Raw genomic sequence first — 57671 nt, 5'->3', positions numbered from 1 at the left:
TCCTGGGCGGCGCGGGGCGCCGCGGCCAGCTGGCCGCCACCCGTGTTCCAGCGGGTAAGCCGGTCCCGGGTTCCAGCGGGTGAGTCCGTATTCTGGGACCGACGTACCGATTTCCGGGATGATCGCTTAACGTTCGCTAGGCGGTCGACGGAGCAGACGAGGGAGTTGACGTGGCGATGGCGCGGATCGCGGTCGTGGCCGGCGACGGCATCGGATCCGAGGTGACCGCGCAGGCCCGGAAGGTCATCGACGCGGTGCTGCCCGGCGTCGAGGCGACCGAGTACGACCTCGGTGCCGCCCGCTACCACCGCACCAGCGAGGTGCTGCCCGACTCGGTGCTGGACGAACTCGCCGATCACGACGCCATCCTGCTCGGCGCGGTCGGTGACCCCAGCGTCCCGCCCGGGGTGCTGGAGCGCGGCCTGCTGCTCAAGCTGCGGTTCGCCTTCGACCAGTACGTCAACCTGCGGCCGTCCCGGCTCTGGCCCGGCACGGCGAGTCCGCTCGGCGGCGTCAAGCCGGGCGAGATCGACTTCGTCGTGGTCCGCGAGGGCACCGAGGGCCTCTACACCGGCGCCGGTGGCACGATGCACCGCGACACCCCCGCCGAGGTCGCCACCGAGGAGAGCCTCAACACCCGGCACGGGGTGGAGCGGGTGATCCGGGACGCCTTCACCCGCGCTGCCCGCCGGGAGCGGCGCAAGGTCACCCTGGTGCACAAGACCAACGTGCTGACCCACGCCGGGTCGCTGTGGTCGCGGACCTTCGCCGCCGTCAAGGCCGACTTCCCGGACATCGAGACCGAGTACCAGCACGTCGACGCCGCGGCCATGTTCATGGTCACCCAGCCCCAGCGGTACGACGTGGTGGTCACCGACAATTTGTTCGGTGACATCCTGACCGACATCGCCGCTGCGGTTACCGGCGGCATCGGGCTGGCGGCCAGCGGCTGCATCAACCCGGAACGCCGCTACCCGTCGATGTTCGAACCGGTACACGGCTCCGCGCCGGACATCGCTGGCAAGGGCGTCGCGGACCCGGTGGCCGCCGTGCTCTCCGCGTCGCTGCTGCTGGACCACCTCGGCCACCCGGAGTCGGCCGAGCGAGTAGCCAGGGCGGTCGCAGCCGAGCTGGCCTCCCGCGCTCCGGGAGCCGCGCTGCGTACCGCCGAGATCGGCGACCGGCTGGCCGCCCACGCCGTGGGCTGAGCCCAACCGATCGACCCGCGTACCGCGCCGGTCGACCCTTGCCGGGGCCGCACCGCGCGCCGACCGGCGTCCGCCCACGCCACGGGTGTCGGACGGATCAGGTCCGCGCCCGTCACCGCCAAGCGGTCAGTCCGGTTCGGCACCGTTGACTACGCAAAGCTGCGCAGCTCGATTCCGTCTCCGGTGCCGTACCGACCGTACCTTCGCCGTGGGTACCCCTGCCGACGGCCAATCACCAGGTGGCGGACTTACCGGCCGCCGCGCCGGTTCCCGCTGAACGAACGTTCGGGGTAAGTTGCATGACACACAGCTTCGTCGCTTTCTCGCCATGGAGGTCAGCCCGATGATCGGCGGTGACAAACTCGAATTCGAGATCCGTCCGAATCCACACCCGGTAGCCGACGCGGAACGCGCCGCGCTGCTGGCCAATCCCGGGTTCGGTCAGATCTTCACCGACCACATGGTCACCGTCCGGTACGCCGAGGGCAAGGGCTGGTACGACGCCCGGGTGGAGCCACGGGCGCCCATCCCGATGGATCCGGCGACCGCGGTGCTGCACTACGCCCAGGAGATCTTCGAAGGACTGAAGGCCTATCACGCGGCGGATGGGGGAGTGACCCTGTTCCGGCCGGACGCCAACGCGGCGAGGTTCATTGCCTCCGGTGCCCGGATGGCCATGCCAGCCCTGCCGGAGCAGGTCTTCCTCAACTCGTTGCGGCACCTGATCACAATCGATCGACAGTGGATTCCGGCCGGCGACGACGGCAGCCTCTACCTGCGACCGTTCATGTTCGCCAGTGAGGTCTTCCTCGGTGTCCGGCCGGCCCGCGAGTACCTCTACGCGGTGATCGCCTCACCAGTCGGCTCCTACTTCTCCGGTGGGGTCAAACCGGTGACGGTCTGGGCGTCGTCGGTCTACACCCGGGCCGCGCCGGGTGGCACCGGAGCCGCGAAGTGCGGGGGTAACTACGCCGCCTCACTGGTGGCCCAGGCGGAGGCGATCGAGCACGGCTGCGACCAGGTGGTCTTCCTCGACGCGGTGCACCGGCAGTACGTCGACGAACTCGGCGGTATGAACGTCTTCTTCGTCTACGACGACGGTTCGTTGATCACCCCGCCGCTGACCGGCGCGATCCTGCCGGGCATCACCCGCGAGTCGGTGATCACCCTGGCCCGGCGGGCCGGTCACCAGGTCGTGGAACAGCCTCTCAGCCTGGCCCAGTGGCAGGCCGACGCGGCCAGCGGCCGACTGCGTGAGGCGTTCGCCTGCGGCACCGCCGCGGTGATCACACCGATCGGTCGGGTCCGCTCGGCCGACGGCGAGTTCACCGTCGCCGACGGTGGGCCCGGGGAGGTCACCATGGCGCTGCGGCAGAGCCTGGTGGACCTGCAGCGGGGCCGGGGCGCCGACCCGGACGGCTGGGTGCACCGGGTGTTCTGACCAGTGCCGTGACGCGGTAACCCGGGCCCGGCCCGGGTCACCGCGTCGACTCGGCCCAGGTCACTGCGTCAACAGATGGGCGCGCAGCTCGGTGATCCGGTCTGCGGACAGCCCGGCGGTGCGCAGGTAACCCTCGACCGAGCCGTGCCGCTGCCGCAGCTCGGTGAGGAACGTCTGCATCGCCTCGGCCGGGCAGGAGAAGAACGGCACCGGCACCAGATGGTCGTTGCCGGCCTGGGTGCGCAGCCAGGCGAGCAGCCGTTCGCTGCCGGCGTTGCTCAACGCGTAGTCCTCGGCGATCACCGAGTCCCGGACTCCGAGCAGGGACAGCGTCATCGCGCAGACCAGCCCGGTGCGGTCCTTGCCGGCCATGCAGTGCACCACCGCCGGTGCGGTCCGCGCCTCGGCCAGCAGTGAGATCGCCGCGACGAAACCGTCCGCGGCCTGCTCGGTCAGATCGTGGTAGCGGTCGGTCAGGTAGCGGGCGGCACCCTGCTCCGGCTGGTAGGGGATCTCGCCCCAGTCCTGGTGCCGCAGATGGATGTTGTGGTACTCGAAGCCGTCCGCCGGCGGGATCCGTCCGTACGTCTGCACCTCGTGCGGCCGGCGCAGGTCGATCACGGTCCGTACGCCGAGCGCGTCGAACGCCGCCGCGTCGTCGGCGTCGAGCCGGTGCGGCGAGTCGGCCCGGTAGATCCGCTGCCAGCGGACGGTACGCCCGTCGAGCCCCGGGTAGCCCCCGATGTCGCGGAAGTTGAACATGGTCGCGAAGGCCAGCGAGCGGGTGGCGGCGGCAGTCATGAGTTCTACGGTAGCCAGCCGGGCCGACACCGGTAAACGGTGCGGGTGGCCGGCGCCACGTGGCACCGGCCACCCGCACCGGGTGGGTCGTCACCGGGTCAGATGATCCGGCCCGGTGCCATTGGCGGGACCGGGGTGCCGGTGGCACCGCCGTAGTAGGCGCTCAGCTTGTCGCGGTACGCCGGATCCGTCGCACTGGTCCCGTCGTACTCGGGGGCGTCCTTGATCTGACCCTTGTCGCGGTCGACGTAGACCTTCTGCGCGTCGTGGTCGACGCGGTTGACCACCCCGGCCGGCAGCATCACCTTCCGGCCGAAGATCCACGGCCCGGTGTCGACCACCAGATGGCTGCCGTCCACTTCTTCGGTGGCGGAGTCGATTTTGCCGATGCCGCCGTCGGTCGCCTCGACGTGGTAGCCGGCCAGGTTGGCGCCGTCGATCCCCGCGTCGTCGCGGTAGCGCCACGGGTCGAACGTGCCGGCCGGGGTGCCGCCCACGACGTCACCCTGGCCACCGGCCGGCCCCGTCAGCGCGGTGTGTTGCGGATCGAGCCTGTCCATCGGAGGTCACTCCTTCGCTCGGCGGAACTGACTGCGTCGTCATCCCAGGAATACCCATGGCGCTCGATCGGTACACCTGACCTCGGACGGTCCTACTGTCCCGCGATGTGGATTCGACTACCGGTCCGGGTGCAGTCGGTGGCAAAGTACCCTGCGTGACTTACCTCGTACTCATTATTGGCAGCTAGCGCGCCCCGGCAACCGTCCGCCGAGCGCGCAGACCTCCCGCATCCGCGGGGGGTCTTTTTGTTGGCCGTACGAGGTCGGCGGACGAGCGGGTGAGGATGGCCCGGCGCGAGCAGCGGGTGGTGCGGGACGTCCGTCGAAAGGATCGAGATGACTTTCCAGGTCTATGACACGACTCTGCGCGACGGTGCGCAGCGTGAGGGCATCAGCTACTCGGTGGTCGACAAACTCGCCGTCGCACGGCTGCTCGACGACTTCGGCGTCGGCTTCATCGAGGGCGGCTGGCCCGGTGCGATGCCGAAGGACACCGAGTTCTTCCGCAGAGCCCGCACCGAACTCGACCTGCGGCACGCCGTACTCGTCGCGTTCGGTGCCACCCGCAAGGCCGGCGTCAAGGTCGCCGACGACCCGCAGGTCCGGGCCCTGCTGGACGCCGAGACGCCAGCGGTCTGCCTGGTCGCCAAGTCCGACATCCGGCACGTCGAGCGGGCGCTGCGCACCACCGGCGCGGAGAACCTGGCGATGGTCACCGACACGGTCGCGCACTTCGTCGCCGAGGGCCGGCGGGTCTTCCTCGACTGCGAGCACTTCTTCGACGGCTTCCGGCACGACCCGGCGTACACCGCCTCGGTGGTCAGCGCGGCGGCGGCCGCCGGCGCCGAGGTCGTGGTGATGTGCGACACCAACGGCGGGATGCTGCCGTCGCAGATCGGCGCGGCGATCGCCGACCTGGTCGACCGGACCGGGCTGGACGCCGACCGGCTCGGCATCCACTGCCAGAACGACACCTCCTGCGCGGTGGCCAACACCATCGCCGCCGTCGAGGCCGGCGTCCAGCACTTCCAAGGCACCGCCAACGGGTACGGCGAACGCCCCGGCAACGCCGACCTGTTCGCCGTCGTCGCCAACCTGCAACTCAAGCTCGGGCTGCCGGTCCTACCGGACGGCTGCCTGGAACAGATGGTGCGCGTCTCGCACGCCATCGCCGAGATCGCCAACATCGCCCCCGACACCCACCAGGCCTACGTCGGGGCCGCCGCCTTCGCCCACAAGGCGGGGCTGCACGCGAGTGCGATCAAAGTGGATCCGTTGCTGTACAACCACGTCGACCCGTCGGTCGTCGGCAACGACATGCGGATCCTGGTGACCGAGATGGCCGGCCGGGCCAGCATCGAGTTGAAGAGCCGTGAACTCGGTGTCGACCTGGCCGGCCATCCGGACGCGCTGTCCCGGGTCACCAAGCGGGTCAAGGAGCTGGAGGCCGGCGGCTGGTCCTTCGAAGCCGCCGACGCCTCGTTCGAGCTGCTGGTCCGCTCCGAGTTGGCGGCCGACACCGGTGCCGTCACCACCCGGCCGTTCGCTCTGGAGTCCTACCGGGTGCTGGTGGAGCACCGCGAGGACGGCGCGGTGGTCTCCGAGGCCACCGTCAAGGTCCGGGTACGCGGCGAGCGGGTGATCGCCACCGCCGAGGGCAACGGCCCGGTCAACGCCCTCGACGAGGCGTTGCGGGTGGCGCTGCGCAGCCACTACCCGGATCTGGCCGACTTCCGGTTGGCCGACTACAAGGTGCGGATCCTGGAAGGCAGCCAGGGCACCGGGGCGATCACCCGGGTGCTGGTGGAGACGGTCGACGGCAACGCCCGGGACTGGACCACCGTCGGGGTGCACGAGAACGTGGTCGAGGCCAGCTGGCACGCCCTGGTCGACGCGCTCACCTACGGGCTGGCCCGCGGCCGGACCACCATCGGCGTCTGACCTGACCTGACCTGACCTGACCTGCCCGGCCCGGGGCCACCGGTGACCCGCCCGGGCCCCGGGCAGGCGGTGCGGGTCAGGTGGCCGGCAGCACCAGCCCGGCGACGACCATCCGGTGGTCGCTGCCGGGCACCCGGTGCACGGTCACCGACCGCACCCCGATCCGGTCGTCCACCAGCACCCGGTCCAGCGTCACCGGCGGGATCGGGCTACCGCTGTACGGCCCCCAGGTGCCGACCAGCCCGTCGCCGGTCGCGTCGGCGGCGTCGACGTAGCCGGCCGCGATCAGCCGGCGCAGCGCCGCGTGGTCCAGGGTGGCGTTGAAGTCGCCGGCGAGGATTCGCGGCGGGCCCTGCGGGTCGGGGCGGGGCTGCCCGGCCAGGTCGGCCCGCCACGACGACAGGGTGTGCAGCGCGAACGGCGCCATCGGGTGCGCCGACTCGACCCGCACCGGCCCGCTGCCCGGCGGGCGGACCGTGCCGTACGACTGAGCGAAGCCGCCCATGTTACGCCGTACCCCGTCGTCGGTGACCGGCCAGCGCGCGTAGACCGCCGATCCGGTGGTCCCCACCTCCGGATCGGTCCGGCGGTACGGCAACAGGTCGCCGACGCCGAGCCGGTCCAGCTCGGCCTCGGCCGCCGGAGTGAACTCCTGCATTGCCAGCACGTCCACCCGCTCCCGGCGCAGCAACTCCATCAGCACCGTCAGGTCCGCCGCCCCGGCCAGCAGGTTCGCCGTGGCGACCCGGACCGTGAACCCGTCGGTGGCGCTCGCGGTCCGGCCGCCGTCCGGCACCGCCCGGGGCAGCACCGCGACGGCGAGCAGCAGCACCGCCAGCAGCGCGGCGCCGCTGGCCCACCACCGCCGGGACCAGACCGCCACCGCCAGCGGGACAACCGTCCACGCCGCCACGTACGGGGTGAACGCGAGCAGCTGCACCAGCGGGCCGTACTCCCAGCCGGCCAGCCGCAGCATCGCCCAGAGCAGCCCCGGCAGCACCAGCGGCCACACCAGCCAACCGCCCGGGCGACGCCGGGGGCTGGCCGGGGGTTGCGGGGTGGGGCTGGTCTGCGGCGCGGTCACGCCGAAACGGTATCCGGTGTGTCCGATGTCGGACCTGTCACCCCGGTTCGGTGTCGGTGGTACCACCCCGGCCGGTCAATCATCCGGTCGGCGGCGGATCCCGGCGTTAGAACGGCCCGATCCGGGGCACCCCTCGGCCGGCGCCGCAGTGGCCCCGCACCGTCGGGGCCGACCGGCGATTGGCGACCAGCGTCAAGGACGGTGCGATGACGACGACCGAGCCACAAGTCAGTACGGAACAGCCAGCCGACGCCGCTCCGGCCGCGGCCGCGCTGGAGCAGGCGCTGTTCGAGGTCAAACGGGTGATCGTAGGGCAGGACCGGCTGGTCGAGCGGCTGCTCACCGCGTTGCTCGCCAACGGACACTGTCTGCTGGAGGGCGTACCGGGGATCGCCAAGACCCTCGCGGCGCAGACCCTCGCGGTCGCCGTCGGCGGCAGCTTCTCCCGGATCCAGTTCACCCCCGATCTGGTGCCGTCCGACATCGTCGGTACCCGGATCTACCGGGCGTCGACCGAGTCGTTCGACATCGAGCTCGGACCGGTGATGGCCAACCTGGTGCTCGCCGACGAGATCAACCGGGCGCCGGCCAAGGTGCAGTCGGCGCTGCTCGAGGCGATGGCCGAGCGGCAGGTCTCGATCGGCGGCCGCAGCTACCCGGTGCCGGACCCGTTCCTGGTGCTGGCCACCCAGAACCCGATTGAGTCCGAGGGGGTCTACCAGCTTCCGGAGGCGCAACGGGACCGGTTCCTGATGAAGGTCGTGGTCGACTACCCGACCGACGAGGAGGAGCTCGGCATCCTCTACCGGATGGGGGTGGACCGCCCGCAGCCCCGCCAGGTGCTGGACGCGACCACCCTGTGCGCCATGCAGCAGCAGGCCCGGGAGGTGTTCGTCCACCACGCGCTCGCCGAGTACATCGTCCGGCTGGTGCTGGCCACCCGCCGCCCGCAACTGTTCGGGCTGCCGGAGCTGACCGGGCTGCTGGCGTACGGTGCCAGCCCGCGCGCCACCCTCGGCCTGGTCGCCGCCGCCCGGGGCTTGGCGTTGCTGCGCGGCCGCGACTACGTGCTGCCCGAGGACGTCCGGGAACTCGCCACCGACGTGCTCGCCCACCGGCTGGTGCTCTCCTTCGACGCGGTCGCGGACGGCGTCGACGCCGGGTCGATCGTCCGCCGGCTGATCCAGGTGGTCCCGCCGCCGCGGATCGCGCCGGCCCACGACCAGCGACCCGGACTGGCGGCTGTCGCGTGACCGGCGACGGCCCGCTCGGCCCGGCCACCCTGCCGGAGCTGACCCCACCGGAGACGCTGCGCCGGCTGGAGCTGACCGTCATCCGGCGGCTCGACGGCCTGCTGCACGGTCAGCACCTGGGTCTGCTGCCCGGCGCCGGCAGCGAACCCGCCGGCAGCCGGGAGTACCGGCCCGGTGAGGACGAGGTACGCCGGATGGACTGGGCGGTCACCGCCCGGACCACCGTGCCGCACGTCCGCGAGGTCGACGCCGACCGGGAGCTGACCTGCTGGCTGTTGGTCGACGGGACGGCCAGCATGGACTTCGGCACCGGCGAGCTGGAGAAGCGGGAACTGGCGGTGGCGGCGGTCGCCGCGGTCGGCTTCCTGACCGCCGGCACCGGCAACGCGGTCGGGGCGCAGTTGATCGGGGCGGACGGCGTTCGCCGGTTTCCGGCCCGGACCGGCCGGGACCATCTGCTGCATCTGCTCCGTGCGCTGCTCGCGGCGCCCCGGGTACCGGCTGGCGGGTCCGGCCGGGACGCGCCGCCGCCGCTGGCCGACGGGATCGACGGGATCCGGCGGGCGGCCACCCGGCGCGGGTTGACGGTGGTGGTCTCCGACTTCCTCGACGGACTGCCGGATGACCCGGCCGGCCGGCCGGACTGGGAACGGCCGCTGCGCCGGCTCGCCGCCGGGCATCAGGCGCTGGCGATCGAGGTGACCGACCCCCGGGAACTCGACCTGCCCGACGTCGGGGTGATCACCGTCGAGGACCCGGAGACCGGCCGCCGCCGGGAGATCAGCACCGCCAGCCAGGACCTGCGGCGCCGGTACGCCGAGGCCGCCGCCGAACAGCGTTGCCAGGTGGCCGGGGCGATCCGCCGGGCCGGCGCGGCCCATCTGGCGCTGCGCACCGACCGGGACTGGGTGGCCGACATCGTCCGGCACGTGCACCGCCAACGGCAACTGGCCGGCTGCCCACCGGCCCGTTCCGCCCCGGTACCGGCAGGAGGACTCTGATGACCTGGCAGTCCCCGGAGCGGCTGTGGCTGCTCGCCGCGGTTCTCGCGCTGGCCGGCGGTTACCTGCTGATGCAACGGCGCGGTGCCCGGTACGCGGTCCGGTTCACCAACCTGCGGCTGCTGGACCGGGTGGCACCGCAGCGTCCGGCCTGGCGTCGGCATCTGCCGGCCGGCCTGTTCCTGGCGATGCTGGCGCTGCTGGTGGCCGGGTTCGCCCGGCCGATGGACGAGGTCCGGGTGCCCCGGGAGCGGGCCACGGTGATGGTGGCGGTGGATGTTTCCACCTCGATGCTGGCCAACGACGTACGACCGGACCGGCTCAGCGCGGCCAAACGGTCGGCACACGAGTTCGTCGACGACCTGCCGGCGCAGTTCAACGTCGGCCTGGTGGCGTTCGCTGGCAACGCCTCGGTGCTGGTCGGGCCGGGCACCGACCGAGAGGCGCTGGGCGCCGGCATCGACCGGCTCGCCGAGGGGATCACCGGGGCCCAGGGCACCGCCATCGGCGAGGCGATCAAGACGTCGTTGGAGGCGATCCGGTCGCTGGACGCGCAGGCCGCCGAGGAGGTCCCACCGGCCCGGATCGTGCTGCTGTCCGACGGGGCGAACACCTCCGGGCGGTCGCCGGAGTCGGCGGCGGCCGAGGCGGTGGAGGCCGGGATCCCGATCGACACCATCTCGGTCGGGACCGCCGCCGGCTACATCGACTACGGCGGCGGCCGGCCGCTGCGGGTGCCGGTGGACGGCGAGAATCTCGAAGCGGTGGCCGAGTTGACCGGCGGTGCCTACCACGAGGCGGCCAGCAGCAAGCAGTTGAGTGCCGTGTACGCCGACATCGGCACCTCGGTCGGCTACCGGCTGGAGCTGGCCGACGTCTCGGCCCGGTTCATCGGATTCGGGCTACTGCTCGCCGTGGCTGCCGCCGGGACCTCGCTGTTGTGGTTCTCCCGGCTGCCCTGACCCGCGCCACCCGGACCTACCCCGCGCCACCCGACCTGGACCGGTAAAGGAGGAGCCCGATGACTGTGCCTACCGGGCTGGGCGAGCCGCGTGGCCCGTGGTTCGTCTCGCCGGACGCGGACCGTTGGCCGGGGCTGGACGGTTCCGCCGTACCGCCGGCACCGCCCCCGCCGCGACGGTGGCGTCGCCGGCTGCTCACCGCCGCCGCGGTGCTCGCCCTGTCGGCGGCGTCCGGCGGGCTGGCCGGCGCGGTGGTCGCCGGCTGGGGCGGCGACGCGGGACAGCCGGCGGCGCTGCCGTCGCCGTCGGTCACCCCCGGGGTGTCGCCGGACCTGGTGGCGGCGGCGGCCAAGGTGCTGCCCGGCGTGGTGTCGGTCCAGGTCGAACGGGGCAGCATGATCTCCGGTGGGTCCGGCTTCGCGATCGACGACCAGCATCACATCATCACCAACGACCACATCCTGGACGGCGACAGCGAACCGGGGACCCCGCTCAACGGCCACCAGGTCAGCGTCGTCGCCCAGGACGGTCGGCGGATCGTCGCCGAGGTGGTCGGCCGGGATCCGGGCAGCGACATCGCGGTGCTGCGGGTGCCGTCGACCGCCGGGCTGCGTCCGCTGGCCCTGGCCCAGCCCGGCGCCACCCAGGTCGGAGAGTCGGTCCTGGCGGTCGGCTCCCCGCTCGGCCTGTCCGGCACGGTCACCGCCGGGATCGTCAGCGCCCTGGACCGTGAGGTGATGCTCGGTAACGGCGGGCGGCAGACCGCAGTGCAGACCGACGCGTCGATCAACCCCGGCAACTCGGGCGGGCCGCTGGTCAACGTCGACGGCGAGGTGATCGGGGTGAACACCGCCATCGCCACGTTGGAGGGTGTCGGGTCGATCGGCATCGGCTTCGCCATCCCGATCCACCGGGCCGAGCAGACGGCCGACGAAATCATCCGGCGGGGCGGCTGACCACCGCCCAGGTGGTCGGCGCCGACGGCAGCGGTACTGTCGGATGATGGCGGCAGGCGAGATGCGGGTCACCGACTCGGTGGTGATCCCGGCGGGCGAGTTGACCGAGCGGTTCTCCCGTTCGTCCGGACCCGGCGGCCAGGGCGTCAATACGGCGGACTCGCGGGTCGAGCTGTCGTTCGACGTCGCCGGCTCGACCGCGCTGCCGCCGTGGCTGCGCCAGCGGGCGGTGCAGCGGCTGGCCAATCGGTTGGTCGGCGGGGTGTTGACGGTCACCGCCAGCGAGCACCGCAACCAGTTGGCGAACCGGGCCGCGGCCCGGGACCGGTTGTCCGCACTGCTGCGGGAGGCGATCGCGCCGCCGGCGCCGCCGCGTCGGCCGACCCGGCCGTCCCGGGCGGCGAAGGAACGGCGGATCAGCGACAAGAAACGCCGGGCGCAGACGAAGCGTCTGCGCCGCGGCGATCCTGACTGACCCGGTACGCGGCCCGGTCAGCTGTTCGGCCCGGTCAGCACCAGCAGGCGTTGGCCCAGCTGTCGGTGGACCAGAAGTGCGAGTCCCAGTCGCCCGGCGTCCACGATCCGGTGGACCAGAAGTGGCTCGACCAGGCCGGGTCCACCCAAGACCCGGAGCCGTCCCAGGACGGCGAGGTCCAGACCGCGTCACCCCAGGTGCGACTGGCCCAGGAGGTGCCGGTCCAGCCGTCCGCGGCCATCCGGTGACCCAGCCAGACGCCGCCGGTCCAGGCGGTCCGGGCCGCGGACCGGCTGGCCCAGGCCGGGCTGCTGAACGGGCCGAAGATGCTCTGCTCACCCTGCAGCGTCACGTTGTTGCGGGCCACTCTGCTGGTGCCCCGGGACGCGTCGATCGGGCCGTGTCCGTCGGACCTGGTCCACTGCTGCGGCTGCCACACCGGGGTGTAGGTCAGTGCCGCGTTCAGGTTGATGCTGCGTAGGCCGAGGTTCGCGCCTCCGCCGGTGGGCAGGAAGGTACCGCTTTCCATCAGTAACTGTTTGACCTCGTCGGCGGTGAGCCACGGCTTGGCCTGCAGCAGCAGCGCGGCGACGGCCGAGGTGACCGCGACCGCCTGCGAGGTGCCGCTGCCCCGGAACAGGGTGCTGCCGACCCGGGCGCCGGGGTAGTGGTTGTCGATGTTGGAGCCCGGGTTGCGCAGCGACAGCACCGATTCGCCGGGGGCCAGCAAATCCAGTTGCCGGCCGGCCGTGGCCAGGTTGGTGAACGGCGCGAGTTCGTCGTCGGCGGTGGTCAGCGTGCCCTTGGTCAGACTGGCGCCGACCGTGATGACGTACGGGTTGGTCGCCGGATTGTCCAGCCGACCGAACCCGTTGCCGTCGTTGCCGGCGGCCGCCACGACCACGATTCCGGCGTGCCACGCCTGTTCGACGGCGAAGTGCAGCGGATCGGTCCAGAAGGCCGGGTTGCCGGCGGAGCCGTACGCCAGGTTCAGTATCCGGATCGGATGGGTGGGGTCGTGGTTGCGGTTGGCGACGACCCAGTCGATCGCCGCGATGACCTGTGAGACGTCGACCGCGCCGTTGGCCGTACCGACCTTGACCGAGGTCAGGCTCGCCTTCGGCGCCAGCCCGCGCGCGCCGCTGGTCGGATCGTCGCCGATCAGTACGCCGGCGAGGTGGGTGCCGTGCCCGTAGGTGTCGAGCCAGCGCAGATTTGTCGCCTGGGACTCGAAGGACAGGTCCGGGCCGTTGACCAGCCGGTTCCCCGGCAGGCCGGGGACCGGTACCACCCCGGTGTCGATCATCGCAATGCCGATCCCGGTGCCGTCCAGCGCCGCCGTCGCCGGGGTGTTCGCACCGACGATGCTGCGCACGTCGGCCAGCGAGGTGCCCTGGCCGATGCCGGGGGAGCCGTTCCACAGGCTGGCGAAGCCCCCGGCCGGTACAGCGTCCGGTGCGCCGGCCGGCCGCGCCGCCGGCCCGCCGGCCACGGTGGCGGCGAGCATCACGACCGTCGACAGTACAGCGATCTGTTTTCGGTATCCGCGCTGTTCGCGTACAGCGCTTATCGTCGGCACCGGTGCGATCCTCCTGACGAATAACTAGATCATGGCTACCGGTGAGTCCATCCGATAGGGACGCGTCCCGGCACCACGGTGGACATGTTACGTAGCAGAAACCTCTCAGGTGGGAACGAACATCCTCCTATCGTGCAGGACGTGCGTCGGGCCGGTGGACTCCCATGCCCGGTGACTGACGGATAGCATCCAACTCGGTGGTGCCGTACACAGAGGGCACCCGTTAACCATGCCGACACGCCCGTCGGCCCACCAGGTCGCGGCAGGCGGGTCCGGTGACCCGGTACGCCGGTGGTGACGAGGGCGGTGAGACGTACGACGTGGCGGCGACCGATCCGGTCACGGGAGCCCGTCAGCGCGCATCCCTTGAGCCATTCCTCAGACGCCAGTTGAGCCGGGCGGGGCACCCCTGTGGGGTGTTCCTGTTCGACGTCGACTTCTTCAAGACCGTCAACGACGTCTACGGCCACCTGCGTGGCGACCGGGTGCTCCGCCAGCTCGCCGAGCGGGTACGCGCCACCTGCCGGCCGCAGGACGTGCTGTTCCGGTACGGCGGCGACGAGTTCGTCGTCGTACTGCCGCAGACCGGACTCACCGAGGCGGTCCGGCTCGCCCTGCGGCTGACCGAACGGATCCGCAACACCGAGTTCTCCGGCGACCCGCCGCTGCATCTGACGGTCAGTCTCGGGGTGGCGACCGCCCCCGCGGACGGCACCACCGCCGAGCACCTGCTGGACCACGCCGACCGACGCAACTACCTCGCCAAACGGCGAGGGCGCGACAGCGCGGTCGCCGACGACGTGGAGATCGCCGACGACACCGGATCCCGGCTGTGGGAACGCGACGAGGCGCTGCGCCGTACCCACGAGTTCCTGACCCGGCTGCAGGTGACCGGCCGTGGCTCGGCCCGTGTCCACGGGCAGCGCGGTGCCGGGCACACCCGTTTCCTCGCCGAGACCGCCCGGCTGGCCGCGTTGCGCGGGTTCGCCGTGGTCACGGTGTCACCCGAGCCGGAGCCGCTGCCGCCGCCGGTCTTCGCCGACCAGGTTCTGCTGATCGCCGACCTCGCCGCCGTCGACCGGGTCCCACAGTTGCTGCGCGTCTGGTCCCGCCCGAGCCTGCTACCCGCCGTGCTCGGGCTGGTGCAGGCCAGCACCGAAACGGCCCGGCCGGCCCGGCCGCCCGGACCCGTCGGTGCCGGCGAACCGGTCACGGTGACCGGTCCCGGTCCGCTGCCCGGTGTCGGTCCGGGTGGAGTGCACCTGCCAGAGCTGGAGCAGATCGAGCTGACCCCGTGGTCGCCGGCAACGACCCGGATCTGGTTGCGGACCGCGCTGCGCGGCGAACCCAGCCGGACCCTGGTGAACTGGTTCGTCCGGCAGACCGGCGGGCTGCCGGCCGCCGCCGACCGGGAACTCGACCGGGTACGTAGCCGTCGTGGTCTGGTCGGTTCCGGCACCGGCGGCTGGACGTTGAGCCCGGACCTCCTTGGCCGGCCCCGGCGGCGGGTGCGGCTGCCCGCCCCGCTGACCCCGCTGATCGGCCGGGACCGCGAGGTCGCCCGGATCGACGCGCTGCTGGCGACCAGCCGGCTGGTCACGCTCGTCGGGGCCGGTGGGATCGGCAAGACCCGGCTGTCGCTGTCGGTGGCCGCCGGTCTCGCGGCTCGGTTCGACGACGGGGTGTGTTTCGTGGCGCTGGCCGCCTGCCGCACCGCGACGGAGGTGCTCACCGCAGTCGCCGCCGCGCTGGACGTGCCGGTGCGTGCCGGGCAGGCGGTGCTGGACGCGGTGGTCGACCACACTGCGGACACCGAGTTGCTGCTGGTGCTGGACAACCTGGAGCAGGCGTTGGCCGCCGGTCCGCCGTTGGGCCAGCTGCTGACCGCCGCTGGGCGCGTTCGGGTACTGGCCACCAGCCGGGAGCCGTTGGGAATCTACGGCGAACAGGTCTACCGGGTGCCGCCGCTGCCGCTGCCCCGCCTCGACGACCTGCCGCGCGGGGCGTCGGCCGCCGCCCGCGTGGTGGCGCAGCATCCGGCGATCGCCCTGTTCGACCAGCTCGCCCGGGCGGCCGACGCGGACTTCAGGCTGACCGCCGACGCCCTGCCGGCGGTGGCCGAGCTGTGCCGGCGGTTGGACGGCCTGCCGCTGGCGATCGAGCTGGCCGCCGCGCGTACCGACCAGTTGAGCCCGGCGGCACTGCTGGAGCGGCTCGGCCCGCACCTGGACCCGCTCGGCCCCGGGCCACGCGACCGGCCGGCCCGCCAGCGGACCCTGCACGGCACCGTCGACTGGAGTTTCGGCCTGCTGGAGCCGGCACAACGGGACGTCTTCACCGCTGCGGCTGTCTTCACCGCCGAGCCGACGGCAGCTGCCGTGGCCACCGTCGCCGGGCTGGAGCCGGTCGCCGTGGCGGGGTCTGCGGCCACGGCGGGGTCTGCGGCCGTCGACCGGGTCGCCGAAGCGTTGGAGGCGCTGGTCCGCAAGAGCCTCGTGGTGGCGGTGACCGGGCGGTCCGGCACCCGCCGGTACGCGATGCTGAACACCATCCAGGCCCAGGCCCGCCAGCTGTGCACCACCGGGCAGCGGTCCCGGCAGCTGCGAAACCATCTGGCGTACTGCGCCGGGCTGGCGGACCGGGCGGCCGGCGGGATGGTCGGGCCGGAGCAGAGCCGCTGGGCCGACGAGCTCGACCAGGAATACCCGGACCTGCGGGCCGCGCTGGAGTACGCGCTCGCTGCCGACGACCTGGCCACCGCGACTCGGCTCTGCCTCGGGTTGTGGCGGTACTGGCGCAACGGAAACCAGATCCGTGACGGCCGACAGTGGCTTGACCGGCTGCTCTCCGCCCCCGCCGGGTTGGCCGCGGAGCACCGCCGCCAACTGCTCTATCCGGCGGCGGTACTGGCCGCCACCCAGGACGACACCGCCACCGCCGCCCGACTCGGCGGGGAGTGTCTGCGCCTCACCGAACGGGCCGGCGACGCCGAGGGCGCCGCGCAGGCCCGCAACATCCTCGGCGTCGCGGCGATGCTCGCCGGCCGCTACGACGAGGCCGGCGAACACTTCCGGTACGGCCTGGAGGTGTGGCGCGAGCTTGGGGCGAAGCCCGGCATGGCGATCGCGCTCGGCAACCTCGCCAAGGTCTGTCTGCGGGCCGGCAACATCGCCGACGCCGACTGGCACATCAACCAGTGCCTGGCGCTGGAGCGGGAAGCCGGCAACAGCCGCGGCGTACTGCTCGGGTTGACCTGTCTGGCCGAGATCCTGCTGGCCCGGCCGGACCCAACCGGCGCGGCCGCCGTCGCCCGGGAAGCGCTCGACCTGGCCACCGGGCTGGGGGACCTGTTCGGCGAGGCGGTCGCACTGCACCATCTCGGGCAGTGCGAGCTGGCCGGCGGGGACCGGCCGGCCGCGCTGCGGTTGTTCGTCGCGGCCCTGGAACGGCGGTTCGAGCTGGGCGACCGGGCGGACCTGTCCACCTCGTTGGAGACGGTGGCCGAGGTGACCGTCGACGAGGATCCGGCCCTGGCGGTACGGATCCTCGCTGCGGTCGACTCGTTGCGCTACCGGTTCGGCCTGGTCGCACCGGTGGCGGTGCAGCAGCGGCGGGACGCCGCCCTCGACGCGGCGCGGCGCGCATTGACCGGTGACGCGTTCGACGCCGCCTGGTACACGGGCGCGGCCACCCCGCTGGACCTGGTCGTCGACCAGGCACTGGACTGCGCACCGGAGGGACCCCGGGACCCGGCCGCGGTGCTAGGGTCCCGGGGGTGATCGAAGCAGCTGTCCACCTTGCCGCCCAACCCCGTCTCGACACCCTGGTCACCGAGTGGCGTTCCGAGGCGCAGCGGCTGCGTACCGACTATGCCGGCACCGCGTGGCTCGGTGACCGCCCGGCGGACGACACCGGCCTGGCCGGCCCCGACTACACCCGCCGCGGCGTGGACGTGCAGCTGTTCCTGCCGGACACCCACTGGTACGCGGTCGACGCTTTGGACGACGTGGAAATCCAGGTGACCGGCGGGCTGGTGCAGGTCGCCGCCACCGCCCGGCAGACCCAGGGACTGGTCGGCGCGCTCGCCGCGCCGACGGTGGATTTCTTCGAGCACCCCGACGGCGAACCCGGCGTCGGGATCTGCCTGTCCCTGCGCGGTGAGATCTGGTCCAACCTGGGGCTGTCCTACCGGGTGAGCGTGCTCTGCCGGCCGGACGCGGTACTGCGGTCCGGCGGGCGGGCCGACGGGGAGCCAGCCGACGGAGACTGACCGGGCCGGCCCTGGCGGGTCGGCCTTCCCGGGTCGGCCTACGCTGGTCGGGTGGTGACCGACACCCTGCTCGACCGGGTTACCTGGACCCGGCGCCGCGACGCGCACGCCGAGCGTGTCGACCGGCTGGTGGGCGGGCACCTGGAGCGCCGCCGCCGGGGCGAGTCGCATCCGGTCGCCGACTTCCTGTTCACCTACTACGCGTACCGGCCGGCGCAGCTGCGTCGCTGGCATCCGGGGGCGGGGGTGCGACTCGCCGACACCGAGCCGGCGCAGTGGGGCCGGGACTACCGGACGGTTCCGAGCGGCGACGGGGTGGCGGTCACCCTGGACACCGCCGGGCTACTGGCCCGGCGCGGCGAGTTCGTCACCTGGGTACGGGACCTGCTGGCCCGTACCGCGAACCGGCCGGCGCACCTGGGCTGCTTCGGCCTGCACGAGTGGGCGATGGTCTACCGGCAGCCCGCCGACGAGGTCCGCCACCACCGGTGGCCGCTGCGGATGAGTCCGGCCGGCCTCGCCGAGTTCGTCGACGGCCAGCGGATTCGGTGCAGCCATTTCGACGCGTACCGATTCTTCACGCCAGCGGCCCGGCCACTGAACCTGCTTTCCCCGCAGCGCTCCAACCAGGCCGACTTCGAACAACCGGGCTGCCTGCATGCCAACATGGATCTGTACAAGTGGTCCTTTCGGTTGAGTCCGCTGGTCCCCGGCGAACTGGTGGTGGACTGCTTCGAGTTAACCCGTGACATCCGGGACCTGGACATGCGGGCCAGTCCGTACGACCTGCGGGAGCTGGGCTATCCGCCGGTGCGGATCGAGACCGCGGCGGGTCGGGCCGAGTACGCGACGATGCAGCGGGACTTCGCCGAGCGGGCCGCGGTACTGCGGGACCGCCTGTTGCGGTGTATCGCCCGATTCGATGGGTTTGGCCAGTCGGATCAGCTGAGCTGACATTCCGACTTCGCATCAACTTCATGTGCCAATCGTGGCCGCCTGCTGACCGCTGCCTTAATTCAGTCAGCTCCAATGGTTGACCGGACCTATACGTTCAATTAATCTCAAGCGCAGAAGCAAGATAGAACGTCAGGTAGAAGTCAAGGAGTGGCCCAGCAACGGCTCCCGGGTCGACAAGGAGGTGCGCGATGTTGGCGGACTACGGGACGCGGGCGCTGCGGTTCGCGGTGGCGGAAGCGGGCAGACGGTGCCTGGCGCACGGACGGTGCCCGGCGCACGGACGGTGCCCGGCGCACGGACGGTGCAGCCCCCGACCGTCAGGGAACGTCGGGGGCTGTGTCCAGTGTGCCACGGCAACCGGGTTCCGCGCGACCGCCCGGCGGTACCGGCCCGCCGACCCCGGCGGTACGGGTGCTCGACGGCGTCAATCAGCTGCGTGCCGTCGCCGATCCGATCCGGTTGCGGGTGCTCGCGGTGCTCACCGCCGAGCCGGACCGGGCGCTGTCCGCCCGCCAGCTGGCCCACCAGCTGGGCATCACGTTCAGCCTGATGCACTACCACCTGCGGGTGCTGCCCAGGAGGGGATGATCCGGGTGGTCAACCAGCGGACCGACCAGGGCCGGGCGGAGCGGTACTTCCAGGCCACGCAGTTGGCGTTGCGCTGGGACTTCCCGCCGGCTGACCGGTCCGGCGACGACATTGCGCCAGCGAACCGGGCCGGCGACGGCGGGTCGAACGGGAAGCACGTTCAAAATAAGCTGAGCGACGGACGGAAGTCAATCGTCGGGGTAGAATCAACCGTGAAACGTTGGTTGACTGGAGGTCTGCGGTGACTGAGCTGATGGCCAGCCGGGTGATCGAGGACGTGGCTACCCTCAAGGCGCTCGCCGACCCCATCCGGATGCGGGTGCTGGAGCTCGCCATGTCCGAGCCCGAGCGGACCTGGACCGCCAAGGAGCTGGCAAACATCGTGGGCGTCGCGCCCACCAAGATCTACTACCACATCAACCAGCTGGAACAGCACCAACTGCTGCACATCCGGGACACCCGGGTGGTCAATGGCATTATCGAGAAGCAGTACGGTGCCGGCCAGCTCAACTTGACCTTCCACCGCCGCTCCGGCGAGGAACCCAGCTCGGTGCACGAGGTGGTGGCCACCCTGCTCGACCAGATCAAGGACGAGATCGAGGCCGGACTCAACGCCGGCACCATCTCCGATAGCAGTGAGGCGCCCGACCCGGTCCGGATGATGCTCAGCCGGGGGGTCGCCGAGATCCCCGTAGACCGGATCGCCGAGTTCCGCCACGAGCTGCAGGCCCTGATGCGGCGGTTCGAGCAGGCCGGCGTCCCCCGTGACGGCACCACCACCGGTGGGCACCGGTTCGCGATGCTGGTCGGCATGCACCCGCTCGGGTTGTCCTGACCTGACTCGCCTGCCGAGTTCACCCCGTAACCCCGTCAGGCCGGGCAGCCGGGAGCCGACCGTCAGATCCACCGTACGGCGACCCCGGCAGAGAACGCGCCGCTGCGCAGCTCCAACCGGTCCGGGACCAGGTCGCCGCTGACCGTGAAGGCCAGCGGGACCAGCATCCGGCCCCCGGGCGGCACCGGCTCGGCGAAGACGTCCCGGCCGCCGTTCTCCTGCCGGGTCGCCGCCTCGTCCACCCCGACCCAGTCACCGGTCGGCAGATACGCCCGCTGCAACGGCCCGTACCAGAACTGTTCGGTGTCGCTGCGGTTGCGCAGCCCGACCGTGGCGACACACCGCCGATCCTGCCCCTGCCCATCAGCCGGCGCGCAGGCCATCCGGAAGACGGTGAACTCGAAGGCGGCCTCGGTCAGCAGCACCCCGAATCCGCCAGCCGGTGGCGCACCGATCCACCCACTGGGCGGCTGGTTGGCCCGGTCCAGCACCTCGCTGCCGTAGCTCGCCACGCGTACCGCTGCCACCGCCAGCCCGGTCAGCATCGCCAGCAGCAGGCCGAACACCAGCGGCGTCGCCGGGCGCCAGCTGCGCTTAGGGGCGGCCGGCACCGCCGCCGGCAACCGCACCCGCCGCCCGGCCGGGGTGACGACCCGGCGTCGGTCGACCCGGCGCTCCCGCAGCCGGCGGCGCCACCCGTACCCAAGCATCGCCACCACGACGAGTGCCGTCAGCCCGCCGATCAGCGGCATCGACGGGCGCTGCCACCAGGCCGAGTCCGCCGCCTCGATGCCGGCCGTCGGGGTCCACCGGGCGCTCGCGCAGTCGTACGGCAGCGCGGTGTCCCGCTGGTACGCGCAGACCGGGAAGGTCTGCGCGGTGCCGGCACCGCCCGGCCGGAACGACGCGGTGACCGTCTGCCCGCTGTTCGCCGGCAGGCTCAACTGCCAGGTGATCTCCGAGGCATCGACCCGGCCGGCGGCGCCGACGGTGGCCACCGAGGTCATCGTCGGTACGGCCATCCGCAGGGTGACGTCGACCGGTGACACCGTACGGTTGACCGCCTCGACCCGGTAGGTCGCCGCGCTCTGCCCGATCTCGTTGATCGTCACCGCGACCAGTTCCTGCCTCTCGGCCCGTGCCGAAGCAGCCCCCTCGGCCCGTGCCGGTGCCGCGCCCGGTGCCAGGATCCCCCCGCCGACCACCAGAACGGCGCCGAACAGACCGGCCCGCAGCGCACGTCGCCACCATGACATCACCATCTCGTCTCTGCCCCTGACCCGAACGGTAGGCCGGCACCGGCCGTCCGGCCGGCGAAGCGCGGTTCCGCCACCTGATCCGGTGACCGGTGCTAGATTTCCACTTCTCGCAGTGACCGTTGTCGCCCTTCGCCGTGACCGCCGGGGCGGCGCGGGCGCAGGGCGATACATTGACCGGGTGCGTATCGCTCGTTTCGCCCATGGCAAGGGAATGTCGTTCGGAGTCGTCGAGGGGGAGCCGGGAGCCGGCCCCGAGGCGTTGACCGTCGCCGAGGTCGACGGCCACCCGTTCGGCAGGCTGACCTTCACGTCGCAGCGTTGGGCGCTGGCCGACGTCCGGCTGCTGTCGCCGATCCTGCCCAGCAAGGTGGTGTGCGTCGGGCGCAACTACGCCGACCACGCCGCCGAGCACGGTGCCGAGGTGCCGGCCGAGCCGTTACTGTTCCTCAAGCCGTCGACGTCGGTGATCGGTCCACGGGACGCGATCCGACTGCCCGCCCAGTCCCGGCAGGTGGAGCACGAGGCGGAGCTCGCCGTGGTGATCGGACCGCCCGGTGCCCGGCGCGCCGACCGGGCCGCCGCCGAGCGGGCCATCTTCGGCTACACCTGCGCCAACGATGTCACCGCCCGCGACCTGCAGCGGTCGGACGGCCAGTGGACCAGGGCGAAGGGCTTCGACTCGTTCTGCCCGATCGGCCCGTGGATCGTCACCGGGCTGGACGTCACCGACCTGGAGGTCCGCTGCGAGGTGGGTCCGAAGCCGGACGAGATGGACGTACGGCAGCTGGGCCGGACCAAGCAGATGGTCTTCGACGTGCCGACGCTGGTGTCGTACGTGTCACACGTGATGACGCTGCTGCCCGGTGACGTGATCCTGACCGGGACGCCGGCCGGGGTGAGCGAGCTGACCGCCGGCGACACGGTGTCGGTCCGGATCGAGGGCATCGGTGAGCTGGCCAACCCGGTGGTCGCGGCGGACTGAGGCAAACCGCTGCGGTATCCCGATTTGGCGCGCACCATGGGGTCAGGTAGAGTTCTGTCCCGGTGCGGCGAGCACCGATGGGGTATGGGGTAATTGGCAGCCCGACTGATTCTGGTTCAGTTAGTCTAGGTTCGAGTCCTGGTACCCCAGCCACCGATGCCGGAAGGCTCCAGATGGCGTCGGGGTGCTGGTCTCTGTTAGAGTTCGGCACCGTGTCCAACAGGACACAGCAGCACGAAACGGCAGTTTGTACCAGGATAGTTCTGGCCCCGTCGTCTAGCGGCCCAGGACGCCGCCCTCTCAAGGCGGTAGCGCCGGTTCGAATCCGGTCGGGGCTACAGCGCTCAAGGCGCCCTCCTGCGGGGGGCGCCTTTTCGTCGGCCCTGTCCGGCTACCCTGCCGCCCGGTCGCCGCTGCCTATAATGCCCGAAACGGCCTGGGCTGCGCAGAGTTACCCGGAGATCAGGGCTTGATCAGAGCACGGCGGGGTGCGGAATCAATGCGGGCTCAGAGCCCGGAGAGCCGTTGGCCGGCGCGGACCACGGCCATGGCGTGCCGCTCACCCGGCCGGCGGCCGAGCCGCTCGATCGGCCCGGAGACGCTGACCGAGGCGATCACCCGGCCGGTGCGGTCCCGGATCGGCGCGGAGACACTGGCCACCCCGGCCTCCCGCTCGGCGACGCTCTGCGCCCAGCCACGTCGGCGCACCTCGGCGAGCGTACGGCCGGTGAACTTGCAGCGGGGCAGTAGCGGCATGACGGCCTCGGGTGGCTCCCAGGCCAGCAGGATCTGGGCGGCGGACCCGGCGGTCATCGGCAGCACCGAGCCGACCGGCACCGTGTCGCGCAGGCCACTGGCCCGCTCGGCGGCGGCGACGCAGATCCGCTCGTCGGCCCGGCGCAGGTAGAGTTGGGCGCTCTCGCCGGTGGCGTCGCGCAGCGCGGCCAGCAGCGGCTCGGCGGCGGTCAGCAACACGTCGGGCGCGGCGTTGGCCAGCTCACCCAACCGGGGGCCGGGCCGCCACCGCCCCTGGGTGTCCCGGACCAGCATCCGGTGGATCTCCAGGGCCTGTGCCAACCGGTGCGCAGTGGCCCGGGGCAGCTTGGTCCGGTCGACGAGTTCGGCGAGGCTGGCGCCGTCCACGCAGGCCGCGAGGATCACCACCGCCTTGTCGAGAACGCCGACACCGCTCATACTGTGTCCCACAAGCCGAAACATACCTCCCAGAATTTAGGATGTCCAGATGGTGGGAGCCACTTCGAAGCAGACATCGCCCAGGACCCTGGCCGAGAAGGTCTGGGACGCGCACGTGGTGCGATCCGCCGCGGGCGAGCCGGACCTGCTCTACATCGATCTGCACCTGCTGCACGAGGTCACCAGCCCGCAGGCCTTCGACGGGCTGCGGCTGGCCGGTCGGCCGGTGCGCCGGACCGATCTGACCCTCGCCACCGAGGATCACAACACCCCGACCGGGTACGCCGACCCGGCGTTCAACGGCCGGCGCGGGGACCTGCTGACCATCAGCGACCCGACATCGCGTACCCAGATCGAGACGCTGCGCCGCAACTGCGCCGAGTTCGGCATCAGGCTGCACGCCCTGGGCGACGACAACCAGGGCATCGTGCACGTCATCGGCCCGCAGCTGGGCCTGACCCAGCCCGGCATGACGATCGTCTGTGGCGACTCGCACACCGCGACCCACGGCGCGTTCGGCGCGCTCGCCTTCGGCATCGGCACCAGCGAGGTCGAGCACGTGCTGGCCACCCAGACGCTGCCGCAGTCCCGGCCGAAGACGATGGCGGTCACCGTCACCGGCGAACTCGGCCCGGGGGTCACCGCCAAGGACCTGGTGCTGGCGCTGATCACCAAGGTCGGCACCGGCGGTGGTCGCGGCTACGTGGTGGAGTACCGGGGCGAGGCGATCCGCCGGCTCTCCATGGAGGGCCGGATGACGGTGGCGAACATGTCCATCGAGTGGGGTGCCAAGGCGGGCATGGTGGCGCCGGACGAGACCACCTTCGCGTACCTCAGGGGCCGGTCGAACGCGCCGCAGGGCGCCGACTGGGACGCCGCCGTGGCCTACTGGTCCAGTCTGGCCACCGACGAGGGGGCGACGTTCGACGCCGAGGTGATCCTGGACGCCAGCGAGATCACGCCGTTCGTGACCTGGGGCACCAACCCCGGGCAGGGCGCCGCGCTGAGCGCCGCCGTGCCCGACCCGGAGCAGTTCGACACCGACGCGGAGCGGGTCGCCGCCCACCGGGCGCTGGAGTACATGGACCTGCGGCCGGGCACCGCGCTGCGCGACGTGCCGGTCGACGTGGTCTTCGTCGGCTCCTGCACCAATGGTCGGCTGGAGGATCTGCGGGTCGCCGCCGATGTGCTGCGCGGGCGCAAGGTCGCCGACGGGGTACGGATGCTCGTGGTGCCCGGATCGGCCAAGGTACGGGAGGCGGCCGAGAACGAAGGGCTGGACAAGGTCTTCGCCGACGCCGGTGCCGAGTGGCGGTTCGCCGGCTGCTCGATGTGCCTGGGCATGAACCCGGACACGCTCAAACCGGGGGAGCGCTCCGCCTCCACCTCCAACCGCAACTTCGAGGGCCGGCAAGGCCGGGGCGGGCGTACCCACCTGGTGTCGCCGCCGGTCGCCGCCGCCACCGCCGTGGTGGGCCGGCTGGCCGCGCCGGCGGACCTCAACTGACCGCCGCTGGACACGCACCACGAGACGGGATCACGACATGGACAAGTTCACCGTGCACACCGGGACCGCCGTCCCGCTGCGCCGTTCTAATGTAGATACCGATCAGATCATCCCGGCGGTGTACCTCAAGCGGGTGACCCGGACCGGCTTCGCCGACGGTCTGTTCAATGCCTGGCGCGAGGATCCGGGATTCGTTCTGAACAATCCTTCGTATTCCGGGGCATCCATTCTCGTCGCTGGCCCCGAGTTCGGCACCGGGTCATCGCGTGAACACGCGGTGTGGGCGCTGCGGGACTGGGGCTTCCGGGCCGTGCTGTCCCCCCGCTTCGGTGACATCTTCCGCGGCAACGCGCTCAAGGAAGGGCTGCTGCCGGTCGAGCTGGAAATGCCCGCCATTGAGGAATTGTGGTCGCTGGTCGAGGCCGATCCGGCCGCCGAGGTGACCGTCGACCTGGCCAGCCGGGAGGTCAGGGCCGGTGCCTCCGGCTGGTCGTTCCCGATCGACGACTTCAGCCGGTGGCGGCTGATGGAGGGATTGGATGACATTGGACTGACCCTGCGTCACGAGTCGGCCATCACCGAGTACGAGCGCGGTCGGTTGTCGTTCAAGCCGGTCGTGGCATAGCGCACAACGCCGAACCGGTCTCTTCCCAACGGGGTTCCCGACGCCGATTCCGCCCCCATCCGGTGGCCCACCAACCGTCCGGCTATACCAACCGGTCGGCTCCGGCCACCGGTTGGGGGCGAATCCGTTACGACACAAGGACTTTTTTCCGGCAGATGTTTGTGTCCTGCCGGTACAGGGCATACCGTGCGCGCAGAATGGCTCGTTGAGTCCAGTTGCACATACGGGAGGGAACTCGTGAACAAGGCAGAGCTCATCGATGCGCTCGCTGCTCGCCTGGGAGACCGCAAGACGGCGACGACGGCGCTCGACGCCGTCTTGGCCGAGGTTCAGTCGGCGGTCACCAAGGGCGACCGGGTGGGTATCACCGGCTTCGGGGTGTTCGAGAAGCGCGTCCGCGCGGCTCGAACAGCGCGCAACCCGCGTACCGGCGAGTCGGTGAAGGTCAAGAAGACCTCGGTGCCGGTCTTCCGGCCCGGCGCGGGCTTCAAGGACATGGTGGCCAGCGGCAAGGCACCGAAGGCCACCGCGGCCAAGTCGACCGCGGCGAAGTCCACGGCGACGAAGGCCACCGCAGCCAAGTCCACGGCGGCCAGGAGCACCGCCCGTGGCGCGGCGAAGTCCACCGGCACGGCCGCCAAGTCGACCGCCACCAAGGCGCCGGCGAAGCGGGCGGCCGGCGGTACGGCGAAGAAGACCGCCGCCGCCAAGACCACCCGGTCCGCGGCGGCCGCGCCGGCCAAGAAGTCCACGGTCAGGAAGACCACCGCGACTCGGTCCACCGCGGCCAAGTCGGCGGCGGCCAAGTCGACCGGAGCCAAGTCGACGGCGGCGAAGAAGTCGCCGGCGAAGAAGGCCCCGGCCCGCAAGCCCGCCGCCCGTAAAACCACCCGCTGAGCCGTCCGGCCACACCGGCCGGACACCACCAGCGCGAAGGCGCCCACCGCCGGTACGGCGGTGGGCGCCTTCGTATATGCGACAGGGCCGCTGACCCGGTCCGCTGGGCCGCCGCAATCGGCCCCGCTAGAGCCGGTCCGCGCCGACCAGCCGCTCCCCGGCGAACGACAACAACCAGCCGCCGCCCTTCGCGGTACGGTGATCCGCCGCCGACCGCCGGGTCAGCACCGTCAACGCGGCCGGGATCACCTTGCCCTGACTGCACACCGCTGCCGGCGTACCGGCCGCCGCCAACTCGCTCAGCCGGCCCGCCGCCGCCAACGCGTTCTCGTCCGGCTGCTGGCCGGCGGCCGGCTCGTCGAACACCGACTCCACTTCGACCGGCAGATCCAGCGCCTGCGCCAGCGGGGCGACCGTCTGCACACACCGCCGGGGCGACGCCGACAGCACCCGACACGGCCCGGTCAGCACCAGCAACGCCGCCAACGCCTGCGCCTGCCGCAGCCCGGCGGTGTCCAACGGGCGGGCACTGTCCGGACCCGGCCAGGTGTCCCGGCTGCCGGCGTGCGCGTGCCGCACCAGGGTGAGCGTCGCGGTCACCGGCGGCAGCTGCGCGAACCCGTGCAGCACCCCGACGTCGTGCCGGTACGTCAACCGCTGCCGCGCCTGCGCCAACGGCAGCCAGCACAGCTCGTCGACCTCGTCGGCGGCGTCAACCGGCACCGGCTCGGACGACGCCTCCACCGCCCGCATCGACCAGTAGTCGACCACCTTCAGGTTGCCGTCCGGCATGGTGTAACGGATCGACGGTAGCCGCACCTGCGGCACCGCCCGGATCCCGGTCTCCTCACCGACCTCCCGGACCGCTGCCACCAACGGACGCTCCGCCGGCTCCAGTTTGCCCTTCGGCAGCGACCAGTCGTCGTGCCGGGGCCGGTGCACCAGACACACCTGCACCGCCCCGCTGTCGTCGGTGCGCCACACCACCCCGCCGGCGGCCCGGACCTCGGTCACGGCAGCCACTTCGTCCGCTGCCCCGCCGCCGCCCGCTCCCAGGCGGTGGCGAACTCCGCCCGCGCCGCACGGATCGCGGCCCGCTCCCGCTCGACCAGCCGGCCGACGGTCACCGCCAACTCGTGGTCGTCCGGGTGCTCGGCCAGCACCCCCTGCCAGGTCTCGGCGGCCACCGCCGCGTCCTGGTGCTCACCGAGCAGGTTCTGCACCTTCGACAACGCCTTCGCCAGCTTCGCCGCGCCACCGCCGATCACCGGCGCCACCGCGTCCACCGCGTACCGGGCCTTCTTGCCGTTGATTCGCACCGCGTGCCAGCGCTCGTCGGAGGCGTCCAGGGTCAGATCGGCGGCACCGTCCACACCGCTGCCGCCGAACGCCAACCGGCGCCACGGCTTGGCCACCAGGCGAGGCAGCACCTCGGCCGCCGGGCCGGCCGCCGCCGGGGTCAGTCGCGGCTCCCGGGCCGCCTGCACCAGCATCTCCACCAGGGCAACGTACCGGTTGGAGCGCAGCGTCGCGTCCACCTCGGCCAGTGCCGCCGCCTGCCGGTCGGCGAGCGTCGCGTCGATCAGCTCGACCGCCGCCGACGGTAGCGGCGCCACCGGGTCCGCTCCGGCGGTACGCCGCAACCGGTCCCGCAGCACCTCGGCGTCGCGGGCACCGCCGAGCACCCCGGCGATCCACTTCAGCTCGTCGCGCAGCGCACCCGCCCACTCGCGGTCCACCAACGCCCGGAAGGTCCGCAGGTCGCTGCGCAGCCGCCGGCAACCCACCCGCATCTGGTGCACGGCGGTGTCGTCGTCGCCGACCGGGGCGTGCAGCCGCACCAGCGGGTCGTGCGCCAGGATCCGGGCGACGCCGTCGCGGACCGCCCGGGTGACCACATCGGCGGCGGTCGGCCCGTCCGGCAGGTCCTCGACCGCCGGCAGCTCCGCCGGACCGGCGGCGGCCGCACCCAACGCCCGTACGTGCTTCGGGGTGAACCCGCCGGCAATCGCCCCCGCCGCGACCAATTCGGCCTCGACCTGGTCCAGCAGCGACCGGTTGGCGGCCTTCAGCTCGACCTCCACCTCACGGAACCGCGACCGAATCGTCTTGCCGTCCAACACCGACACCGCGTCGTCGGCCACCTCCACCAGCAGCGCGTCGTCGGCGTCGCGCAACTCCAGCACCGTACGTGCCGTGCGCACCGTCGCGGCCGGCGTCAGCTCCACCCCCCGCGAGTACGCGGTGACCAGCCACACCAGCTCGGCCGGCGGCTTGCCGCGCTTACCGGACCGGCTGATCTCGTGCCGTACGCCGGGCGCGTCGGCGGGTAGCTTCACCGTCCACGGCTTCGAGTCGCCCACCCGGTGGCGCAGCGACACCCCGGCGCGGGCCAGCCGCAGATCCGGGGTGTCGTAGTAGGTGGCGGTCAGCTTCGCCGCCGGCTGCTGCACCAGCCGGCCACCGTCCGGCAGACAGCCGGACAGGTCCGGCACGGTGAAACCCGGCTCGACCTCGTACTTGCGTTCCTCCTCCACCATCGGGCCAGCCTAGCGCCGCCCGCCCGAGGTCGCCGCTGTCGACAGGGCGCCGCCGGCCCGCCGACCGCCGGCGGCAGCAGGAGCTATTTGCCGGTGCCGATGAACCGCCGGAGCAGCCGCTCCTGCAGATGCACCAGCGGCCGCTCGTCGGTCGACCGGTGCCGGCTCCAGGTGCCGTCCGGGTGCAGCTCGAACGACTCGCAGTCCGGGCTGAACGCGTCGCTCATCAGCTGGTCCAGCTCGGCGCGGGCCACCGGGTCGGTCACCTGCACCAGCGCCTCCACCCGGCGGTCCAGGTTGCGGTGCATCAGGTCGGAGGAGCCGATCCAAAACTCCACGTCGCCGTCGTTGCCGAACCGGAACACCCGGGAATGCTCCAGGAACCGGCCGAGGATCGACCGGACCCGGATGTTGTCCGACAGCCCCGGCACCCCGGGCCGCAGCGTGCACATCCCCCGGATCAGCAGATCCACCTGTACGCCGGCCTGCGACGCCCGGTACAGCGCGTCCACCAGCTCCTCGTCGACCAGCGAGTTCACCTTGATCTGGACCAGCCCGCCCCGGCCCTCGCGGACGTGGGCGACCTCCCGCCCGATCCGCTCGATCAGCCCGCTGCGCACCCCGTGCGGGGCGACCAGCAGCCGCCGGTACGCGGTCTGCCGGCTGTAGCCGGTCAACACGTTGAACAGGTCGGTCAGGTCGGCGCCGACCTCCGGGTCGGCGGTCAGCATGCCGAAGTCCTCGTACAGCCTGGCCGTCTTCGGGTGGTAGTTGCCGGTGCCGATGTGGCAGTAGCGGCGGATCTGGTTGCCCTCCTGGCGTACCACCAGGGCGGTCTTGCAGTGGGTCTTCAGCCCGACCAGGCCGTACACGACGTGGCAGCCGGCCCGTTCCAGCATCCGCGCCCAGCCGATGTTGGCCTGTTCGTCGAACCGGGCCTTCACCTCGACCAGCACCACCACCTGCTTGCCGGCGGCGGCCGCCTCGATCAGCGCGTCGACGATCGGCGAGTCGCCGCTGGTGCGGTACAGCGTCTGCTTGATCGCCAGGACGAGCGGGTCGGCCGCGGCCTGCTCGATGAACCGCTGCACGCTGGTGGAGAACGAGTGGTACGGGTGGTGCACCAGGATGTCGCCGTCGCGCAGGGTGGCGAAGACGCTGCGCGGCACCTCGCCCTCGACCAGCCGCGGGTGGGTGGCCGGCACGAACGGGCGGTCCTTGAGGTCCGACCGGTCGGAGCTCTCGTACACCTGCCACAACGCGGACAGGTCCAGCAGCCCCGGCACCCGCAGCACGTCGTGGCTGTCCATGTCCAGCTCGCGGACCAGCAGGTCGAGCATGTGGTCGGAGATGGAGGCGGCCACCTCCAGCCGAACCGGCGGGCCGAACCGGCGCTGGGCGAGCTCCCGCTCCAGCGACTGCAGCAGATCCTCGTCGCGGTCCTCGTCGACTTCGAAGTCGGCGTTGCGGGTCACCCGGAACAGGTGGCACTCAACCACCTGCATGCCGGAGAACAGCTGGCCGAGCTGGGCGGCGATCAGATCCTCGACCGGCAGGAACCGGGCGCCCAGCCCTTCCTGGCTGACCACCACGAACCGGGGCACGTTGTTCGGCACCTTGATCCGGGCGAACAGCTCCGGGCCGCCGTCGGGGTCACGGACCGCGACGGCCAGGTTCAACGACCGGCTGGAGATGTACGGAAACGGGTGCGCCGGGTCGACGGCCAGCGGGGTCAGCACCGGGAAGATGTGCTCCCGGAAGTAGGTGCGCAGCCCTTCCCGCTCACCGGTGCTCAGATCGCTCCACCGGATCAGGTGGATGCCCTCGGCGGCCAGCCGGGGCCGGACCTCCTCGGTGAAGCAGCGGGCGTGCCGGGCGACCAGGCCGGCGGTCTTCGCCGCGATCAGCTCCAACTGGGTACGCAGCGGCAGCCGGTCGCCGCCGCGTACCGGCAGCCCGGCCTGCAGCCGGCGTTTCAGCCCGGCGATGCGGACCATGAAGAACTCGTCGAGGTTGCTGGCGAAGATGGCCAGGAACTTGGCCCGCTCCAGCAGCGCCGTCTGCGGGTCCTCGGCCAGCTCGATCACCCGGGCGTTGAAATCGAGCCAGGACAGCTCCCGGTTGAGGAACCGGTCGTCGGGCAGCGGCTGGCGGGCCAGCGTGGCCGGCTCGTCCGGCTCGGCCGGCTCGGCGGTGTCCGACACCGGGTTGGCCGGGTCGGGGGCCTGCACCGGCAGCGGCGCGGCCGGCGCGTCGGTCGCGGACTCCGCCTCCGGCGCCGGCTCGGTGGTCTCCGGTGCTGCCTGCGGTGCCGCCTTGGCCCGCCGGCGGGCGGTGCCGCCTGCTGACTTGCGGGCGCTGCTGGCCGTGGACCTGCGAGCGGTGCCGGCCGTCGATTTGCGGGCGGTGCCGCCGGCCGGTTTCCGGGCGGTGCCGTTCGACGACTGGCGGCGGGCCGGCCGGGGCGTCGCGGTCGCGCCGTCGTCGGCAGCGGGCTGGTCGGCGGCAGACTGGTCGGTGCCGGCGGGCTGGTCAGCGGTGGGCTGGTCGGCTGCGCGGCGCGGACGGGCGGCGGCGCGCCTGGAGGGGGCGGGCGTCACCCGGTAATCATGACCTGATCACGGTGAACTTGGCATAAATTCGCCCGGCTCCAGCTAGCCGAATGTGGGCAACGTAACGCGGTTGACGTGCCCGGACTCGTCACGCTCGATGCGTACCCGCTGACCCAGCCGCAGCAGCCGCAGCCCGGAAGCATCGAACGCGGCCGCCGGGAACGCCAGCTCCGCCCCGTCGTCGAGCAGCACCGTGCCGCTGCGGGTCGCCGAATCGAAGGTCGCCACCGTGCCCTGCATCTCAGCTCACCGACCTGTGTCGCATGTCAGCACGGTACCCGCTGGCGTACAGCGCGGCGGTGTACCGCCCCAGGCCGAGCCGGGCCGCGTCGGCGAGGTCGGCGGCGGTGTCCACGTCGCGGCGCAGCGTCGGCCAGTCCCCGCCGCGCCGGACGGCACCCGACCGTTGATGCCGTACTGCCGATCCGGCGCCGAAACCCGGCCGCAGCGCGGTGCCGACGGCGGCCGCCAGCAGCACCGTGCCGGTGCCGGCGGCATCCGGCACGAACCAGCGGTCCACGCCCGCCCCGGCGGCGGTGTCGAGGGCGGTGGTCAGCTCCGCCGGGCGCAACGCCGGCAGGTCAGCGGTCAACGCGGCGACCGGCCGGCCGCCGCCGACAGTCGCGGCGCCGTGCGCCACCGCCGCGTTCAGCCCGCTCACCTCCGGCGCGCCGAGCTCCGGGTCGGCGACGGTACGGGCACCGAGCGCGCCCAACGCGGCGTCGGCCGCCGGATCCGAGGTGACCACCACCACCTCGGCGACCAACGGGCAGGCCAGCGCGGCGGCGACGGTGTCGCGGGTCAGGGCCAGCGCCAGCTCCTCATGCGGTACGCCGTCGAGCGCGCCCCGCAGCCGGCTCTTCGCCACCGCGAGCCGCTTGACCGGCAGCACCACCGACCAGGTCGCGTTCCGCACCGCTCCATCCTGCCGGCTGGGCTCGCATTGGCTCTGGCCGGGTCGGACAGGGCATGATTCGCTGCGTCGGTCGGCAAGACGGCGGTCGGGTGCGGTGACCCGGTGGTGGCCAGGGTGGTGGCCAGGGTGCGGTGACGAGGAGGATCGGGTGGCGCGGCGGAAACTGGGCTTCTGGCGACGCTTCATCGTGATGGTGGTCAAACCGACCCTGCTCGCGTGGACGAAGCGGAACTGGTCCGGGATGCAGCACATCCCCGGCACCGGTGGGGTGATCGTCGTCGCCAACCACATGTCGCACGCCGACCCGATGGTCATCGGTCACTTCCTCTACGAGGCCGGCCGCTGGCCCCGGTTCCTCGGCAAGGCCAGCCTGTTCACCATCCCGGTCATCGGGCGCTGGCTGCTCAAGGTGAAGCAGATCCCGGTGCACCGGGGCAGCGTCGACGCGATCAAGTCGCTGGAGGCGGCGATCGTCGGCGTCGACGAAGGCGGCGCGGTGGTGATCTACCCGGAGGGGACCACCACCCGCGAGCCGGACCTGTGGCCGATGCGCGGCAAGACCGGCGCGGCCCGCCTGGCGTTGACCACCGGCGCCCCGGTCGTGCCGGTGGCGATGTGGGGTCCGCAGCAGATGTACGACCCGCGGACCGGGAAACTGAACCTGCTGCCCGGCCGGAAGGTGACCGTCGTCGCCGGTGAACCTTTCGACCTGAGCAGATGGGCCGGGGTCGAGCCGACCCGGGCGGTGCTGGAGGAGATCACCGAGACCATCATGCTGCGACTGCGGGACATGGTCGCCGAGATCCGGGGCGGCGAGGCCCCACCGCTGTACACCCCGACCGCCCGCCGCAAGGGCCGGTCCACCGGCACCCCGGAGCCGGGACAGTGACCGGGACCGGCCGGGCCGTCGTCCTGGGCGCCGGCTCGTGGGGGACCGCGTACGCCAAGGTGCTCGCCGACGCCGGGGCCGACGTGGTCCTCTGGGCCCGACGTGAACAGGTCGCCGCCGCGATCCGCGAGTACGGCACCAACCCCGACTACCTGCCGGCGGTGCGGCTGCCCGACCGGGTCACCGCCACCAGCGACGCCGCCGAGGCGATCAAGGGCGCGGGGCTGGTCGTGCTCGCCGTACCGTCGCAGACCCTGCGCGGCAACCTGGGTGACTGGGCCGCGCACATCGGCCCCGACGCGACCCTGGTCAGCCTGATGAAAGGGATCGAACTCGGCACCACCAAGCGGATGAGCGAGGTGATCGTCGAGACCACCGGGGTCGGCCCGGACCGGGTCGTGGTGGTCTCCGGCCCCAACCTGGCCGCCGAGATCGCCGCCGAGCAGCCGGCCGCCAGCGTCGTCGCCGGCACCGACACCGCGCGCACCGCCGCCGTGCAGCAGGCGATGCTCACCGGCTACCTGCGGCCGTACACCAACGACGACGTGATCGGCTGCGAGCTGGGCGGGGCGGTGAAGAACGTGATCGCCCTGGCGTACGGCATCGCCACCGCGATGCGCCTCGGTGACAACACCAAGGCCACCCTGATCACCCGGGGGCTGGCCGAGACGGCCCGCCTCGGTGTGGCCCTCGGTGCCGACCCGCTGACCTTCTCCGGCCTGGCCGGCCTCGGTGACCTGGTCGCCACCTGCTCGTCGCCGCTGTCGCGCAACCGGACGTTCGGCGAGCACCTGGGCCGGGGGGAGACCCTGGAACAGGCGCAGGCCGCCACCCGGCAGACCGCCGAAGGGGTGAAGAGCTGCCTGTCGATCCGGGACCTGGCCCGCGCGCACGGGGTGGAGATGCCGATCACCGAGCAGGTGGAACGGATCTGCCACGAGGGCCTGGACCCGCGTACCGCGTTGACGCTGCTGATGACGCGGGCCACGAAACCGGAATAGGCTCTGCCGCCGGCCGGTGACCTTGGTCAGGATGAACGGCATGACCGCCACTTCCCGCGACCCGGGGTACGGCGACGGCACCCGGTGTGTCGCCGCCGGGCTGCCCGAGCCGACCCCCGGCCAGCCGTTCCTGCCCGGCCCGGTGTTCGCCGCCCCGTACCACCTGGACCCGGTGACCGGGCCGTCGCCGGACCGCGACGGCTACGCCCGGGAGGACAACCCGACCCGCCGGGCCCTCGAATCGGCCATCGGTGACCTGGAAGGCAGCGACACGCTCGTCTTCGCCAGCGGCCAGGCGGCGATCACCGCGCTGCTGCTGACCACGCTGCGCCCCGGCGACACGGTGCTGCTGCCCGCCGACGGCTACTTCACCGTACGGGCGTTGGCCGCCACGGTGCTGGAGCCGATCGGCGTGACCGTGCGGCTGATGCCGACCGCCGGCCCGTACCCGGATTTCGCCGGGGTGCGGCTGGTGCTGCTGGAAACCCCGGCCAACCCGGGACTGGACGTCTGCGACGTCGCCACGCTCGCGGCGGCGGCCCACGCTGCCGGGGCGCTGGTCGCGGTCGACAACAGTGCGCCGACCCCGCTCGGGCAGCGGCCGCTGGACCTGGGCGCGGACACCGTGGTCGCCTCCGGCACCAAGGCGCTGACCGGCCACTCGGATCTGCTGCTCGGCTACCTGGCGACCCGCTCGGCGGCGGCGCTGGCTGATGTGAAGCGGTGGCGCAAGCTGACCGGGTCGGTGCCGGGCCCGTTCGACTGCTGGCTCGCCCACCGGTCACTGGCCACCCTGGACCTGCGGCTGGCCCGCCAGTCAGCCAACGCGGAAGCGGTCGCCGCCGCGCTGGTCGGGCGTGGTGACGTCACCGGCGTACGCTGGCCCGGCCTGCCGACCGATCCGTCGTACGCGGTCGCGGCGGCGCAGATGCGGCGCATCCCGGGGATCGTGTCGTTCGACCTGGGCGACGCCGACCGGGTCGGCCGGTTCCTGACCGCGTCGAAACTGGTGTCGGCGGCCACGTCGTTCGGTGGTCTGCACACGGCCGCCGACCGGCGGGCCCAGTGGGGTGACGACACGTCACCGGGCTTCGTCCGGCTCTCCTGCGGCATCGAGGACACCATGGACCTGGTACGCGACATCACCGCCACCCTGGACGCCACCTGACAGACTCGCCCCCGTGGGAGCCAGCGCGCGGGAAGCGGGATCCGGGTGATGGAGCAGGAGCCGCGTGGCGGTCCGCCGTCCGGCTACCGGCGACTGGCGGTGTACCGGCTGAGCGTCTGGTTTCTGCGCTTGGCGGCCGTGGCATTGCCCTGCTCCTTCATCTGGCCGAAGGTCTGGTTCGTGTTGCCAATCGTCATCGTGTTCGGGCTGATCGTGACGTTGCCGCTGCGCTACCTGGCCCACTTCGAATGGAGGATGCCGATGCTCGACCTCGATGCGTCGATGCTCAAGGACGCGTTGAACGTCCGATACTGGTGAGGGCTGCCGACGATCCTCTGTGGCATGTCCGGGAGGTGCCAGCCTACTGGCGCGCGATGCTCGCCATGAGGATCTTTCTGTTGGCGTCCCTGGTCGTCGGTGTCTCGGTCCTGGCGCTCCTGCTCGGTGGGCCGGTGGCCGTGTTCAGGCCGGTGCTCGAACTCATGTTCGTGGTGTTCGCCGCTGCGATGGTCCTGCACTGGTCCGCTATCCGCCCGGTGTACCGTCACATCCACCAGATTCCCGAGCTGGCCGCCACGGACATTTTCGAGCGTGGGCCGAAGCTGTTCGGCCTAGTGGTGAGAGACCTGTTCGACCTGCGCAGCTGGCGGCCACCGCGGTGATCGAGGTGTGGTCAGGCAGTCAGGTCAGGCCGAGAAGTGCTCGTACTCCTTCGCCGTGTCGAGCAGCAGCGTTCGCGATTCGGCTGCATCGAGCGCCGCCGATCGGATCCCGTCGTAGGTGAGGGCGTACAGGTCGACCTCGGCCTGTCTGTCGAGAAAGAGCGCGCCGGTCAGCATCTCGTGATGGACGATGCTGGGCTCGCTCGCGTCGGCGAAGTCGAGGATGGTGAACGGGGTGCCAACTGTCATCCCAGGGTGCAGTCCAGCGGAGAACGGTAGGACGCGAACCGAGACGTTCGGGAGCCGGGACGCATCGGTCAGCCGGTGCAATTGCTCGGCCATCACGGGGTACGAGCCGACCACGCGCATCAGCACGGACTCGGCGAGGACGACCTCGATATCCGGCACCTGAGATGTACTGCGGGTCAGGACGCCGGTGTCAGCGGTCCTGGTCGCCATACGTATCGCGGTGTGCGTAGCTGGTGGGTCGGCAGCGGTCGCTCCGGTGACTGCGGCGGCATACGCCCTGCTCTGCAGCAGGTCGGGAACGATCTGGAACTCGTAGATGCGTAGCCGGCTCGCGGCTTCCTCAAATCCGACGTAGATGTCAAACCACGGCGGCAGGCTCGCGTAGTCGTGCCACCAGCCCTTCTCTCGGGTTTTCGTAGCGAGACCGGTGAGTGCCTCGATCATCGGGGCCTCGGCGCCGTACAGGCTGCAGAGTGACGCCACATCCTCGGCGCACACCGGGATCTCGCCGTGTTCGATCCGACGTAGTTTGCTCGCCGGCCACTGCAGCATGCCGGCAGCCACGGCCGTTGAGACATGGTTCTGCCGGTCGCGGAGCTTGCGGACCTCCTGACCGAGCCGGCGGCGTGGTACGGACGAGTTCAAGATTGACGCGGCCACCGTGAGCCCTCCTGACGCTCGGTATCGCGGTCTGCGAGCCCAGACAGTAGGAGCCGGGCGGGGACCCAGAAACGTCCCTACGGACACTCTGCCGACCACTTATCTGGACTCAAAGCGTCCCAGTTGTGTCCGGTACCGTGGCGGCATGAGTCACCGCCTGCGCTCTGCCATGCTTCGGGCACAACTCGACAGTGTCGCCCTGGCCGCCGCCGTGGGTGTCGACGTCAAGACCGTGAACCGTTGGCTCGGCGGCCGGATCCCGCGGCAACGCACCCGGTTGGCCGTTGCCGACACACTCGGTGAAGACGAAGCCGATCTCTGGCCGCGCGTACGGCCGGATCTGGCCGCAGGGGCGGAGAGTACCGCCGAGGTCGTCGGCGCTTACGCCCACCGGGCGGACGTTCCACAGCAGGTGTGGACGGCGTTGCTGACCGGCGCGACGAAGCAGATCGACCTACTCGGCTACGCGTACCCGTTCATCATGGAGATGCTGCCGGACACAATGGAGCGTATCGCAGACAAGTGTGCCAACGGCGCCCGAGTCCGGATGGCCTTCGCTGACCCGGACTGTCCGCACGTCGCCGAGCGCGACGACCTTGAACAGATCGGCGGTACGCTGCCTGGCCGCATCCGCAACGCACTCAACTTCTGCGAGCCGCTGTACGAGGTACCAGGAGTGACGGTCGGTCTGCACACGGTGCACCTGTACAACTCGGTCTTCCGGTTCGACCATCAGATGATCGTGACGCCGCATCTGTACCGCGCGCGGGGCTATCAGCACCCAGCCCTTCACCTGCGGGAGCTGTCACCGCATGGGGTCTTCGCCGCGTACGCAGACCAGTTCGAGCAGGTCTGGCAGACCTGCACTCCGTATCCGCTTCGGGAGGTGTCGTGACCCGTCGCCGTGACTACTACCGCGACCCGGCCGCGCCGAGGGCGAACAGGATCGTCCCTGGCGGTGCGGCGATCGTCACCGACGATCGCGGTCGGGTGCTGATGCACCGACGCGCCGACTCCGGCAACTGGTCGCTGCCCGGCGGCACGATGGAGGTCGGCGAGACACTGCAACAGTGCGTCGTCCGAGAAGTGAAGGAGGAGACCGGCCTCGACATCGAGGTCACCGCGCTGCTCGGCGTCTACACCGACCCGGCTCACGTGATCGCGTACGCGGACGGCGAGGTGCGCCAGGAGTTCACCGTCACCTACCTCGGTCGGATCGTTGGCGGGACGATTCTGGTCAGCGACGAGTCGACCGAGGTGCGGTTCGTCGATCCTGCCGAGTTCGCTGACATCCCCATCCACGACACGGTACGGCTCCGGCTACGCCACCACGCTGAGCGGCGTGATTGTCCGTACCTCGGATAGATGGGGGCGAGGGCAGGCGACGCTGAGTCAGCGGGCTGGCCCAGCTTGCCGGCTGGTGACCGGATTGTGGTAGCGGCTTGTGATACCGCCTTTACAGCTATGGGGGTGGATCTCTAGGGTCGGACGGACATGCCCAATAGCCACGGGGGTCCCGAGTGGATGTGTCTATGTGCTGCCGTCCCGTCCGAGCCGTCCACTCGAGTTGGGAGGTGGTTTGAATGGTGGGGTCATCTGACGATCTCGTTCGTCGTGTCCGTGAAGCTTCTGCATATTGGCGAGTCCTGATCGGGCTTCGCGTTATTATACTTCTAGCCTTGACCTTCTTGGTTTTGGTTCTGGCGGTGGTGTTCGGTGGTCCCGTTGGGATACTGGTGCCGATATTGCTGGTGGTGTTTGTGATATTTGCAATAGGAGTCTTTGTTGTGCAAATGCTAATAATTGCCATGAATCGTAGCGTCAAAGAATTAACGAACTTTTCGGGTGTGAACGTATTTGAACGTGGGCCAAAACTGTTCGGCATGGTCGCGGTTGACCTTTTTGCCCTGAAGAGGTGGCGGCCCGGGCCCTGAGCTGTCGGGCTTGACCGCAGTGGGCTGCGGTCTGTCGCCGGGGCATGCGGATCGCAATCGAGTGCCGAGGCTGCTCGTCGGGAGGTGTTGACCCCTGGGGCGCAGCTTCCCGGATCTCCCGTCCAGTATGCCCGGGCAGGGGTTGCCGGACCCCTGGGTCCGGAGGTGCGGGCGTGTCCTTCGGTGAGGGTGGTGTAGCTAAAACCTGGATCATCAAGCGCTGGAAATGGTGGTGAAACTCGATGTCAGATCTCCATGGTAACGAATATCGTAGCACGACTATGTATAGGATGATGATTTGGGGGATCAGGGGCTTCTTGGTGTGCTTCCTGGCTGGTCTATTCCTGATTGCAATATTGGAGCTGGTGGTCGCGTCTGAGGTCATTGGCATCATGGTGGCGGGTTGTGTCTTTGGGGGTGTAATTGCGTTCGCAACGGCGTTTATTCCGCTGACAAGATTCTCTGCATTGATACGGGAAAACGGTGGAATGCAGATCGATGGGCAGCTGCCATTTTTGCGCCATCTGATATCCGACCTGCGGCGGATGGGGTGGCGCCGCTGAAGCATCGTGGGAAAGGTGGTTAGGTTGGTGACCGATCTGGCGCAGGTGTTGGCCGACTCCCGTGGGGAGCAGTCACCCGACTTGGCTCAGACCCGCACTCCGTACCCGCATCGGGAGGTGTCGTGACCCGCCGGCGTGACTATTACCGCGACCCGGCCGCGCCGAGGGCGAACAGGATCGTCCCGGGCGGTTCGGCGATCGTCACCGACGATCGCGGTCGGGGGCTGATGCACCGACGCGCCGACTCCGGCAACTGGTCGCTACCCGGCGGGACGATTCTGGTCAGCGACGAGTCCACCGAGGTGCGGTTTGGACCCCGCCGGCGTGCTGGCGGGGTGCGGTCAGGCGGTGAGGGTGCCGGTCTTGGTGGCGGCGACAAAGGCTGACCAGTTGGCGGGGGAGATGGTCAGAACTGGGCCGGTGGGGTCCTTGGAGTCGCGTACGCCGATCACGCCGGCCAGCCCGTCGGCGACCTCGACGCAGGCACCCTGGCTGTTGGATCGGCTGCTCTTGCGCCAGGTGACGCCGGTCAGGTCGGTCATGGCTCGTACTCCTTCGCCGTGTCCAGCAGCAGCGCCCGCGACTCGGCCTCGCTCAGCGCGGCCGACCGGATATCGTGGTAGACCCAAGCGTACCGGTCGCTCTCGGCCTGCCTGTCGAGGAAGAGCGCGCCGGTGATCGACTCCTGGTAGACGGTGGTGGGTTCGTACTGCTCGGGAAAGTCCAGGATGGTGAACGAGCCGCCGGTCAGCACCCCGGCGTGCAGATCGGACGAGAACGGCAGGACCCGGACGGAGACGTTCGGCAGCCGGCCGGCGTCGGCGAGCCGGCGCACCTGCGCCGCCATGATCTGGCGCGACCCGACCACGCGGCGCAGCACCGCCTCGTCGACGACGATGTCGAACTCCGGAGCCTGTGGCTCCAGCCGGGTCAGCAGCCGGGCCCGGCCCAGCCGCACCGTGACCCGGTCGGCGATCTGGTGACGGGGCACGCCGTCGACGTCCTTCGTGAAGATCGCGGTGGCGTACTCCCGGGTCTGCAAGAAGCCCGGCACCAGCTGACTCTGGTACTCGCGGATCCGGCTGGCGGCCTCCTCCAGGCCCACGTACAGCTCGAACCAGGACGGCAGGCTGGCGTAGTCGTGCCACCAGCCCTTCTCCCGGGTCTTGGTCGCCAACGCGGCAAGGATCTCGGTGGTCTCCTCCTCGACGCCGTACAACTCGCAGAGCAGCACGACGTCGCCGGAGCGGACCGGGACCTCGCCGCGCTCCATCCGCCACAGCTTCGTCGCCGACCACTCCAGCTCGCTGGCGACCGACGTCTGCGGCAGCTGGGTCAGCCGCTCGCGCAGCTGACGCAGCTCCCGGCCCAGTCGTCGGCGCGGTACGGACGAGTTCAACACGGACGGGGACATGGCTACCACCTCCTGGGATGCTCGACCCGACCCATCCTGCCGTCACTAGTGGACTTATGAACTCCGTCAATCGGTGGACGGGTGGCTCGGCTCAACGTCGACGGGATTTCGTCAGAGTTGTACGCCTGGCCGGTCGTACCCGACTGATGACTCTGTGTCACTCGATGTCCGGTGAGGGAGGTTTGTGGTAGCGGATCGTGATGCCCCCTTTACAGATACGGACATGGATCTCTAGGGTCGGACGTACATGACGCATAGCCACGGGGGTCCCTAGTGGATGCTGCCCAGACGCCGCCGATCCGTCCGAGCCGCCCACGACATCGCTGGCCACAGATCCTGGCCACCACCACCGCAGCAGCCACAGCCGCCGCACTGACGCTGAGCACACCCGGGCCGGCGGTCGCCGATCCACCCGGAGACCCGGTGCCGGCGCCGACCGTGACCTCGGTCGACTACCCCGACGACGGCGTGTCGCACGGCGGGCGGGGCGTCGCGGGTGAGTTCACCTTCAGTACGTCGTCGCCCGACGTCGTCGCCTACGTGTACGGCTGGAGCAGCCCGGCAGGCACCACGGTGACTGTCGCCCCCGGGGCGAGCGTGACGTTGACCCTCACCCCACCGCGCGACGGCTTCAACGCCCTGTACGTCTACGCCCGCAACGAGTACGGCCGGTCCAGCCCGACGACGAGGTACCCCTTCCTGGTCACCTCGCGACCGTCGCCGATCGGGCACTGGCCGCTGATCGACACCAACAACGAGCGCTTCCGTGCCCGCTCAGGCGGTCCCGACCTGGTCCCGAGCGGCGACGTCACCTGGGCACCGGACACCTACCTGATCGAGGCGAGCACGCCGGCTTTCGACGCAGTCGCCGAAGACCCGGCCGACGTCCCAGGTGCGGCCACCGCAGCGGTGTCCGCGCTCGACACCTCGGGCTCGTTCAGCGCCGCCGCCTGGGTCCGGCCAGCTGACCTGTCTGGCGATCGCACCGCCGTCGGTGCCGACGGGACCGGTGCCGGTGGCTTCCAGCTGGGCATCCGCCAACTCGGCGACCCACCGGCTCCGCACTGGGCGTTCACCGTGCCGACGGGTACGGCTGCGTCGAGTCCGCTGATCTCCGCGTACCGTCCCGCGCCGATCGCCGCTTCCGACGTCGACCGCTGGACCCACCTGACCGGCGTGTTCGACGCCGACGAAGGACTGCTTCAGTTGTACGTCAACGGAGCTCTGGCCGCTGAGGCCGCGTTCGCGGCTACCCCGTGGCAGGCGGCTGGGCCGTTCACGGTGGGCCGAGGCTTCAGCGACGGCGCACCGGCGCAGTGGTGGGCCGGCGGCGTGACGGACGTCCTGCTGTGGAGCCGGGTGGCGGACCTGGAGGACCTGCATGGTCGCTTTGCCGATCCCGGTGACACGCTTCCTGAGCTGTTCGGTGTGCTGACGCCGAGACAAGTTGGGCTGTGGGGATTCGACTACTCGGCTGACTGCTGGTGCGGTGACGAGTTCGACCTCGGCTCCTGGGGTCGCAACCTTTACCTCGCCGGCTGGGACACCGTGCCGGAGACCTCGGGGTTCGTCCACGACTCCGGTGCCCCGACCGGCCACGCGGCCTGGTTCGACGGGACGAGCGGGTACGCCTCGACCACCAGCCCGTACGATCCGGTCCCGCGTCCGGTGCTGCGTACCGATCATTCTTTCGGGGTGCTGCTCTGGGCCCGTCTCGACGGTGACCCGGCAGATCCACTGCCCGGCAGCGACGCGGTGGTGCTCGCCCAGGGCGGCGACGAGACGGACGCGTTCCAGCTTGGATACCGGGCCAGCGACGGGCGGTGGGTGTTCCGGCTGCGTGGGGCGGACGACGCCGGCCTGCCCGACCTGGCCGTAGCGGCGAGTCCGGCCGAGGCGGTACCCGGCCAGTGGACGCATCTCGCCGGGGTGTACGACGCGGGTGCGGCGACACTCACCCTCTACATCGACGGTGTGGCCGGTGACCCGGTGGCGGTGCCTGCGCCACCGAGCTGGACCGCGCCCGGGTCGCTGACCGTCGGGGCCGGGGCAGGAGCTGCGGGGCTGACCGGCTTCTTCCCTGGCCGGGTGAGCCGCATCGAGGCACACTCCGGCCCGGTCCCGGCCTGGCTGATCACCGACCGGCACTCACTGACGTAGCCCGCCCTGGCGCATCAGCAGTCACGATGCTGCCTCGATTGAAACGCCGTCCTACAGTTGCTACAAGTCGCGGGAGTCTTTAGTGGATGTCAGCACGACACCGCCCGTCCTGACCCGTTCGAGTAGGCCGCACCAACGTGGGGTGCGGACCCTGACGGCCATCGTGCTGATGCTGGCTGGTGTGGTTGTGCTCCCGTCCATGCCCGCAGAAGCCGAAGCGCCCGAGCCGCAGTGCGTTGACCAGGTCGCCACGTCGGCTGAGGCCGAGCGGATTGCGCTTGCCTGTGCCGCCCGTGTCGAGGCCCTCGATGAACGTGACGAGTATTCCCAGGTCTACGTGGAACCTGACGGCACCCGCACGCTGGAGTCGGCCGTCGTGCCTCAGCGGATCCGGACCGGGACCGACTCGTGGGTGCCGGTATCGACCGATCTGGCGGCGCAGCCGGATGGCCGGCTCGCCCCGGCGGCGACGACTGCCAACGTGACATTCAGCGGTGGCGGAACGGCCCCGCTGGTAACCCTGGAGGTCGACGGAGAAGACTTCACCCTGTCGTGGCCTGATCCGCTTCCTACGCCGACCGTGCAAGCTGACACGGCTGTGTACGCCTCGGTTCTACCGGACGTCGACCTGCATGTGATGGCCACGGCGACAGGCTTCAAGCACGTCCTGGAGGTCAAGACCGCTCAAGCGGCTGCCCACCCGGACTTGGCCCGAGTGCGCTACATCCTCGGTGGTGACATTGCGCCGGAGCCGCTGCCCGATGGCGGGCTCCGACTTGCCAACTCCCAAGGACGGACGGTCGGGGTCACCCCGACCGCGTCGATGTGGGACTCGTCGGTCGACCCGGCAAACGGCGGCGAGGTAACCGACGGCGGACGCGGCGCCGTTACCGCTGCTGCAGAACCTCCGGAGCCGTCGACCGCTGCCGGCCCCGGTCCAGCCGCCGCCAAGGCGGCCATCGACGTGGACGTTGCCGCTGGCGACCTGGAAGTCCTGCCGGACCCGGCGGTGCTGAACGGCCCGGAGACGATCTACCCGGTGTTCATCGATCCGGCATTCGAGAACAAGAGCACCTCATGGGCGTACGCGAACAACAGCAACAACAACTGGGATGTGGAAAACCAGGCCTGGGTTGGGCGGAATCCGTACGACGACGTCCTTTACCGGTCCTACTTCCGCTTCAACATTTGGCCAGTTCGTAGCAAGCAGATCCTCTCCGCCGAGGTGCGTATGCGCCTCGACCACTCCTGGTCCTGCTCGCCGACCTGGGTGCATCTTTTCCGGACGGCAGGGATCAACGACACGCCGCGGATGTCCTGGGGTGCACGTCCACTGCCAACATCGGCCTACCTCGGGGCGCAGGACGCTAACGCGAACGAGGCCGGTGGGTGCGGCGTGATCCAGGACGACGTCAACGTCGAGTTCGGCGGTTCCGCCGTGACCAACGACGTGCAGTACTCGGTCAACCAGCAGTGGAGCGGCTACACCGTCGGGCTGTGCGCCTGTAACCCCTCTGGGCAGTACGAGTGGAACCAGGACAGGTGGAAGAGGTTCTACGTTGACCAGAGTTGGTTGATCGTCAACTACAACTCCCGACCGGGTACCCCGACCGAGCTGACCACGTCGGCGGTCGCCTGCAACGGCATCGTCGGCACAACATCGCCGACGCTGCGTGCCCGGTATCGCGACTCGGACGAATCGGACACCCTAGTCGGCACGTTCGAGTGGAGACAAGTGGGTGGCGGAGCCACCCTGGTCACCGGCCCGTCGCGTCCAGCCAACAATTTCGGCGAGGTCACCCTCAATCTCGGGGCGGGGGCCGAGGGCAAAACGTACGCCTGGCGAGTGCGTGCCAACGACAGTCATGCCGATTCCGACTGGTCCACGAGCTGTCAGTTCACCGTCAACGCCAGTGCGCCGCCCGCCCCGGGAATCAGCTCCACCACCTACCCATCTGGGCCGACGGCGCACGGCGGCCCGGGAGAATCCGGCACGTTCACCTTCACCGCCGGAGCCACAGACGTGACCACCTATGTCTACGGTTGGAGCAATCCACCAAGCAACCAGGTCACCGTATCGCCGGGAGCATCGCACACAGTTGCGCTAACCCCGCCGAAGCACGGCACGAACGTGTTGTACGTCTTCAGCAAGGACAGCGCAGGTACGCCGAGCCCGACGGCTCCGTACCAGTTTCTAGTTGGCTCGCCGTCCGCACCGATCGGTCACTGGCCACTTGACACCGTCAACGGACACGGGTTGAGCGATGTTGTCGGCGACGCCGACCTGACAGCGACCGGTGACGTGACTTGGCCGGGCGACACGCGGTTGATCGGCGAGAGCGTTCCGTTCTTTGACAGCGTGACCGAGTCGCCCACCAACATCTACGGTACCGCGACGGCGAATGTGCCGGAGTTGGACACCGCAGGGTCGTTCAGCGTTACGGCGTGGGTGCGAGCCTCATCACTTACAACCGGAAACCGCACGGCGGTAAGCCAGGACGATAGCGACTTCAGCGGCTTCTACCTCGGATTCCGCTACCTTGGTAACCCGCCTGCGCCATATTGGTCATTCATGATGGGTGACTCGCCTGCAACCGGTACCAACCATCGAGCGGACTCGACAGTGCCGCTGACTACAGCAGACGTCGGAAAATGGACGCACCTGACCGCAGTCCACGATGCTGAGCTCGGCATGATGCGCCTCTACGTGAACGGCGAACTGGCGGCGGAGACAACCCGAGCAGCGACACCGTGGACATCCACAGGTCCACTCGTCGTCGGTCGGGCCCTGTGGTATGGCTCGCAGACCGACACTTGGCGTGGCGAGGTGACGGATCTTCGGATATGGGACAGAGTCCTTGTTTCTGACGACCTGCACGGTACCAACACCGATCCACAAGCTGGGACCCAGGCCACGCCCGGTATTCTGGCTCCAACCAGCGTTGGTGACTGGGACTTTGCTGGATCGGTTGACTGCTGGTGCGACGAGGCCTTCGATGTGGATCCTTGGAGCAGGCACATATACCTTCAGGGTTGGGACTCCGACCCGCCCGGCGCAGCTTTCACCAATGATGGCCACGATGAGAACGACGCCGCCTGGTTTGATGGAGTTGGTGGATACGCATCCACTACCGATCCGTTCACCTCTGCAGATCGACCGGTGATCCGGACCGACCAATCATTTACCGTTTCAGCTTGGCTTCAACTCGACGGGGATCCCAGCGATCCTCTGCCCACCGGCGACGTCGTCGCGGTTGCTCAGGGCGGGGCACAAGCGGATGCCTTCCTACTCGGTTACCAGGCAGCGACCGAACAGTGGGCCTTTTGGATGCAAAGTGGCGACACCAACAATGCCGCTACCCTCGGATTGGCTACATCGGCCGTCACGCCCGTGCCAGGGGAGTGGTTCCATCTGGTTGGCGTCTACGACGCGGGCTCCGAGGAGATCCTTCTCTATGTGAACGGGCAACCTAGCGGGGCGGTTTCTCTCAGTTCGCCCATGACATGGTTCGCAACAGGTTCCCTCACGCTCGCGAGAGAACGCTGGAACGGAGGCCTTCAGAGCTTCTTTTCAGGCAGCATCGACCAAGTGACGGTATACGCGGGCGTGGTGAATCCGCGTTTGGTGCTGAACCTTTATTCAACGTTGTGACCGCGGAATATGCACCGTCCGTGCCCGATCCGACCTGGAGGTCGACACGATGACCAGCATGTCAGCCACGCACAAGCGTTGGCGGCGGGCACGCCGCGGCGAACCGTTGTCAGCGCACCGTCGGTGGCGTCGGCCTGCGGCGGTCATATTCGCGTCCGTCATGGCGATCTCGCTTGCTGCGGCGGTCCCGCCGATCCAGCCGGCTGCTGCGGGGCCGGCCCGGCTGCAGGCTGTGCAACCGGACCCGGTACAGGTGAAGGAGGTTGAGAGCCGTCCCAGCCCGGACGGTGCGACGGCCAGCGTCCAGTGGAAATCGCCAGCACCACCAGTGTGGCCTGAGCCCGGCACTGCCCGGGTCCAGCTTCCGAGCGCAGGGATGACCCGCGACCAAGCCCGCCGGCTTGGCGAACCAGCGCCGCGGCAGCAGGCGCGAGTACCCGGATCGCCGATCTGGTTGTCGCTCGCCGACACCAAATCTACCGTGAGAGCCGAGAAACGCCGCGAATTTCGAGTCGAAGTCCTAGACCGTGCGGCCGTCCAAAGCGACCTGCATGCCGGTGTCGTTATGCGGATCGCATCCACCGGAAGTTATTTGGGTTCCGACCGAGTTACCGTGACCGTCGACTACTCCGACTTTGCGGAAGCCTATGGGGCGGATTGGGCACTTCGCTTGCGAATGGTTCGGTTGACCGGTTGTCGATCTGCCTTGTCTGCAACTTCCACATGCGACGTTCAACCCCTGCCATCTCACAATGATCTCCGGGAACAGCGGGTTACCGCAGATATCGATGTGGGCGAGCAGGGTGCAGCCAGTTCCAGCACGACTGTTGCTCTTATGGCCGATTCCTCATCGCCTGCTGGTGACTATAGTGCAACCCAATTGCAGCCGACGTCGACGTGGTCTGCAGGTGGTAACGCTGGCAATTTTGCATGGACGTATCCGATGCGCGTTCCGCCGTCGATCGGCGGGCCGCAACCGGAAGTGTCACTGGCGTATTCGTCCGCGGGTGTCGATGGACGAAGCGAAGCTACCAATAATCAGCCTTCGTGGATCGGCGAGGGCTTTGAGTATGCGCCTGGTTTCATCGAAAGGCGCTATCGTCCATGTCGCGATGACATGAGTTCCGGTGCCAACAACTCGACTGAAACTGGTGACCTCTGCTGGTCGCGTGACAACGCTATTCTCTCTCTCAACGGTAGTTCGGTCGAGCTTATTCGCGACGGAGTTTCCGGCGAATGGCGGCCCAAGACCGACGATGGTTCAAGGATCGAGCGTTTGACGAACACTGTCAACGCCGACAACGATAACGAATACTGGAGAGTTACGACTGCTGCAGGGATCCAGTACTATTTCGGCAGAAACCGGCTCCCGGGATGGACTACTGGCAAGGCCACGACGGAATCTGTGTGGGCTGTTCCGGTGGCCGGCAACCACTCTGGTGAGCCGTGCCGACAAGCCTCGTTTACGACGTCGTTCTGTAATCAGGCGTGGCGCTGGAACCTTGACTACGTGGTCGACCTACACGGCAACACGATGTCTCTGTGGTACTCACGCCAAACAAACAAATATGGGCGGAACATTACCGCGAGCGACGCTGTCACGTACACTCGCGCTGGAGTGCTGCAGCGCATCGATTACGGCACAGATAATCGTGGCGGTACCGACACGGTTTACACGACGGCGCCAGTTCCAATGCAGGTCGTTTTCGCGAGCAGCGACCGGTGTCTGTCATCATGCTCGTCGCATGGGGAGAATTGGCCGGACACCCCCTGGGACCAGGAGTGCAGTGGTTCGACCTGTACCGACCTGTTCTCGCCAACCTTCTGGTCGACCAGCCGTCTGGCTTCGGTGACTACAAAGATCTGGGATGCCGGTGCCGGTAGCTACCGGACGGTCGACTCTTGGACTCTCACCCACGACTTCCTGCCCACCGGTAGTGGTACGAGCCCGGCGCTCTGGCTCGATGCCATCGAACACACTGGGCACGCTGGTGCCACTTCAATCACCTTGCCTTCGGTCACCTTTGGGCAGGTGCAGCTGCCCAACCGAGTCGACACCGTCGGCGACACGAAGCCGGCAATGAACTGGAATCGAATCAGTAAGATCTGGACTGAAAGCGGTGGTCAGATTTCGGTGGCATACTCGGATCCACAGTGTGTCCCCGGCAGCCAGATGCCATCTGCGGCACATACCAATACGATGCGTTGTTATCCGGTTTTGACTGAGGCGCCCGGTGGTGGGGTTGAGACCGACTACTTCCATAAGTACCTGGTGAAGACGGTCACCGAAACCGACTGGACCGGCGGTGGTATCCCGGTAGTGACGGAATATGAGTATCTCGGGACACCCGCGTGGCACTACACCGTGGACGACGGGATTACTCCCGATGCCTATCGGACATGGTCAGACTACCGAGGTTATGAGAAGGTGCGGACCCGTGTCGGCGCACCTGGTTCACAGACCTTGACCGAGACCAGCTACCTGCGGGGTATGCACGGTGACCGCGCATCGCCGTCCGGTGGGACGCGCAGCGTGCAAACAGGTGCCTCGATTGGCGACCCAGTAAACGACGAGGACGCCTGGTCAGGGATGGTACGTGAGCGAGTCGTCTACAACGGCGTTACTACCGCCCCAGTGTCAAAAACTGTGACAAAGCCCTGGCAATCGGGCGCAACCGCCACTCGAACCATCGGAAGTTCGACGGTGTACGCACGCTATGCGGGAATCGACACCAGCTACGAGTCCGTACTGCTCGATGGGGGCCGCGGCTGGCGGACCACCAAAGTCGTCAACACTTACGACACCTACGGCATGGTCACCCAAGTTAACGATCTGGGCGAGGTGTCTGCAAACGGGGCGACCGACGTGCCAGGCGATGAAAAATGCGAAAAAAGTACATACGTCAGGAATACAAGCATCAACCTGCTTAACCTTCCTGGGCGGGTGCAGATATTCGCGCTTGCCTGCGGACAGGCGGCAACATCTACAATGCATGTTATCGGTGATGTCCGAAGCAGCTTCGACGGCCAAGCCTATGGTGTAGCCCCGACCAAGGGCGAGGTGACCCGGACGGAGAGTTTGAAGGACTGGTCACCAGCCGGTGGAGGTACAACGACTTGGCTGACGGCGACGCGGGCGAGCTACGACGCATACGGACGAATAACTGAGAGCTGGGACGTTCGGGATAACAAGACTACGACGGCCTACACGCCAAGTGCGGGTGGTCCGCTGACACTCATAACAACCACTGGGCCTTTGGGGTGGGTGTCGACTCAGGAAGTCGAGCCGGCCTGGGGCATCGCAGCTGCCAATGTAGATGTCAACAATCGCCGCACCGAGTTTGGTTACGATGCCTTGGGTAGGCTGACTAAGGTCTGGCTGCCGAACCGGTCGAAGAGTGGCGGGGCTGACCCGAACGTTGAGTACTCCTACGTGGTGCGGAAGTCCGGCGACGTCAACGCGGTTATCACAAAAGAGATAAATGCTTCCTCGAATTATATCACCACATACGCGTTGTATGATGGTCTGCTTCGCCCACGGCAGACCCAGCGTGCAGGGCTCGCTGGCTCTGGGACAATTTTGACCGAGACTGTCTACGACGCGGCAGGTCGCCCGCATGTTAACAATGACTGGCATCACGTGGCAGGGCTAAGCCCCAGTGCGGACCTTCAGACGATTCTCGAATGGGAGGTCAAGAGTCAGACTGTTATCGAGTATGACCGCGCTAATCGGACTACCGATGTCATCCAACGAACCGCTCCCGGTGTCGAAAAATGGCGAACAACGAAAGAGTATGGCGGTGATCGCGTCTACTTGACGCCGCCAATCGGAGATACGCCGACAACTACTGTCGTCGATGCTCGCGGAAACGTTATAGAGCATCATCAGCACAAGGGAGCCACGACTGCGTACCCCGCAGCCGTCACGACGTATGCCTTCAATGGCAAGGATCAACTAGAGAGTGTCATTGACGCGGCAGGCAATACGTGGAGCTATGAGTACGATATACGTGGGCGGCGAATCTCCGCTGACGACCCAGACGCAGGTGTGAGCACTCGTGTCTACAACGACTATGGCGATTTGACCCAAAGTACCAATGCCAACAGCGATGTGCTCGCATACGAATACGACGTGCTCGGACGTAAGGTTGGTGTGTACGATGACACTATCTCGACCACGAACCGGCGTGCGACGTGGACGTACGATACGATTGGCACGGCCAAAGGGCTGCTGTACACGGCTAGCCGGTGGATTGGCGACGACGCATACACGATCCGCACTCGTGGTTACGACGCCTTCTATCAATCGATGGGCGAGGACTACGTTATACCGTCTAGTGAGACTGGGCTATCTGGGACTTACACCTTCCGGCGTACCTATCACGCCGACGGCAGCCTGGCCTCAAGCTACTACCCAGCAAAGGGGGGCCTGCCGTCCGAGTACCTGAAGTACGAGTACGACCCCGTCACCGGACTTGCAGAAAGAGTCGCTATCGGCGTGTCCGATCAGTACGTGGCCAATACCGAGTACACACCTTTCGGTGATCCTGCACTGATTGTTTATCAGCCGGAGTCAACAGCATTCGTCGAGCGGGCATTTATTTATGATGACGTGACCCGCCGGTTGACTCAGGCGAGTACCAACCGCCAGGTGGTTCCCCAGCAGATCGCGGACGTTACCTACAGCTATGACCCTGCCGGCAACATCACCAAGATTGCCGATGTTTCCACTGGTGGCGCTGTTGACACGCAGTGTTTTGAGCACGACTACTTCCGCCAGTTGACCGAGGCGTGGACGCCGGGCAACGGTGATTGTGCCGAGTCGCCTAGCGTAGGGTCGCTCGGGGGGCCGGCGCCATACTGGCTGTCCTGGACGTTCGACAGTGTTGGGAACCGACTGACGGAGGTCTCGCACGCGGCAGGTGGGGACACCGTCCGGTCATACAGCTACCCGGCCGCTGGTGGTAGCCAGCCGCATGCCCTTCTGTCTGTGACGACCACCGGTCCCGGCGGCAGCAGTTCGACCTCCTTCACCTATGACTCTGCTGGCAACACCGCGACACGACCGAGCCCGACGTCTGGCACGCAGGTCTTGGACTGGGACTCCGAGGGTCGGTTGTCGGAGGTTGACGACCCCGGTGACGATCATTCTTTCGTCTACGACGCGGATGGGACTCGTCTGGTCAGGCGGGATGGTGCGGGCAAGACGCTCTACCTGCCGAACATGGAGGTTCGGTACAACACCTCTACCGGGTCGACCACCGCCGACCGCTACTACACGTACGTTGACGGTGTCTATGCGATGAGGAACGGGCTTGGTCTGACCTGGCTGGTTGGTGACCACCAGTCGACGCAGTCAATAGCCGTCACCTCGTCCAGCACGCAGCCGGTCACGCGTCGCAGGCAGACGCCGTACGGTATGCCTCGGGGCAGCGCACCGAGCTGGCCGAACCTCAAGGGTTTCGTTGGCGGCGATGTCGATCCGACAGGGCTCGTTCACATCGGAGCACGCGAGTATGACTCCGAGCTTGGCCGGTTCACCAGTGTTGACCCTGTCCAGGATTTCGCAGAGCCGCAACAGTGGCACGGATACAATTACGCGAACAACAGCCCCGTCACCTTCTCTGACCCGACAGGGCTCTACGCTATCGGCGATAATGCTGGGCACGTCAGGTCGTATCGCGAGAAGGAAAAGGATGGAACATACAGGGTTGATGATTATACGCCAAAAAATGCTCCAGACCACATGTTTCAAAAGGTTGTTTATGTTCTCAATCCTAGATATAAAGTTGAGGCTAATGGTTTCGGCCAGACGTTTCTGAATGGTTATCCGCTTCCTTCTGGTGGACCTAGTCCGGCCGAGCTTATTGGCTATCTCGAAGAACATTGTCAAGACCAGCATGCGTGCAACTTCGACTTTGCCTGCGGGAATTTCCTGAGTTGTGATCCTGCGATGACTGACCTGGAAGCCACCGCGGTCCTGCGGCACATCTGCGATAGAGGGCATTGTGATACCGACTTCCGAATCAAGGTCGAGGACGACAACATACTCCTCGTCGGGGTCGTGCACGGAATGTTTGGTATGCCTGGTGGGGTCGGTGGCGGTCGCAGGCGGGGTGCTGGTGGCGGTATAGGTACCGGTCATCGGATCAACTTGAGCGCCTGCAAAAACAGCTTCGCTGCCAAGACCGAAGTTCTCATGGCGGACGGCTCCACCAAAAAGATCTCCGATGTAAATGTTGGGGATGAAGTCCTCGCCACTGATCCCGAGAGTGGCGTAACTGCGGCTCGAATGGTGACGGCGGTTATAGTCGGATCGGGCATCAAGCATCTTGTCCGGGTCGCTGTCAAGTCACAGTCGACAGGCGAGCGTGAAGGTTCTGTCGTCGCTACTGCAGATCATCCCGTTTGGAGTGTGACGGGCGGTAAATGGATTGATGCCGAGGACTTGGAGGAGGGCGAAGCGCTCCGGACAAACGGTAGATCTTCGCCAGCGGTTCTCCACGTTGAGAGATCTCTTGATATTGCCACCGTCTACAACTTGACGGTTGCCGGTATTCACACCTACTATGTGCTAGCCGGCAACACGCCAGTCCTCGTACACAACACGGGACCGTGCGGCCCGGTGGACGCTTGGTCGCCTGGAACATTCGGAAGCGCTGAAGAATCGGCAACGTATCACGTCGGTAAGCATGGTAAGGGGAGAACGCTAGCCGAATACACAGATGAGGCGAAGAATCTGTGGGCTAGAACTCCCGAAGGAGATCGTATTCCTTGGAAACTGAGAGATGGCAGCGAAGGATGGAAGATCAGAGGTGGTTTCCGCGGAGGCGAGGGAATCTATACCAAGGACGGAAAGATCGTGACCTGGCATGACTGATTCGTCTGACTTCCGGCACGCCTTCATGATGTTCCGATCCGTGCCTTATCCGGCCTATCCACAACTAGTGGAGTTGCAAGATTGGAACTCCCTGCTTCTAACCATTGATGGGCACATCGCTGGATATGCATCTAAGGTCCATGATGGTCGAATGCGTGCACAAGATGTTCCAAATCTCGATCAACTTATTCTTGAAGTGAGTTCACTGGGGTCGTCGCTCGATCAGATCGAGCCGGTGACAGATGAGGATCGCCAATCGATTGGTGACTATCGGTCATATGTGGCGGCCCTGGGGCGTATGGTGTCGGAGCTTGGTGGCCTTGCTGATCAAGAACGGCGATCGACTGATTAGCGCGGAGTCATCGAGTCCGAAGTGTCGGCACTTACCGACCATAACGGTGCGTGATGGGAGAGTGTCGGCGGCTGTCGGGGTTTGCTCGGGTTGCCGTCACCGTTGCCGTCAACGGCGAGGTATACATCCGAGGCAATCGATGTAGTGTCTCTGCGTCGTGGTCGGACGTCAGATCTTGGCTGGCGTGCCGCATAGCGGTGCGGCCGATCACTGGGAGCCTCGGCGGTGGGTGCTGGCCCTGGGCGATCGTCGAGGCCCCGGCCGACGGTTCGGCTCGGCGGTTCTTACCGTGATCTTGCTTCTTGGTGTGGTGGGCGTGCGCGCGGGGCCGGAACGGCTGCAGCGCGTGCGCGGCCCGGCTCTGCCGGGCCGTTCTTGATCAGGTATAGCAGTTTTGTGCCAGGCATTTGGTGCTATTCGTTGTCTATCCGAACTTTTGAGGGTATTTCGGACTGGGTTGTTCGGCGTGTGATGCGGTGCGGGGCGACGTGACCCGTGTCGAGCAACTCGCCTCGTACACCGGCAGCACCCCGAACTGGGTGAAGACCGCCACCGCCAGCTACGACACGTTGGGCCGGACCATCTCCTCCGGTGACGCGCTGGACCGGATCACCACCACCACATACACCCACAACAACAACGACCTGCTCGGCGCGGTCACCACGACGAATCCGGCCGGCCACAGCAGCACCGTCAACCTGGACACCACCCGAGGGCTGCCGACGACCGCCGTCGACGCCAACGGGAAGACCACCACCGTCTGGCAGGACGCGCTCGGCCGTCTCACCCACGTGTGGGCACCCGGCCGCACCACCAGCCAGACCCCGGACAGCGAGTACGCGTACACCGTCAGCCTGACCGCACCTGCCACCGTCGAGACCAAGGCCCTCGGGCCGAGCGGGAACGTCATCACGTCGTTCGACATCGCCGACGGGTTGCTCCGCCCCCGGCAGACACAGGTCACCGCCCCGGACGGCAAACGCACCATCAGCGACACCCAGTACGACGGCCGTGGCCTCGCGACCAAGACGTCGACGTTCTACAACGACGCGTCCGGGCCGACCGGCAGCCTGGTCACCTTCGCCGACACCGCCATCGAGTCGCAGACCCGCACCGTGTACGACGGTGCCGGCCGGCCCACCCGTACCCAGTTGTGGTCGGCGAACGTCTTGCAGTGGGAGACGGTGACCGGCTACGACGGTGACCGGGTCACGGTCGACCCACCCACCGGCGGCACCCCGACCACGTCGATCATCGACCGCCGGGGCAGGCAGACCGCGCTACGCCAGCACACCGGCTCGTCCCCGACCGGCGCCTACGAGGAAACCAGCTACGGCTACAACCCGCGTGACGAGCTGACCACGGTCACCGACCCGGCCGGGAACCAGTGGACCTACACCTACGACCTGCTCGGCCGGCGTACCGGCACCGTCGACCCCGACGCCGGCACCTCCACCAGCACCTACGACAACGCCGGCCAGCTGGTCACCACCACCGACGGCCGCGGCGAAACCCTCTGGTACGGCTACGACAACCTCGGCCGCCGTACCGAGCTGCGCGACGACACCTCCACCGGCGTACTGCGGGCGTCGTGGACGTACGACACCCTTGAGCTCGGCCTGCCGACCTCGTCGACCCGCCACATCGGCGGCGACGCGTACACCACGGCGGTCACGGCCTATGACGACGGCTACCGGCCCCTCGGCGCCACCGTCACCATCCCGGCCGCTGAGACCGGGCTGGCCGGCACCTACACCACCAGCCACACCTACCACGACAACGGCACCCCGGCGACCACCAGCCTGCCCGCGATCGGCGGCCTGCCCGCCGAAACCCTCACCTACGGCTACCACACCGCGTCCGGCCTGCCCACCACCCTCACCACCGGCACCGACACATTCGTCTCCGCCACCAGCTACCACTACGACGGCAGCATCGCCCAACGCATCCTCGGCACCGGCGGCACCCGCATCCGGGTGTCCTCACCGGTCGAGACCGCGACCCGCCGCCTGGCCGCCTCCCAGGTCGACACCGAACACCCCACCACCCCCGACACGTGGAACGACGCCGCCACCACCAGCTACACCTACGACCCCGCCGGCAACGTCACCTCGATGGCCGGCACCACCGCGGGTGTCGCCGACCAGGCCGAATGCTTCACCTACGACCACCTCCGCCGCCTCACCCAGGCCTGGACCGAAACCACCCCGACCTGTACCACCCCGCAACGCACCGGCGCCGACCCCTATCGACAGGCCTTCACCTACGACACCACCGGGAACCGGCTCACCGCGACCACCTGGTCCGCGACCGGGTCGACGACCGCCACCTCCACCTACCCCACCCCGGGCAGCCCCCAACCGCACGCCGTCACCGCCGTCGACCACACCTGCGAGACCACCGGCACCGACACCTACGCGTACACCACCGGCGGGCACACCCAAACCCGCACCGTCGACGGCGTCACCCAGACCCTCACCTGGGACGAGGAAGGCCACCTCGCCACCACCACCGAACCCGGCCTGGACACCACCAACATCTACGACGCCTCAGGGAACCGGCTCATCCGCCGCGACACCACCGGCACCACCCTCTACCTCGGCCACACCGAACTCCGCCGCACCGCCAGCAACGGCCAGATCGACGGCACCCGCCACTACCAACACGCCGGCGCCACCATCGCCGTCCGCACCGTCACCGGCCTCACCTGGCTCATCCCCGACCACCACGGCACCAACCAGATCAGCATCGACCCCACCACCCTCGATCTCACCCGCCGCCGCACCCTCCCCTTCGGCGACACCCGCGGCACCCCACCCACCGCCTGGCCCGACGACAAAGGCTTCGTCGGCGGCACCAAAGACCCCACCAGCCTCACCCACATCGGCGCGCGCCACTACGACCCCACCCTCGGACGGTTCATCTCCGTCGACCCATTCGTCAACCCCGGCGACCCACAAACCCTCAACGCCTACGCCTACGCCAACAACAACCCCACCACCTACACCGACCCCACCGGCCTCTACTTTGAAGAGGGCTCTTACGGGAATGGGAAACGTGGCTATATCACCAAAACGCCATCCGGGAAGAAGAAGATCACTACAACGGGAAAGTCGGCAAATATCCCAGATGCGAGAGGGTCGTCCGGTAGAAAGGAAACCCCTGGTAGTTCCGGCGCGGGGTCGACGGGCGGGGGTGGTCGTGATGTTGAGAGTAAGAGCCGAAAGGACATCATCGATGGCGCTATGATGCTGGGTGAACGGGGTGAGTTGGTAATTGCACCGTCCTCCGCTGATCTTGACGAAATGTTGCAGCGAGCTCGCGATAGTTATTGCTCCTGGCTGACTCTAATCTGCGATGAAACGCAGTTGGGAAACTATACATATAACTATATTTGCGAGCGTCAATCATCGTGGTGTGCGGACTCTGCTCCCCTGTATGTTATTTACCAAGAGGCCGGACTTGGCCCGGCTGTCAGGGCGGCGTTGCCTGAGGTCTTGCGTAGTGGGGTGAAGGGGCTAATCAAGAACGCCAAACTGCCGGTTTCGGGTAAAATCAGATTTGTCCCGCCGAAGCGAACCTCAGCCTCGATCCACCGACGCGGTTCGTCTTGAGCTCGGTTGAGTAGTTTCGGTATTGGGTGG

45 protein-coding genes and 2 tRNA genes are annotated in these 57671 nt (G+C 68.8%); 33 read left to right on the top strand and 14 right to left on the bottom strand.

What is annotated here, in order from left to right:
• Positions 1 to 176 precede the first annotated feature (176 nt).
• Together ACFHWS_RS17945 and ACFHWS_RS17940 are read left to right on the top strand one after the other, a co-directional pair.
• Positions 177 to 1208, top strand: a complete 1032-nt coding sequence (locus tag ACFHWS_RS17945; protein WP_416553783.1) for a 3-isopropylmalate dehydrogenase — start codon at positions 177 to 179, stop codon at positions 1206 to 1208.
• Positions 1209 to 1551: 343 nt separating this feature from the next.
• Entirely contained in the window at positions 1552 to 2649 is a 1098-nt protein-coding gene (locus ACFHWS_RS17940) for a branched-chain amino acid aminotransferase (RefSeq protein ID WP_416553717.1), read from the top strand.
• A gap of 60 nt (positions 2650 to 2709) precedes the next feature.
• Here ACFHWS_RS17940 and ACFHWS_RS17935 read toward each other — a convergent pair whose 3' ends face one another.
• The gene (locus ACFHWS_RS17935) at positions 2710 to 3450 is read right to left on the bottom strand and encodes a tyrosine-protein phosphatase (RefSeq protein WP_416553719.1); all 741 of its coding nucleotides are present in this window, start codon (positions 3448 to 3450) and stop codon (positions 2710 to 2712) included.
• Positions 3451 to 3548: 98 nt separating this feature from the next.
• Complete coding sequence (locus tag ACFHWS_RS17930; protein WP_416553721.1) at positions 3549 to 4010, bottom strand: PRC-barrel domain containing protein; 462 nt, start codon at positions 4008 to 4010, stop codon at positions 3549 to 3551.
• Positions 4011 to 4346: 336 nt separating this feature from the next.
• Here ACFHWS_RS17930 and cimA point away from each other — a divergent pair, with 336 nt between their 5' ends.
• Entirely contained in the window at positions 4347 to 5951 is a 1605-nt protein-coding gene (cimA, locus tag ACFHWS_RS17925; RefSeq protein ID WP_416553723.1) for a citramalate synthase, read from the top strand.
• Between the two features lie 76 nt (positions 5952 to 6027).
• Here cimA and ACFHWS_RS17920 read toward each other — a convergent pair whose 3' ends face one another.
• Positions 6028 to 6927 (bottom strand): endonuclease/exonuclease/phosphatase family protein, encoded by a 900-nt coding sequence (locus tag ACFHWS_RS17920; protein ID WP_416553785.1) that lies wholly within the window; start codon positions 6925 to 6927, stop codon positions 6028 to 6030.
• Between the two features lie 314 nt (positions 6928 to 7241).
• Here ACFHWS_RS17920 and ACFHWS_RS17915 point away from each other — a divergent pair, with 314 nt between their 5' ends.
• From ACFHWS_RS17915 to arfB, 5 genes are read left to right on the top strand one after another with little or no spacing between them, the layout of a single operon-like run.
• A complete protein-coding gene (locus tag ACFHWS_RS17915; RefSeq protein WP_416553725.1) occupies positions 7242 to 8288 on the top strand; it encodes an AAA family ATPase in 1047 nt (348 codons plus the stop codon).
• A complete protein-coding gene (locus ACFHWS_RS17910) occupies positions 8285 to 9289 on the top strand; it encodes a DUF58 domain-containing protein (protein ID WP_416553727.1) in 1005 nt (334 codons plus the stop codon). The genes ACFHWS_RS17915 and ACFHWS_RS17910 overlap by 4 nt, the downstream gene beginning before the upstream one ends.
• Positions 9289 to 10251: a VWA domain-containing protein gene (locus ACFHWS_RS17905; RefSeq protein WP_416553729.1), complete on the top strand. Its 963-nt coding sequence runs from the start codon at positions 9289 to 9291 to the stop codon at positions 10249 to 10251. The genes ACFHWS_RS17910 and ACFHWS_RS17905 overlap by 1 nt, the downstream gene beginning before the upstream one ends.
• A 59-nt stretch (positions 10252 to 10310) precedes the next feature.
• Positions 10311 to 11207: a S1C family serine protease gene (locus tag ACFHWS_RS17900; protein WP_416568601.1), complete on the top strand. Its 897-nt coding sequence runs from the start codon at positions 10311 to 10313 to the stop codon at positions 11205 to 11207.
• A 46-nt stretch (positions 11208 to 11253) separates the two neighbouring features.
• Positions 11254 to 11682 (top strand): alternative ribosome rescue aminoacyl-tRNA hydrolase ArfB, encoded by a 429-nt coding sequence (gene arfB / locus ACFHWS_RS17895; RefSeq protein ID WP_123604400.1) that lies wholly within the window; start codon positions 11254 to 11256, stop codon positions 11680 to 11682.
• Between the two features lie 34 nt (positions 11683 to 11716).
• On the opposite strand, the gene ACFHWS_RS17890 is transcribed toward arfB, so the two are convergent.
• A complete protein-coding gene (locus tag ACFHWS_RS17890) occupies positions 11717 to 13261 on the bottom strand; it encodes a S8 family serine peptidase (RefSeq protein WP_416568600.1) in 1545 nt (514 codons plus the stop codon).
• Positions 13262 to 13536: 275 nt separating this feature from the next.
• Here ACFHWS_RS17890 and ACFHWS_RS17885 point away from each other — a divergent pair, with 275 nt between their 5' ends.
• The 5 genes from ACFHWS_RS17885 to ACFHWS_RS17865 all read left to right on the top strand — a co-directional run bounded on the left by ACFHWS_RS17885 (position 13537) and on the right by ACFHWS_RS17865 (position 19911).
• Complete coding sequence (locus ACFHWS_RS17885; RefSeq protein WP_416553733.1) at positions 13537 to 17040, top strand: diguanylate cyclase; 3504 nt, start codon at positions 13537 to 13539, stop codon at positions 17038 to 17040.
• Positions 17037 to 17531 (top strand): hypothetical protein, encoded by a 495-nt coding sequence (locus ACFHWS_RS17880; protein ID WP_416553735.1) that lies wholly within the window; start codon positions 17037 to 17039, stop codon positions 17529 to 17531. The genes ACFHWS_RS17885 and ACFHWS_RS17880 overlap by 4 nt, the downstream gene beginning before the upstream one ends.
• Before the next feature lie 51 nt (positions 17532 to 17582).
• Positions 17583 to 18485, top strand: a complete 903-nt coding sequence (locus ACFHWS_RS17875) for a 3-methyladenine DNA glycosylase (protein ID WP_416553737.1) — start codon at positions 17583 to 17585, stop codon at positions 18483 to 18485.
• Positions 18486 to 18824: 339 nt separating this feature from the next.
• Entirely contained in the window at positions 18825 to 19076 is a 252-nt protein-coding gene (locus ACFHWS_RS17870) for a helix-turn-helix domain-containing protein (protein ID WP_416553739.1), read from the top strand.
• A gap of 241 nt (positions 19077 to 19317) precedes the next feature.
• Positions 19318 to 19911, top strand: coding sequence for a helix-turn-helix domain-containing protein (locus ACFHWS_RS17865; RefSeq protein WP_416553741.1), 594 nt, complete (start codon positions 19318 to 19320; stop codon positions 19909 to 19911).
• Between the two features lie 62 nt (positions 19912 to 19973).
• Here the strand turns inward: ACFHWS_RS17865 and ACFHWS_RS17860 are convergent, their stop codons facing one another.
• Positions 19974 to 21167, bottom strand: coding sequence for a hypothetical protein (locus ACFHWS_RS17860; protein WP_416553743.1), 1194 nt, complete (start codon positions 21165 to 21167; stop codon positions 19974 to 19976).
• A gap of 181 nt (positions 21168 to 21348) precedes the next feature.
• Between ACFHWS_RS17860 and ACFHWS_RS17855 the strand changes: the two genes are divergently transcribed.
• From ACFHWS_RS17855 to ACFHWS_RS17845, 3 genes are all read left to right on the top strand, one after another.
• Positions 21349 to 22152 (top strand): fumarylacetoacetate hydrolase family protein, encoded by an 804-nt coding sequence (locus ACFHWS_RS17855; protein ID WP_416553745.1) that lies wholly within the window; start codon positions 21349 to 21351, stop codon positions 22150 to 22152.
• 78 nt (positions 22153 to 22230) lie between these two features.
• Positions 22231 to 22305, top strand: a tRNA-Gln gene (locus ACFHWS_RS17850).
• 112 nt (positions 22306 to 22417) lie between these two features.
• Positions 22418 to 22490: transfer RNA gene (locus ACFHWS_RS17845), tRNA-Glu, on the top strand.
• A gap of 169 nt (positions 22491 to 22659) precedes the next feature.
• Here ACFHWS_RS17845 and ACFHWS_RS17840 read toward each other — a convergent pair.
• Complete coding sequence (locus ACFHWS_RS17840) at positions 22660 to 23346, bottom strand: IclR family transcriptional regulator (RefSeq protein ID WP_123600449.1); 687 nt, start codon at positions 23344 to 23346, stop codon at positions 22660 to 22662.
• 49 nt (positions 23347 to 23395) lie between these two features.
• On the opposite strand from ACFHWS_RS17840, the gene leuC reads away from it, so the two are divergent.
• From leuC to ACFHWS_RS17825, 3 genes are all read left to right on the top strand, one after another.
• A complete protein-coding gene (gene leuC / locus ACFHWS_RS17835; RefSeq protein ID WP_416568599.1) occupies positions 23396 to 24853 on the top strand; it encodes a 3-isopropylmalate dehydratase large subunit in 1458 nt (485 codons plus the stop codon).
• Between the two features lie 37 nt (positions 24854 to 24890).
• Positions 24891 to 25478: a 3-isopropylmalate dehydratase small subunit gene (gene leuD, locus ACFHWS_RS17830; protein WP_123600451.1), complete on the top strand. Its 588-nt coding sequence runs from the start codon at positions 24891 to 24893 to the stop codon at positions 25476 to 25478.
• Between the two features lie 237 nt (positions 25479 to 25715).
• Complete coding sequence (locus ACFHWS_RS17825; RefSeq protein WP_416553751.1) at positions 25716 to 26375, top strand: HU family DNA-binding protein; 660 nt, start codon at positions 25716 to 25718, stop codon at positions 26373 to 26375.
• A 126-nt stretch (positions 26376 to 26501) separates the two neighbouring features.
• Here ACFHWS_RS17825 and ACFHWS_RS17820 read toward each other — a convergent pair whose 3' ends face one another.
• The 5 genes from ACFHWS_RS17820 to cofC form a co-directional block, all read right to left on the bottom strand.
• Positions 26502 to 27398 (bottom strand): NUDIX domain-containing protein, encoded by an 897-nt coding sequence (locus ACFHWS_RS17820; protein ID WP_416553753.1) that lies wholly within the window; start codon positions 27396 to 27398, stop codon positions 26502 to 26504.
• Positions 27386 to 28915 carry a CHAD domain-containing protein gene (locus ACFHWS_RS17815; protein ID WP_416568598.1) on the bottom strand — a complete coding sequence of 510 codons (1530 nt, stop codon included), beginning with the start codon at positions 28913 to 28915 and terminating at the stop codon, positions 27386 to 27388. Before ACFHWS_RS17815 ends, ACFHWS_RS17820 begins: the two co-directional genes overlap by 13 nt.
• Before the next feature lie 83 nt (positions 28916 to 28998).
• Positions 28999 to 31152 carry an RNA degradosome polyphosphate kinase gene (locus tag ACFHWS_RS17810; protein WP_416553789.1) on the bottom strand — a complete coding sequence of 718 codons (2154 nt, stop codon included), beginning with the start codon at positions 31150 to 31152 and terminating at the stop codon, positions 28999 to 29001.
• Between the two features lie 417 nt (positions 31153 to 31569).
• Positions 31570 to 31767, bottom strand: coding sequence for a cold-shock protein (locus ACFHWS_RS17805; protein ID WP_416568597.1), 198 nt, complete (start codon positions 31765 to 31767; stop codon positions 31570 to 31572).
• 1 nt (position 31768) lies between these two features.
• Positions 31769 to 32443, bottom strand: a complete 675-nt coding sequence (gene cofC / locus ACFHWS_RS17800) for a 2-phospho-L-lactate guanylyltransferase (RefSeq protein WP_416568596.1) — start codon at positions 32441 to 32443, stop codon at positions 31769 to 31771.
• 148 nt (positions 32444 to 32591) lie between these two features.
• Between cofC and ACFHWS_RS17795 the strand changes: the two genes are divergently transcribed.
• Genes ACFHWS_RS17795 through ACFHWS_RS17775 form a run of 5 tightly spaced genes read left to right on the top strand, consistent with a single transcriptional unit; the run spans position 32592 to position 36163 of the window.
• The gene (locus tag ACFHWS_RS17795; protein ID WP_416568595.1) at positions 32592 to 33332 is read left to right on the top strand and encodes a lysophospholipid acyltransferase family protein; all 741 of its coding nucleotides are present in this window, start codon (positions 32592 to 32594) and stop codon (positions 33330 to 33332) included.
• On the top strand, positions 33329 to 34333 hold the full coding sequence (locus tag ACFHWS_RS17790) for an NAD(P)H-dependent glycerol-3-phosphate dehydrogenase (RefSeq protein WP_278167744.1): 1005 nt from the start codon (positions 33329 to 33331) through the stop codon (positions 34331 to 34333). The genes ACFHWS_RS17795 and ACFHWS_RS17790 overlap by 4 nt, the downstream gene beginning before the upstream one ends.
• 40 nt (positions 34334 to 34373) lie before the next feature.
• Positions 34374 to 35501 (top strand): cystathionine gamma-lyase, encoded by a 1128-nt coding sequence (locus ACFHWS_RS17785; protein WP_416568594.1) that lies wholly within the window; start codon positions 34374 to 34376, stop codon positions 35499 to 35501.
• Between the two features lie 48 nt (positions 35502 to 35549).
• The gene (locus tag ACFHWS_RS17780) at positions 35550 to 35819 is read left to right on the top strand and encodes a hypothetical protein (protein ID WP_416568593.1); all 270 of its coding nucleotides are present in this window, start codon (positions 35550 to 35552) and stop codon (positions 35817 to 35819) included.
• A complete protein-coding gene (locus ACFHWS_RS17775; protein ID WP_416568592.1) occupies positions 35816 to 36163 on the top strand; it encodes a hypothetical protein in 348 nt (115 codons plus the stop codon). The genes ACFHWS_RS17780 and ACFHWS_RS17775 overlap by 4 nt, the downstream gene beginning before the upstream one ends.
• 24 nt (positions 36164 to 36187) lie before the next feature.
• Here ACFHWS_RS17775 and ACFHWS_RS17770 read toward each other — a convergent pair whose 3' ends face one another.
• Entirely contained in the window at positions 36188 to 37072 is an 885-nt protein-coding gene (locus ACFHWS_RS17770; RefSeq protein ID WP_416568591.1) for a DUF5753 domain-containing protein, read from the bottom strand.
• A gap of 145 nt (positions 37073 to 37217) precedes the next feature.
• On the opposite strand from ACFHWS_RS17770, the gene ACFHWS_RS17765 reads away from it, so the two are divergent.
• The 4 genes from ACFHWS_RS17765 (at position 37218) to ACFHWS_RS17750 (ending at position 39569) form a co-directional block, all read left to right on the top strand.
• Positions 37218 to 37967 carry an XRE family transcriptional regulator gene (locus ACFHWS_RS17765; RefSeq protein ID WP_282229785.1) on the top strand — a complete coding sequence of 250 codons (750 nt, stop codon included), beginning with the start codon at positions 37218 to 37220 and terminating at the stop codon, positions 37965 to 37967.
• Positions 37964 to 38437: an NUDIX domain-containing protein gene (locus ACFHWS_RS17760; protein WP_416568590.1), complete on the top strand. Its 474-nt coding sequence runs from the start codon at positions 37964 to 37966 to the stop codon at positions 38435 to 38437. Before ACFHWS_RS17765 ends, ACFHWS_RS17760 begins: the two co-directional genes overlap by 4 nt.
• A 314-nt stretch (positions 38438 to 38751) precedes the next feature.
• Positions 38752 to 39006 (top strand): hypothetical protein, encoded by a 255-nt coding sequence (locus ACFHWS_RS17755; protein WP_416568589.1) that lies wholly within the window; start codon positions 38752 to 38754, stop codon positions 39004 to 39006.
• Between the two features lie 290 nt (positions 39007 to 39296).
• Positions 39297 to 39569: a hypothetical protein gene (locus ACFHWS_RS17750; protein ID WP_416568588.1), complete on the top strand. Its 273-nt coding sequence runs from the start codon at positions 39297 to 39299 to the stop codon at positions 39567 to 39569.
• Between the two features lie 341 nt (positions 39570 to 39910).
• Here the strand turns inward: ACFHWS_RS17750 and ACFHWS_RS17745 are convergent, their stop codons facing one another.
• On the bottom strand, positions 39911 to 40111 hold the full coding sequence (locus ACFHWS_RS17745) for a DUF397 domain-containing protein (RefSeq protein ID WP_416568587.1): 201 nt from the start codon (positions 40109 to 40111) through the stop codon (positions 39911 to 39913).
• A complete protein-coding gene (locus ACFHWS_RS17740) occupies positions 40108 to 40983 on the bottom strand; it encodes a helix-turn-helix domain-containing protein (RefSeq protein ID WP_416568586.1) in 876 nt (291 codons plus the stop codon). The genes ACFHWS_RS17745 and ACFHWS_RS17740 overlap by 4 nt, the downstream gene beginning before the upstream one ends.
• 423 nt (positions 40984 to 41406) lie before the next feature.
• On the opposite strand from ACFHWS_RS17740, the gene ACFHWS_RS17735 reads away from it, so the two are divergent.
• From ACFHWS_RS17735 to ACFHWS_RS17715, 5 genes are all read left to right on the top strand, one after another.
• A complete protein-coding gene (locus tag ACFHWS_RS17735) occupies positions 41407 to 43143 on the top strand; it encodes a LamG-like jellyroll fold domain-containing protein (protein WP_416568585.1) in 1737 nt (578 codons plus the stop codon).
• Positions 43144 to 43285: 142 nt separating this feature from the next.
• Positions 43286 to 46795 (top strand): LamG domain-containing protein, encoded by a 3510-nt coding sequence (locus tag ACFHWS_RS17730; RefSeq protein WP_416568584.1) that lies wholly within the window; start codon positions 43286 to 43288, stop codon positions 46793 to 46795.
• Positions 46796 to 46955: 160 nt separating this feature from the next.
• Positions 46956 to 53675, top strand: coding sequence for a polymorphic toxin-type HINT domain-containing protein (locus tag ACFHWS_RS17725; RefSeq protein ID WP_416568583.1), 6720 nt, complete (start codon positions 46956 to 46958; stop codon positions 53673 to 53675).
• On the top strand, positions 53668 to 54027 hold the full coding sequence (locus tag ACFHWS_RS17720) for a hypothetical protein (RefSeq protein WP_416568582.1): 360 nt from the start codon (positions 53668 to 53670) through the stop codon (positions 54025 to 54027). The genes ACFHWS_RS17725 and ACFHWS_RS17720 overlap by 8 nt, the downstream gene beginning before the upstream one ends.
• A gap of 488 nt (positions 54028 to 54515) precedes the next feature.
• On the top strand, positions 54516 to 57641 hold the full coding sequence (locus ACFHWS_RS17715; RefSeq protein WP_416568581.1) for an RHS repeat-associated core domain-containing protein: 3126 nt from the start codon (positions 54516 to 54518) through the stop codon (positions 57639 to 57641).
• Positions 57642 to 57671 lie beyond the last annotated feature (30 nt).

Source organism: Micromonospora sp. LOL_013 (assembly GCF_048060315.1).
Taxonomy (GTDB): domain Bacteria; phylum Actinomycetota; class Actinomycetes; order Mycobacteriales; family Micromonosporaceae; genus Micromonospora_E.
Note: the sequence above shows the minus strand (reverse complement) of the source record. Positions and strands in the feature narration are given on the sequence as shown.

Bases quoted from the DNA above. Each gene is read 5' to 3' on its own strand.
- ACFHWS_RS17945 (WP_416553783.1), top strand. From the start codon at position 177: ATGGCGCGGATCGCGGTCGTGGCCGGCGACGGCATCGGATCCGAGGTG.
- ACFHWS_RS17940 (WP_416553717.1), top strand. From the start codon at position 1,552: ATGATCGGCGGTGACAAACTCGAATTCGAGATCCGTCCGAATCCACAC.
- ACFHWS_RS17935 (WP_416553719.1), bottom strand. From the start codon at position 3,450: ATGACTGCCGCCGCCACCCGCTCGCTGGCCTTCGCGACCATGTTCAAC.
- ACFHWS_RS17930 (WP_416553721.1), bottom strand. From the start codon at position 4,010: ATGGACAGGCTCGATCCGCAACACACCGCGCTGACGGGGCCGGCCGGT.
- cimA (WP_416553723.1), top strand. From the start codon at position 4,347: ATGACTTTCCAGGTCTATGACACGACTCTGCGCGACGGTGCGCAGCGT.
- ACFHWS_RS17920 (WP_416553785.1), bottom strand. From the start codon at position 6,927: ATGCTGCGGCTGGCCGGCTGGGAGTACGGCCCGCTGGTGCAGCTGCTC.
- ACFHWS_RS17915 (WP_416553725.1), top strand. From the start codon at position 7,242: ATGACGACGACCGAGCCACAAGTCAGTACGGAACAGCCAGCCGACGCC.
- ACFHWS_RS17905 (WP_416553729.1), top strand. From the start codon at position 9,289: ATGACCTGGCAGTCCCCGGAGCGGCTGTGGCTGCTCGCCGCGGTTCTC.
- ACFHWS_RS17900 (WP_416568601.1), top strand. From the start codon at position 10,311: ATGACTGTGCCTACCGGGCTGGGCGAGCCGCGTGGCCCGTGGTTCGTC.
- arfB (WP_123604400.1), top strand. From the start codon at position 11,254: ATGGCGGCAGGCGAGATGCGGGTCACCGACTCGGTGGTGATCCCGGCG.
- ACFHWS_RS17860 (WP_416553743.1), bottom strand. From the start codon at position 21,167: ATGTCATGGTGGCGACGTGCGCTGCGGGCCGGTCTGTTCGGCGCCGTT.
- ACFHWS_RS17840 (WP_123600449.1), bottom strand. From the start codon at position 23,346: ATGAGCGGTGTCGGCGTTCTCGACAAGGCGGTGGTGATCCTCGCGGCC.
- leuC (WP_416568599.1), top strand. From the start codon at position 23,396: ATGGTGGGAGCCACTTCGAAGCAGACATCGCCCAGGACCCTGGCCGAG.
- leuD (WP_123600451.1), top strand. From the start codon at position 24,891: ATGGACAAGTTCACCGTGCACACCGGGACCGCCGTCCCGCTGCGCCGT.
- ACFHWS_RS17815 (WP_416568598.1), bottom strand. From the start codon at position 28,915: ATGGTGGAGGAGGAACGCAAGTACGAGGTCGAGCCGGGTTTCACCGTG.
- ACFHWS_RS17805 (WP_416568597.1), bottom strand. From the start codon at position 31,767: ATGCAGGGCACGGTGGCGACCTTCGATTCGGCGACCCGCAGCGGCACG.
- ACFHWS_RS17785 (WP_416568594.1), top strand. From the start codon at position 34,374: ATGACCGCCACTTCCCGCGACCCGGGGTACGGCGACGGCACCCGGTGT.
- ACFHWS_RS17780 (WP_416568593.1), top strand. From the start codon at position 35,550: ATGGAGCAGGAGCCGCGTGGCGGTCCGCCGTCCGGCTACCGGCGACTG.
- ACFHWS_RS17765 (WP_282229785.1), top strand. From the start codon at position 37,218: ATGAGTCACCGCCTGCGCTCTGCCATGCTTCGGGCACAACTCGACAGT.
- ACFHWS_RS17750 (WP_416568588.1), top strand. From the start codon at position 39,297: ATGATGATTTGGGGGATCAGGGGCTTCTTGGTGTGCTTCCTGGCTGGT.
- ACFHWS_RS17745 (WP_416568587.1), bottom strand. From the start codon at position 40,111: ATGACCGACCTGACCGGCGTCACCTGGCGCAAGAGCAGCCGATCCAAC.
- ACFHWS_RS17740 (WP_416568586.1), bottom strand. From the start codon at position 40,983: ATGTCCCCGTCCGTGTTGAACTCGTCCGTACCGCGCCGACGACTGGGC.
- ACFHWS_RS17725 (WP_416568583.1), top strand. From the start codon at position 46,956: ATGGCGATCTCGCTTGCTGCGGCGGTCCCGCCGATCCAGCCGGCTGCT.
- ACFHWS_RS17720 (WP_416568582.1), top strand. From the start codon at position 53,668: ATGACTGATTCGTCTGACTTCCGGCACGCCTTCATGATGTTCCGATCC.